This window comes from Flavobacterium sp. GW821-FHT12A05 (genome assembly GCF_058807735.1).
In genome coordinates this window covers 230,687-286,911 of record NZ_JBXAQY010000008.1, presented here as the reverse complement: position 1 = coordinate 286,911, position 56,225 = coordinate 230,687, and the positions used below count along the sequence as shown (strand labels likewise).

Here is a 56,225-nt window from a genome sequence, read left to right as displayed (position 1 = left end):
AGGCCGATGTAGCTCAGCTGGCTAGAGCAGCTGATTTGTAATCAGCAGGTCGTGGGTTCGAGTCCCTCTATCGGCTCCAAAAACCATCACAATTTGTGGTGGTTTTTTTTTGTTTAAAAATGAACTCCAACTTGGGACCTTTGTCAAAGTTTCAAACTTTGACAAAGGTTTGTATGGTGAAAATAAAAATCCAAATCCCAATAGAAAACCTGGAATTTGGATTTTTATTTTTAGAATTTTAATTATTGAAATCAGCGTTATTAAAACTTCAATAATTTAGGTTATCTGCCTAGTCTTTGATGGGCTGCTGTAAATTGTCCTGATCCCATAGCGGCTAAAATTGAGATTTCTCCCGCTAAACATAGCGAAATAGCAATTTCGGCAAGTTTACCGCTTTTGCCCAACCCATAGCATCCTATTAATTCAAGACATTCTTTTTGTGTCGGAAATTTGGTTCCGCCGCCAACAGTGCCTACAATTATGTTAGGCATTGTTATAGAGCAATACAAATCTTCGTTTGAATCGATTTCCATTCGTGTAATCGCAGTAGAAGCTTCGCCTGTGCAGGCTACATCTTGTCCGCAAGCTATGAATAAAGCGGCAAGGGCATTTGCAGGATGCATCCCGGTGCCAATACTGCCGCATTTTACGGCTCCAGAATTGTTCATCAGCCATTGTTGATGTAGTAGTTGAGGAGTGGTTTTTAATACTGATTGAATAACTTCATTCTTTAATGTAATTTCGGCGGTTATTTTTCTTCCCCGTACTTTTGTAGTTAATGAAGTTGCTTTTTTATCTCCGGAAGTGTTTCCTTCAATAGTCCAAAAAACAGGCTCGATAGGGCAGTTGTTTAGGATATACTTGCAAATTTTATCTGTACATATAGTGACCATGTTTTGACCTGATGCATCGCCAGACGTATATTCGAATCTTAAGATGAGAATATTTCCTTCAATGTTAATTCCAATATCATTTAGTATCGCATAATTGCTGGTTTCGCGGGTTAGAATAGAATATGTGTCTTTGTGCTCCAGTACCCATGATACAAATTTTCCTAAATCAATTAAGTTTTTAAATTTAAAAGTTGGAGTTCTTTGTACTCCTTCTTGTAATGTAATTGCGGTAATTGCTCCAGATTCTCTACAGGCTTTTGCGCCTCTGTTAAAGGACGCGACCAAGGATCCTTCTGTAGTAGCAAGAGGAACATAGAAACTTCCTTGGGCGGAGCTTCCATTTATTACCAATGGCCCAATAAGCCCGGTAGGAATTTGACTTATTCCTATGTAGTTTTCGATATTGCCTTTTAAAATTTCGTTATCATTGAATATTTTTTCTCCCGATAAATAATCAACATTTGATTTTAAATGCTGACGGATGAAATTTAAACGCAATTTTTGACCATTTAAAGTATAAGGATCTTCAGTAGGGATCATTTCTAATTCTAAATTAGGTTTACTACTGTAGGACTCTATTTTTTCGATAGCTGATGAATCGATAAAATCATACTTTGCGCGACTGATAATACTAGGTGGATTCTTCATAATTGTAGTTTTTTAATTTGAAGCTAAGTTATTACAAATCGAAAATATATTTATGAAAATTCTTATATTTTAACTGTTAATTATTTAATTATCAGATATTTGTGATTATTTAATGCGATAATAAAAAAAAGGGCATAAAAAAATCCTGTTCTTTAAAAAAAAAGGATTTCTAAAATAGGTATAACAATGTTTTTACTTTGCAACTAATTGGTTTTTATTATGTTATGTATTTTTTTGTTTTTGATTTAAGTAAAAATTCAATCCATTTCTTTCCGTAAAAGTGATTTTGTGTTTTTTGAGTCATCAATTTTAATTTTGTTAAGATTAAGTGTTTGAAATATAAAGCTATAATATCTGCGGAGTTAAATTGTAACAATAATTTTCTTATGTTTGTTTCTTAACCAAAAATCATAATCTAATGGAAGAAACTTCAGTTTTTGAAAAATTTGAGCTGCAGCTCGATCAATCTGCAAAAGACTTTTTAAAGGAAGCCGGTAAATGGGCTTACTTTCTTGGTATAATTGGGTTCGTAGGAATTGCTTTTATTTTAATAATAGCAATTTTCGCAGGAGCAATCTTTTCTACAATGGCAGGTTCAATGCCGGGAATGGGAGCTTATGGAGGTTCTTTTGGCGCAATAATGGGTGCTGTTTATTTTGTATTGGCGGCTGTTTATTTCTTTCCGGTGTATTATTTGTTTAAGTTTGGAGTAAATACAAAAAAGGCTTTTAAGGATAATGATTCAGAAGCATTGACCACTTCATTTGGCTATTTAAAATCACACTATAAATTTGTGGGTATTCTAATGATTGCGATTTTGGTACTATACGGACTTGTGTTTGTATTTGGTATTTTAGGTGCTTTGTTAGGAAAGTAATATTCTTATACATTAAAAAAAAAATGTCCTGAATTTTCAGGACATTTTTTTATTTTATTATTCTGCAGCAGCAGGAGCTTTTTGTTCCGCTTTTTTTACTTCGGCAACATATTTAGTCAGCTTCTTTCCGTAAAGTGATTTTGCGACTTTTGGCGTCATAGATTTTTGAATGGTATCCAAAAACTTAACGTTAATGTCGTAAATCTCTGCTAAAGCAATATAAGGCGCTACTTCATGATCTTTATTGTTAATGGCGAAGTTTGTAGCATACAAATATTTTCTTTTGATATTTGACTGTTGTTTTGCGTCGAGACTATCAATTGCTTTTTGATCTTTTCTTTTTAAGGCTTTGAATTTTGCTTCAACCATAGAAAGGTTTTCATCTCTAAAACGAACATTTATCTTTTGATATTCCTCGTATAATTCCTGATTTTTAGATCCTGTGATTTTTGCATTTGCAATGAAATTATCCAGATTAGTATCAATATTGATATTTCCAGGCTCGGCAAAAAATAAGATATTATTGTCTAAAGAATTCGTTACACCACGATCTAAGAATAAATAAAGCATTTCTGGAGATTCTAATTTGATATCTCTTTCAAAAGCCGAATTTCCGTCGATTTTGATACTGTCAATAGCAACAAGAGCTGTGTCTACAATTCTTTGAATATATAAGGTTCCGGTTTTTAAACCTTTTACATTTCCTGTTATATGTAAGTTGTCAGCAGATTCTTTTTTGCTGCATGATGCAAGTAGTGCAAGAGTAACAAAGGCAATAATTGATTTTTTCATTAGTTTATTGGATTTTGGTGCAAAATAAAGAAAATAGTTTGAATGTAAATAAGCGGCTGTTTAATTTTTCAAAAAAATAAAAATCCCAATCTATTTCTAAATTGGGATTTACATATTTTTTTTAAAATGAAGCGATTACATTCCTAAAGTATACGTTGCGCCGCTTTCATGAGTATAGGTATATTTGTTGTCACAATCGTTGTTTCCATAATTAACAACACCATTTAAAAATCCGCCTTCAATTCTTAGTTTTCCTTTAGAGATATAATCGCAAGAGTATTTTTTCACTAAAGTTTCTAGCACAGTAAGTACTAAAGAGCCACCTTTTTCTGAAGTTACGATATGATTTCCTTCTGGCATTTCATATACATTATCTTCTAAAACATAAGGAGTATCAACCCCGGCAGTTTGCTTAACGGTAACCGATCCTGAATTTGTAAAAACACGTCCGGCCGCATCTGTCAGCTTTCCGTTAGTTACTTTTCTGGTCCATTGCGGTACTGTTGCAACGGTTGTTGTGTTAGTGTATTCTATAGTACCTTCGAGTTTTAGATTGCCTACAGAATAATTTATTCTTTCAATAGTCATTTTGCTGCCAGTTGTAATAATTGGACCTGAAAGGGTAATTTTTAATTTTCCTTTTCTTGTTATTTGATTATTTGTACATCCACTGGTGCCATAGTCTACGGTAAATACTTTTGGATAAGCAGTTCCGTTTGGAGTTTCAATTGTAACATTACCACAAGTTGGTGCTGGACTTTCGGTTGTTTTTCCTGTCGGATTACTGTTTGTTGCAGTTAATCCGGTTTTAACGTCCATGTCGTTTATTGCATCAATTACTATAGAAGCGCTGATGCTGGTAGTGTCTGCCTGGTTTACAACTTCATCATTATTGCTGGAGCACGAAATATAGATCAGTGCCGATGCACAAAGGGTTAAGAATGAAAAGATGGTTTTTTTCATAGCGTATTTTGTTTAAGATTAGATTAATAGGGTATTCAAATGTAATAAAAAAAATGAATCTTAATAAAAAATCCTGCAAGTCAGACTTACAGGATTTTGAAAACGTATTTTGTTAAAAGTAGATTTTTTTTAAACAGCATTATAATATTTGCTTTTGGCTCTTCTTATGTCTTTGTATTTCTCCCAATTAAATTTAGTTAGAAATTCTGCGGCTTTTTGGGCTCCACGTATAAAAAGATCAATTTTTGCATCTTCAGTAAGATTAAAATTGAGCCAATTGTGACTTCCGGTGTCAATATATCCAATTAGGTTTTTAAAATCCGGATTTTTTCTCAAAAATTCTGAATCATAACCATATCTCGCAGTGTCAAACATAGAGCTAATCACATTTGACATTTTTTCATTTGTATTGATTTCGTTTTTATCATATCCTAGTTTAATGCCAAAAGTAGGTGAAACAGGAACAGTTAGATTTTCATGAAAAATATCAATAGGGAAATTAGAAATAATGCCTCCATCCATAAAAACTACTTCAGAGGGAACAGAGGTTCTAAGTGCTGTGGCATCATTCCATTTTTCCCATGCTTCGATGCCGGTTGGAATATTTTTTATTTTAAAAGGAGTAAAAAACAATGGTATCGACATAGATGCTCTCACAAAGTCGGCTGGGTTTTGAACATCGGGATTAGAGTAAAACAAATCAATCATTTTTGGAAAAACAATTTTGCTTTCAGTCGTAATATCGGCGGCAATAATGGCAATGTTACTCCAATGATCTGGTCTGGTATATATTTCTCTATCTCCAGGATTGATTTTATTTATTTGGAATAATTGATTATCATCAGAAACACCTTTTAAACGCAAAGCTTTTAAATCGCCGTAATTCTTTATTCCTTTTTGCGAAAGAAGATTCGAAATCCATTGATGAAAATTAGTACCCGGATTTAAACCTAAATCATTTTGAAAATTATCGACAACCTGACAACCTTTTAGGGCTATCTTTAGATTGCTTGAGTTGCTTAACAAAGCATCGATAAATTCTTTTGCATCTTGATCTCCGTCTACAAAATCATATAAATTTTTATTGCACAGACAATCTAATATCCATTCTGATTTTTCAATATCGCAAGTTCCGGCCGCAGCCATAAGCATGGTATTGATACTTCCGGCTGAAGTTCCGGCTAAGCTTAAAAAACGGATTCCCATTTTTTCTAGTATATACACATATCCAACCAAAGCAATGCCCAGCACGCCGCCGCCTTCTTGTACTAAATCGACATATTGATAATTGTTTTTGTCTACAATGTCAGAGAACTTTTTGTCTCCTATTTGTTCCTGAAGTTCTCGTAGTATGGTTAATACTTCACCATTTTCGGTAAATTTTCGTTTATCCATGATTTTTTTGTTTTTAGGTTTTGTTAATCAGTTGTTTGGGTTTTTGGTAAAATAAAATTATAGAATTCATATTTGTTAAAAAAGGGGATAAATACCCTTTTTAGTAATTTAAAACTTTGTTCTGAGGGATGTTTTTTGAAAATTTATAATTTGATTAGCTTTTCTCTTAACATAACAGGCAGCAATACTTTCATGCAGCTTTGACCTATTGTTAATGCATCCCAATAGCATTTATGCATTTTAATGCTGTTTAATGAAAAAAAGGAAATTATCCCTGGTCGGTCAGAAGTAATTTCATAATTAATATTTTCGGGGATAAGTGATATGTCTTTTATACCAAATTCAGCTTCGCCTCGTCTAGAATCTCTTCTGAAATTTGTTGAGAAAACATCCGAAATAGAGTAGATGTTCAGCCATTTTAAATGATCTTTCATTACATCGCATCTGTTATCATAAAAGGAGGGATAATAAGCATTAATAAATTCAAAAGGACTTCCGGTAGTGATAAGGAGTTTGGTTAATTTTTTAATATTATCAGATGGAGGAATTTTTGCAATTGGAAAAAGTGCGTCTATGGCTAGTATGCTTCCAAAGCTGTATGAATGAAAATGTATTTCGGGATTTGGTTCATTCTCTGCAATGTATTCAACTAATTGATCTAGATTTCCCAATAAAATTTGGCTTTGTTCTCCGTTGGTAATATAACTGTCGACACATGAGAATTCTGTTGCTAATGAAGTAAGAATGGTTTTTGATCGCGGTGCAAAAAGAAGTATTAAAGTTGTTATGGAAAGTATTTTTTTTGAATAATTTGATAGCTTTTCAGCATTTTCATAGGTAATTCTATATCTTGTGTTAAAGAAACAAAGTATTTCATTAATATTTGTACTTGCATCTTTGCCTGTACTGCTTATTATAAGATCAATACAGCCAGGAATTAAAAAGAGAACACAAGCAGAAATGGTAAGCAAAATTAAAAAAGCATAAAGTGTTTGAAGTGGTCTGCTAAAACCGTTGCCATTAAAAAGGCGTAATATGATTTGAGGAAATTTTTTTAAAACCAAAACAAACAAAAGAAGGTTTTTTATAATAATATTATATCGCTGAAATCGATCTGTTAAGATTCGATGGTATTGAAAATCGTATATTTTATAAACAAGTTCTCCGTCAATATTTTTATCATCTTTATCTTTTCTGTCTTTCCTGTAAATTTTAACCAGTGTACAATCTTTGTCTATTGGATAGATTTCTTTTTCAATTTTAAGATGATAAAAAGTGCCATCTGTTTTAAAGCTTAATTCATTTTTAAGTCTTTCGGCATATTTCTCAACAGTTTCATTGTCTATAGATTGCCCAAGACCTGTAATGTATATTCCTATTTTATTTGACATGGGGATTTATTTAAATTATAAAATCAGTTAAAACTAGTATTGAATTAAAATTGATTTTTAATCAAATCCTTAATATTTTGAAACCTCTGGGATTGGTTAAAAATTATTGCTCTGTATTTGAAATCTCCCAAGAATTACTTCATCTTTATTTTGCAGACAAGCTCATTCTTAAATTCATAAATCTTTTACGCAATAAAAAAACGATGTTAAAGTTATATGTTTTTTGTTTATCTGTTTCGAGTATAATTACCTGATTTTAAATTTGTTGTGTTTTGTTTTTGAGTTCTTTAAAAAAATAAGCCCCGTAAGTTACTTACGGGGCTTATTAATTATTTGTATGATTTAAAATCTTATTTAATCATTTCAAAACTTCTTTTTACGAAAGCAGTTAATGCTTCACCTTTTAATAGGTTTTGAGATAATTTAGCTAAATCTAAAGCCTGTTTAACTAAATGCTCTTGGTGCGTTTTATCTTCGGTATTTAAAATGCTTGATGCTAAATCTGAGTTGGTGTTTACAACTAGATTGTACATTTCCGGCATATTACCCATTCCGAACATTCCTCCACCACCAGACTGACTCATTTCTTTCATTCTACGCATAAATTCTGGCTGCGTAATAATAAATGGAGCTGCCTGGCTGTCCATAGCTTCTAGCTGTACGCTGTATGCTTTTGGAATATAAGCTTCTAATGAAGTTTTTAATGCTGCTTTTTCCTCATCAGATAATTTAGAAATCGTGTTTTCGTCTTTTTTGATTAAGTTATCAATATGATCAGAATCTACACGAACAAAAGTCAAGCCTTGATTATCGTTTTCGATTTTCTGAATTAAATGCGAAATAATTGGAGAATCTAAAAGCAATACCTGATATCCTTTTTCTTTTGCTGTTTCAATATAAGAGTGCTGCTCTTCTTTGTTTCCAGCATAAAGAACTACAAGTTTACCATCTTTATCCGTTTGGTTTTCTTTTAGTTTCTCTTTTAATTCTTCTAAAGTGAAATAGGTGTTATCTACCGTTGGGTATAAAACAAATGCACCTGCTTTTTCGTAGAATTTATCTTCAGAAAGCATTCCGTACTCTAAAACGATTTTAATGTCGTTCCATTTTGCTTCAAAATCAGCACGGTTTTCGTTGAATAAAGCTTTTAATTTATCAGCTACTTTACGAGTAATGTAGTTCGAAATTTTCTTAACAGCTCCATCAGCTTGCAAACCTGAACGAGAAACGTTTAATGGAATATCCGGTGAATCGATAACTCCTTTTAACATTGTTAAAAATTCAGGTACAATTCCTTCTACGTTATCAGTAACGTAAACCTGGTTTTGGTACAACTGAATTTTATCTTTCTGAATCTGCATATCAGATCCTAACTTAGGGAAGTATAAAATTCCGGTTAAGTTAAAAGGATAATCTACATTTAAATGAATGTTGAATAACGGATCTTCAAATTGCATTGGATACAATTCTCTGTAGAAGTTTTTATAATCTTCATCAGATAATTCAGAAGGCTGTTTTGTCCAAGCCGGATTTGGGTTGTTAATGATGTTATCAACTTCGATAGTTTCGTTAACGTAATCTTCCGGAGCATCTTCTGGTTTAGGAAGCGTTTCTGTTCTTGTTCCAAATTTAATTGGAATAGGCATAAACTTGTTATACTTATTCAATAAACCGCTGATTTTAGAATCTTCTAAAAATTCTAAAGAATCTTCGGCAACGTGCAGGATAATTTCTGTACCACGTGAAGTTTTGTCAGCCGGCTCTAAAGTGAATTCAGGGCTTCCGTCACATGTCCAGTGTGCAGCTGGTTCGTCTTTGTATGATTTTGTAATGATTTCTACTTTTTCAGCCACCATAAAGGCAGAATAGAAACCAAGACCAAAATGCCCGATAATTCCAGAATCTTTTGCAGAATCTTTGTATTTATCTAAGAATTCTTCGGCTCCGGAAAAAGCTACCTGATTGATGTACTTTTCTACTTCATCAGCCGTCATTCCAAGACCTTGGTCAATAATGTGAATTTTTTTTCCTTCTTTATCTACTTTAATTTCGATAATAGGATTTCCGTATTCAACTTTAGCTTCGCCAATGCTGATAAGGTGTTTTAATTTTAATGTAGCATCAGTTCCGTTTGAAACCAGCTCACGAAGAAAAATTTCGTGATCACTGTATAAGAACTTTTTGATTAAGGGAAAGATGTTTTCTACCGAAACATTAATTTTACCTGTTGTCATATTTTTTTATTTTTTGAATTTAACTTGATGATTTTCATTCCGTCAAATAAAATACCATTTTTTTTAAGATGACAAATTGTCGTAAATGTTAATTTTGAAAGAAAATAATTAGATTGTAAAAGTGAATTTCTCTCAATGAATCGTATATTTGTGGTATAATAATTGTTAAACGTGTAAGTATTAACTTAAATAAATGTACAAAATGAGGAAGATTATTTTCATTTGCCTGGTTGCCGCGAGTTTATTTGCGTGTAAATCAGCTTCGTCTACAGCTTCAACTTCACCAGAAGCACCAATGCTTTCGACTAAACTTGACAGACCTACTCAAGTAGCTATTAAAGGAAATTGGGTTCTTACCAATGTAACTTATCCGGGTTCTGATTATATTAAAGTAAACTCATTTGATCTGGCAGATTCTAAATGTTTTATTGGCAGTACTTGGAACTTTATTTCTAACAACAATAAAGGAACAATGACTTTAAATTCTGCAAGCTGTACAGCTTTTACATCGCCAATTGTATGGAGTATTAACAATCAGGGGCTTTTTGTTCTTAAAATTGTTAATCCGGGAACAAAATCAAAAAATGTAAAAGAAGGATACTTACTTAAAGTTGCCGGTTTAACTGATACTTCTTTTCAGTTAATCGATAACATCAATGTTGGAGGACAAGTAAAAGATGTTACTTACCAATTTCAAAGAGCTAATTAATATTAAAAAGATAAAATATGAAAAAGATAACAGTTTTAGGTTTAAGTAGTTTACTTGTATTAGTTAGTTTTTTTGCAAGCTGTGATTCAGTAAAAAACGCAAATAATACTCAAAAAGGAGCCGGAATTGGAGTAGTTGCCGGTGGTATCATTGGAGGTATTTTAGGAAATAATTTAGGACATGGCGGAAACGCTGCTTTAGGAGCTGCAATTGGAGCTGCCGTAGGTGGTGGAACCGGAGCCTTAATTGGAAATAAAATGGACAAACAAGCCCGTGAAATTGATCAGGCTTTACCAGGAGCTTCTGTAGAGAGAGTTGGAGAAGGAATTCACTTAACTTTAAATGAGAATTCTGTTCGTTTTGATACTAACAAATCGACTTTAACAACTCAGGCAAAAGCAAATTTAGATAAATTAGTTCCTGTATTTAATGAGTACGGAGATACTGATATTCAGATTTTTGGTTATACTGATAGTACTGGAAAACCAGAATATAACCTGACACTTTCTGGACAAAGAGCAGCTTCTGTTCAAGCGTATTTAGTTTCTAAAGGATTAAAATCAAGCCGTTTTAAAACTTCAGGTTTAGGTATTGCTGATCCAATTGCAACAAACGATACTCCAGAAGGAAGAGCTCAAAACCGTCGTGTAGAGTTTTCTATTACAGCAAATGACAAAATGGTTAATGATGCAAAAGCTGAAGCTGGAAAATAATTTCAGATAAAATAAAATATAAAAAAAGCTGTTTCTTAATTGAAGCAGCTTTTTTTGTTAAGACGCGGATTATATTTTTAGCAGCGATTTTTCATAAAAGGCATAAAGCTGATTGCCGTTTTGTATAACCTCTTCTAAATTATTTTCTTTTAAGAAATTTTGAATCTCGCTGACGTCCTTTTGGTTTCCTTTGCTGGATAAATATTTCAAAAACCAATATTGATATTGATTTAGTTCCTCAATCTTTTCAGGGTTAAAAGCTGCAATTTTTTTATTTAATTTTTCAAAATCAAAACGATAAGCTAATTCATATAAGGCAAGAAGCTGTAGTTTTTGCTTTTTTTGAGTATAATTTTCTTCTTTGCTGTTTAACTCATCTTTTGCATCTTTTAAGTAATCAGAGCCAATGTTGATTACTTTTCCTTTAATTTTTTTGTCAACTAATAAAGAGTAACTATAATATTTTTGAGCAGTCCGAATCGCGGTATTGTATTTCTTTGCACCATGAAAATTGATTAATTCCGATGATAAATATTCGGTAGACAAACAAAATGGGAATAATTCGTTTTTTAGTTTAGCCGGCGTTTGGTAACCAGAAAAGCGATGCATAATTTTACCATTAGCATCAATTATTATCATTTCCGGAAGAACCCTAATAAGATATTTTACTGCTAATTCTCTGTTCAAATCTATATCTATTTTTAGTTTCACATAATTATGCAAAAGATTCTCGACTTGGATATCATTCCATGAATTTAAATCCATTTCTCTGCATGGGGCACACCATCTGGCAGTAAAATCAATAATAATTAATCGATTAGTACTTAGCGCCTCCTGTTGAGCTTCTTCAAATGAAGTGTGCCATGCTGCATGGCCAATTTGAGAAATAAATACAAATACAATAATTAGATATTTTTTCATGTTTATAAAATAAAGAAACAATATTTGCTAAGATTTTAGTTTATATAATTTTCTTACAATAATACTAATTTTAAGTTGTCTGATGATAATTTAATTTCAATGATAATCTAAATTTTATTTTTTTTGACTTTAGAAATTAAACATTGTAAATTTGACCTCTCAATTATAACTCATGCTTGACATTCAAAATATATCTTTTTCATATACAGATAAGCCTGTTATCAATAATGTTTCTTTTACGATTAATAAAGGTGAGAATATTGCCATTATTGGTGAGAGCGGCTGCGGAAAAAGCACGCTTTTAAAACTTATATATGGTTTATTCGATTTAGACGAAGGCAAAATATTTTATAACGAAAAACCTATTCTGGGACCAAAATATAATTTGATTCCGGGAATGCCGTATATGAAGTATCTGGCGCAGGATTTCGATTTGTCTCCTTATGAAACGGTGGCGGAAAATGTTGGAAAATTCCTTTCGAACGGTTTTGCCAATATGAAAAAGCTTCGTGTTCAGGAATTACTGGAGATGGTAGAAATGGAACAGTTTTCTAATGTAAAAGCTAAGTTTTTGAGCGGCGGGCAACAGCAAAGAGTAGCATTGGTAAGGGTTTTGGCATTAGAGCCGGAAGTTATTTTACTTGACGAACCTTTCAGTCAGATTGATGCTTTTCGTAAAAATGCTTTGCGTAGAAATTTGTTCCGTTATTTAAAACAAAAAGGAATTACCTGCATCATTGCAACACATGACAGCACAGATGCCTTGTCGTTTGCAGATGAAGCGATTGTAATGCGTCATGGTGAAGTTCTTGTAAAAGGTGACCCTAATAAAATATACGAAGATCCGGAAACGAAATATGTTGCGTCGCTATTTGGTGAGGTAAATGAAGTTGCAACGCATTTACTGCTTCCTTACGAAGACGAAACACACAAAACTTTAGTATATCCGCATCAGTTTAAAATGGTTACGGAGTCTAAACTTCCGGTAAAAATTAGAAGAACTTATTTTAGAGGAAGTCATTATTTAATTGAAACCGTTTACAAGAGACAGCTTATATTTTTTGAAAGTGAAATTGATTTACCACTTGAACAGGAAATTTTTCTTGGCTTGAATTATCTTTAATTAGAATATGTCAATTAGAAAATGTGTCAATTGGATAATTAGATAATTTCTGAATTTATAAAAAAACAAACCCGACAGTTTCAAAAGGTGTCGGGTTTAATTTTATAGAATCGAAAAGAAAATTAGTTTTTCAAATATTTTTCTAAGAATTGATCTTGTTCCCAAAGCAGGTGAAGGATATTTTCTTTGGCAACATAACTATGAGATTCTTTTGGCAGAATTACCATTCTTGCCGGTGCTCCCAAACCTTTTAAAGCCTGAAAATAACGTTCTGTCTGCAAAGTAAAAGTTCCAGGATTGTTATCGGCTTCGCCATGAACTAATAACATTGGAGTTTTCATTTTGTCGGCATTCATAAAAGGCGACATTGTATTGTAAACTTCTGGAGCTTCCCAATAATTTCTTTGTTCAGATTGAAACCCAAATGGGGTTAGAGTTCTATTATAAGCACCGCTTCTTGCAATTCCGCAGGCAAATAAATTAGAATGCGTTAATAAATTTGCGGTCATAAACGCACCGTAAGAATGTCCTCCAACGGCCACTTTTTTACGATTTATATATCCTAAAGCATCAACGGCATCAATAGCTGCAGCAGCGTTATCTACTAATTGTGAAATAAAGTTGTCGTTTGGCTCTGTCGTGCCTTCTCCAATAATAGGAAAAGCAGCGTCATCTAAAACAACATAACCTTTCGTTACCCAATATACAAACGATCCGTAATACGGAAATGTAAATTCATTTGAGTTTTGAGTAGACTGCGAAGCGCTGTTTCTGTCTTTGTATTCTGCCGGATAAGCCCAGATCAATAACGGAAGTTTTTCTTTTTTAACTTTATCATAACCAGCAGGAAGATATAAAGTTCCAGAAAGTTCCAATCCGTCTTTACGTTTGTATTTAATTACTTCTTTGCTGACATTTTTAATGCTTTCAAACGGATTTTTAAAATCTGTTATCGGTGTTAAGCTGTTTTGCTTTTTAATGTTTCTGAAATAATAATTTGGATATTCACTTTTGGACTGAATCTGAACCAGGACTTTACCGGATTTATAATCTTCAATTTCCAGAATTTCTTCTTTTTTGTCTTTATAAGTCGAAACATAAATACGTTTTGACTTCAATGTTTTATAATTAAACTCGTCTATAAAAGGAAACTGGCCTTGTTGCGTATATCCTTCTCCAATTCTGTACAAATTGTCTTTTTCAAGAGCCAGAACATACTTGTTGTATTCGTTTTTTCTGGTTTCAAAAACTCCAGGATCTGAATAAACGTCTTGTGAATTTCTATCTGTAATTACTTTTGGCTGCTGACTTGGATTCGATGGGTTTATTAAATACGTTTTAGTATTTCGGGTGTCATACCATTCGTCAGAAACAACAGCAAGATTGTCATTCCCCCATAAAATTTCATTAAAACGTTGCGGAGTTTTTACTAATGCAGCCGCTTCTTTTTCAAAAGGTGCATCCCAAAGAAATACTTCGTCTCTAAAATCGACTTTGTTTGCTGGATCTCCTTCGTCTAAAGCAGTTACATACATTAACGTAGCTGGTTTGTCGTTTCTCCATGCCATTTCTCTTTTTCCTTTTCGAACAGCCATAAAACCTTTTGGTATTACTTCGTTCAGAGGTACTTCGTTAACGGTTTTTATTTCTTTTCCTCTTATGTCATAAACAATTGTTTTAGAAGGAAATCTGTATAACGGAACCACATACGAAAATGGTTTCTGAATCGTAGTCAGCATAATGTAATTGCCATCAGGAGAAATTTTTTCACCAAAAAACATAGCGGCTTCTTTAAATAAAACAGCGTCACCGTTTAGTTTTACTTTGTATAATTCAGAAGTAATGCTGGTTTCAAAATTAGCTTCGTCATTTTTGTTTTTCAACATATCAGGATATGTTCTGTTTTGAGATTTCTCTCCAGAAGTATTCGAAACAATAGGTCCTGTTGGTAAATCTTTTTTAGAATCTAAAAGAGCAGGTCTGTTTTTAGGCAGCATTTTTACCAAAATGGTTTCGTTGTCTGAAAACCAGTTAAACGGATTTCCAAGATTTGCGTTAACCGTAGCTGCAGTTAGTTTTGTGGCTTGCGCCGATGCCACATCTAAAACCCAAAGTTCTACACCAGAATTTGTGGTGTTAGAAAACAGGATTTTCTTGTCGTTTGGAGACCAAAGAATATTGGTGATTTTTGGATTATCCGGCAGACCTGTAATCTGAACTTCGTCTTTTGCACTTATTTTTCTAAGTTTAAGATTGCTTATGTATGTTACAGTACTTGATATGTTTGTAATAGGATTAATTCTTAAACCAGCTAAACGAACTTCTTCCTGATTTAAATCGTCTAGGGTTTTATACGTATTTCGATACATTAAAAGCATATTTTCCTTTTTTGTGTCCATTGACACAGTAGGTGCTCTTTGATAATCGGCTAGATCTAAAATAGATTTAGAAGGTTTTTGATAGACTAAATTCTCCTGAGCGAAAGAATAAAATCCAAAACCTATAAGTAAGAACAGAGTAACCTTTAATTTCATAATTTGAATTTTATGGGTTTAAAAAAATGGTATTCAAAATGTTTGTCGAAGTTACATTTGTCTTGTTACATATTCTAGCTTATTTTTCATTCTTTTCAGTAAAATACTCTAAAAGTTGTATATTTAGAAGTGAAATGATTTTAAATACTCTGATAATTAAAGTATATTAAATTGATAATAACGAAAAAAATAGTAATTTGTACGCTAATGTTTTAAAGTATACTTAAATTTGCAATCTAAATTTTTAACAAATAACAATACTATATGTATCATTCAAAAATAGCAGGCTTAGGATATTATGTTCCTTCAAATGTTGTGACAAACGATGATTTGTCTAAGATAATGGATACCAATGACGAATGGATTCAGGAAAGAACTGGAATCCAGGAAAGAAGACATATTATTCGAGGAGAAGATACCACAACAACAATGGGAGTAAAAGCAGCTAAAATTGCGATAGAACGTTCTGGTGTTGCTAAAGAAGATATCGATTTTGTAGTTTTTGCTACATTAAGCCCGGATTATTATTTTCCAGGACCTGGAGTTTTAGTACAACGTGATTTAGGATTAAAAACAGTTGGAGCTTTAGATGTTAGAAATCAATGTTCTGGTTTTGTTTACGCTATTTCTGTTGCAGATCAATATATTAAAACGGGAATGTATAAAAACATTTTGGTAATTGGTTCTGAGGTACATTCAACTGGTTTGGATATGACTACCCGCGGCCGCGGTGTTTCGGTGATTTTTGGAGATGGAGCAGGAGCAGCTGTTTTAAGCCGTGAAGAAGATTTAACAAAAGGAATTTTATCGACACATTTACACTCAGAAGGACAGCATGCAGAAGAATTGGCTTTGCAGGCACCAGGAATGGGAGCGCGCTGGGTAACGGATATTTTGGCTGATAATGACCCAAATGACGAAAGTTATTATCCGTACATGAACGGACAATTCGTATTTAAAAATGCAGTAGTTCGTTTTGCTGAGGTAATCAACGAAGGGCTGGAAGCAAATGGTCTTCAGGTTTCGGATATTGATATGCTGATTCCGCATCAGGCTAACTTGAGAATTTCGCAGTTCATTCAGAATAAATTCAAATTGACAGACGACCAAGTGCATAATAATATCCAGAAATACGGAAACACAACAGCAGCATCTATTCCAATTGCATTAACAGAAGCTTGGGAACAAGGTAAAATCAAATCTGGAGATACGGTAGTTTTAGCCGCTTTCGGAAGTGGATTCACTTGGGCAAGTGCAATCATTAAATGGTAAATTAATTCATCTTGCATTATATTTTAAACCTGCTTCATTTTGGAGCAGGTTTTTTTATAATTTTGTTTATGTCATTGCGAGGAACGAAGCAATCACACTAACAATTGGCAAATTTGCTGATTTAAAAAAACGATATGAGATTGCTTCGTTCCTCGCAATGACAAACCATGAATAAATGCAATTTACAATGAAAAAAAATCAACTCGAAATAGCTTGTTTTAATTACGAATCGGCGGTAATTGCCCAGGAAAATGGTGCTGATAGAATCGAGCTTTGCGAAAACATGAAACTTGGCGGTACAACACCAAACGCTGTTTTAGTGGTGAAAGTGCGTGAAAGTTTAAATATTAAAATGCATGTTATCATTAGACCTCGCGGTGGTAATTTTGTTTATTCTGATGAAGAACTTACAGAGATGAAACAGGATATCAAACAATACAAAAAACTGGGAGTTGATGGTTTTGTCTTTGGAATTTTAAAAGAAAACGGAAAAGTTAATAAAAAACAGAACAGAGAATTAGTGCATCTGGCACATCCGCTTTCCTGTACTTTTCATCGTGCTTTTGACGTTGTTAGTGATGTTGAGAAATCGCTGGAAGATGTTATTGAATGCGGTTTTAAAACAATTTTAACTTCCGGACAAGGCGTAAATGTTGAAGAAGGAATTTTAGTTTTGGAGAAAATCCAGAAACTGGCTGGAGACAGAATAGAAATAATGCCCGGCGGCGGACTGAGATCGTCGAACATTAAATTGCTGCAAGAACGATTAGATTTAACTTTTTATCATTCATCGGCAATTACAAACAATTCAGAAACAGCAAATCCCGAAGAAATAAAAGAATTGAAAAATTTTCTTTAATAAATAGAAAAGCCTGGAGTTGGCATACTCCAGGCTTTTTTTCTACAAGAATTTATTTAAAAATATTAAAATAGTTCTAATAAAAGCGGTGATTAGAACATACCGCCTCCGCCTTTATTAGTGTTGTCATCTCTTTGTTTACGTTGTAAATTTTTGATTTTAGCACCACCAAAGTTGTACGTTAAACCTACATAAACCGTTTGGCTTTCCCAAGTAAACTGTCCTGCCTGAGGGTAAGGATACAAGCTGTCGAAAGCATATTTCATGGTGTTGAAAACGTCGTTGAAACGCACACTTATATTCATTTTGTTGTCTAACAAAGTGTAACGTGAACCAATGTCCATTTTGTACATTTCATGACTGTCGTTTTGAAGTCCGTCAACTGCACCTCTGTAAAATCCGAAAAGTAAAAAGCTTAAACGTTTGTTTACTTTAAAGTTAGAGTTCATACGTCCGTTGAATGCCGCAACAGTAATTTTTCTTTCAATAGGATTACTTGTTTTGTCTTTCGGATTGTATTGAAATACGATACCTTCCTGATTAATGCTCGAAAAATCAATAGACGGCTGAATATCCCACCATTTTGTAATTTTATAATTTAAAGAAGCTTCAAATCCGTAAGCAGTATTATGATCGTAGTTTGTGTAAGACATTATCTGCTTTTCTTTGCTGGCATCTGCTGGGTCTGGGTATAAAATTCTACTGATTTGATCGTTAATGCTTCTCACAAAAACACCTGCTGTAAAACTTCCTTTTTCAAGAGTTTTAGTGTAATTTACTTCTACAGAATTGGTAAACTGTGGTCTTAAATCAGGATTTCCTAATGAAGTAACCAAAGGTGTAGCAAATTCACGAATAGGTTTTGTCTGCTCTAAACTAGGACGGTCAACACGACGGCTGTAGCTGAATTGCAAAGTGTTTTTTTCGTTTAAGTTATAAGTTAAATAAGCAGAAGGATATAAAGTAATGTAGTCATCACCATACGACGTAGTTTTTTGACCTTGATTTAAGTTTGCCTGCATTTTATAACTTTCAAAACGAGCACCTAACTGATAGCTGAATTTTTTGTATTTCTGTCCAAATGTTACATAAGCAGAGTAAATATCAGTGTCGTAAGTATAGTTAGAAACTCGATCTGCAGCAGGAAGTAATGGGTTTCCTGTAGTGTAATCATTATCAGTTCTTGTAATTCTGGCTTCTGCACCCGCTTCAAGAGTAGTTTTTTCGTTTAACGGATTAACATAGTCTACGTTTACAGTACTTAATTTTCGTGTTCCTTTTAAATAGTCATTATACAATACGTCAGCACTAGTGTTGTCAATTTTTGTTGTTTTCGTATCAAAAGAAGCATTTTGAGTTTCTTTATTATCGCTGTAATTGGCTTCAAAATCTAAAGTATGACCTTCTTTTTTAAAGATGTGTTTGTAAGCTAAATTATAAGTTCCAACCTGATCTGGTCCCCAATATCTGGATTTCTGAAAAATGTTTGAAATATCAGAATCTGTTACGTTATTGTAATCAATATCAGTATCTACAAAACCTTTTCCGTTCGATTTGTTTTGATTCGTATAGATAGATAAAGTGTTGTGATCATCAATTAAATAATCCATTCCAATTTTGTACAAGTAAGAATCGTTGTCGTTCATAACGTCTATTCTTTGAACGATATCTTCATCAAATCTTCTGATGAAACCGTCATTGTAATATGTTCCAAAGTTTTGTCCTACATTTCCAAAGAAATTTACTTTTCCGGTTTTATAGTTCAAATCCAAAGACTGATTGTATTTTGCTGTTTCTCCAAAAGTGATACCACCGCTATAGCTTCCGTTAAATCCAGTATTCGCATTTTTGTGTAAAATAATGTTGATAATTCCAGACATTCCTTCCGGGTTGTATTTTGCACTAGGATTTGTAATCAACTCAATTTTTTTAATAGAAGTTGATGGAATTTGTTTTAATAACTGAGCGGGATCAATGTTAGAAGGTCTTCCATCAATCAATACACGAACATTGTCGTTTCCGCGAAGCGAAAGTTTCCCGTCCTGATCTACGTTTACTGACGGAATATTATTCATGATATCCGATGCCGAAGCTCCAGCCGTTGTTAAATCTTTACCAACGTTAACTACTTTTCTGTCGATTTTTTGTTCGATTGTAGAACGCTCGGCAATAATATTTACCCCTTTTAGCTGAGTAGCTTCTTCTTCAAGAGAAACATTAACCGCTGCTGTTTTTTTATTGTCACTTAAAATTACAGAACCAATATATTTTCTAAATCCAATGTATTGAATCTCGATAGTATAACTCTTTAAAGCTAAATTTTTAATGCTAAACTCTCCGTTATCGTCTGTATTAACACCAGAAACCACTTTTCCGTTGTCTTTAATAGAAACGGTAGCGTAAGAAATAGGCGCATTGTTTGATTTTTCAATAATTTTTCCGGTGACCGATCCCGGATTCTGTGCTTGTGCTGTTGCAATTACCCCCAGTAGTGCCAACAGAAAGAATTTTAGTTTCATAACTTGTTTACTTGATTATTTTGATTTGATTGATGATGATGATTTTTTAGTTTTTTTTCTTTTTGATTTTTGGCTTCATTTAGATTCTGAAGCTCTTATTAAGACTATTTTGTTATCGATATGTTACAAGAAAAATCAAAAAAAAATATTTATTTTTTGTGATCTGCTGTTTTGTAACAGATTAGCGTTTTGATTTTTTGATAATTTTAACAATCGGAACAAAGCGTTTTTTAAGAAAATCTAAGAGAAATATAGAATTTAATATGTTTTTCATTTTCTGTAATTGATGAATAAGCTGTATCTTTGCTCACTTTAAAATAAGTTTACATGTCATTATTACAAATTCTTACACCTTCTATACAAAAAGCAATACAAGCATTATTTGACGTTTCCGTTGATAAAATCGAGTTTCAAACTACCAGAAAAGAGTTTGAAGGCGATATTACAATGGTTATTTTTCCTTTGTTAAAAGTGATTAAAAGTAATCCTGCTGAATTAGGAAATAAAATTGGAACCTATCTGGTTGAAAACGTTTCTGAAGTAGCGCGCTTTAATGTAGTTTCAGGTTTTTTGAATATTGTAATTTCAGATAGTTATTATCTGGATTTCTTTAATGAAATAAAAGACAATCAAAAATTTGGTTATGTTACGCCAGATCCTGCAGATAAAGCAATTATGGTAGAATATTCTTCGCCAAACACAAACAAGCCTTTGCACTTAGGTCACGTTCGTAACAACTTGTTAGGATATTCGGTAGCTGAAATTATTAAAGCTTCGGGTAAAAAAGTTTACAAAACACAAATCATCAACGATCGTGGAATTCATATTTGCAAATCGATGCTGGCTTGGGAAAAATTTGGAAACGGAGAAACTCCTGAAAGCTCTAATTTAAAAGGAGATAAACTAGTTGGTAAATATTATGTTGAGTTTGATAAGGCTTACAAAGGCCAAATCAATGAATTAATTGAAGCAGGTAAAACCGAAGAAGAAGCAAAAAAACAAGCGCCAATTATTATTGAAGCGCAGGAAATGCTTAAAAAATGGGAAGCTGGCGACGACGAAGTTATAGCACTTTGGAAAAAAATGAACGAATGGGTTTATGATGGGTTTGCTACAACTTATACCAATCTTGGAGTTAATTTTGATAAATATTACTACGAAAGCAACACGTATTTATTAGGAAAAGATGTTGTTCAGGTAGGATTAGATAAAGGAGTTTTTGAAAAAGATCCTGATGGTTCTGTTTGGATTGATTTGACCGATGAAGGTTTAGACCGTAAAATCGTATTGCGTTCTGACGGAACTGCGGTTTATATGACTCAGGATATTGGAACAGCGATTCAGCGTGTAAAAGATATGCCGGATGTTGGCGGAATGGTTTACACCGTGGGTAATGAGCAGGATTATCACTTTAAAGTATTATTTCTGATCCTGAAAAAACTAGGTTTTGACTGGGCTTCGAGCTTATATCATTTATCATACGGAATGGTTGATTTACCATCTGGAAAAATGAAAAGCCGTGAAGGAACTGTTGTAGATGCCGATGATTTAATGCAGGATATGATAGATACAGCAAAACAAATCTCAGAAGATCTAGGGAAATTAGAAAGCTATTCTGTAGATGAAAAAGCAAAGCTGTATAAAACAATTGGACTTGGTGCTTTGAAATATTACATTTTAAAAGTAGATCCAAAGAAACGTATTTTGTTCAATCCGGAAGAATCTGTTGATTTTGCAGGAAACACAGGTCCGTTTATTCAATATACGTATGCAAGAATCCAGTCGATTATTCGTAAAGCCGACTTCGATTTTGCAGCAAAAACAAATACCGAAGAACTTCATGAAAAAGAAAAAGAACTGATAAAACAAATCGAACTTTTCCCTGAAATAATTCAAAATGCAGCACAAAACCATAGTCCTGCGTTAATTGCAAATTATACATACGATTTGGTAAAAGAATATAATTCGTTCTATCAATCGGTTCATATTTTAGGTGAAGTCGATTTAACGAAAAAAATATTCAGAGTACAGCTTTCGCAAAAAGTGGCTGAAGTTATAAAAGCAGCTTTTAGTTTATTAGGAATTGAAGTTCCGGAGCGAATGTAAGAATCTTAATAATAAGGAAATTTTAAAAGCCGGTAGTTTTTTAAAACTATCGGCTTTTTTTGTTTAAAATTTTTAAAGATGATTTGGCTTTCAATAAGTTCAAGAAAGTATCAAAAGTTAATTTTTAAGTTAAAACCGTCATTTTTGTAGGAATAAAATTATAATTGTATTAATTTTCGCACTTTGTTTAGATAAGGCGCTGTTTTAGTTTTTTTTAAATGATTTTTAGCATTTTTTTAAATGTAATTTAAAGCAATACTTTTTTAGTTAAATTGCTGTTACTGAGATAAAAGATATATGTAGAATTGAGTTCGTCAACAGCTGAATTTAAAGATAACTCCTTATATTCATTTTTAACTATTTTGAATTAGTAACCCTTTTAGTAAAAATAATAAGGAATAATAACCGTCTAAATCTAGACGGTTTTTTAATTAAAAAAAGCCGATAGTTTTAAAACTATCGGCTTTCTTATAACTAACACAAATATATTATTTCACAAATTTGTTGATGATTGCATCAGATTCTGCTTTTGTTGCGTTTGGTTTTAAATCAAACAATAAAGAGTAAAGCGCTTTTCTGTCAACTTTTGCTTCTAAGTTTAAATCCTGGTGTCTGTCAAAAAGAGTCTGCCATTTGTCGCGAACGTTTTTCCAAAGAGCATTGTTTTCTTTCCACCATTTTTGAGCAGCGATACATTTAATATCTGGAACTTTAGTATAAACATCAAGTCCTTTTTCTTGAGCAAGTAAAACATCTTTACCGCTGTCGTCTCTTACTAACTTGTCGTTGTCTTGCTCATGATTCCATCCTGTAGCAGTGATTTCGTGAATGTTTCTTCTTTTTAAAACATTATAATCGTTACGTTTTGTCTGCTCTCTTCTTGGTAACGGTGCATCAGCCACATTAGCCCAATAATCTTGTCCGTCTACATGTACCCAAGTCGAAGATCCTTCGTAACGAGGACTGTCATCTACTTGATATACTTTTTGAGTCCATTGACCTTTTACGGCTTTTTTATCCAGTTTTTTGTATTTCCAAGAAGTTCCTTTATCAAAAGTATATAAGTCTGTATTTTCAAATAACCAATCTTGTCTCCAGTGTTTGATAATCATATCATCACTTACAATTAATAAGTGCTGCATTACAATTTTATTTGGAGTATCTTCTAATAATTCTACCCATTCTAAAGCAGATTCATGTTTAGTTTGCGAAGGTTTGTAAGTTGCTGAATCTTTAGCATATTGAAAAGTTTCCGCAAAATTAAATTTTACTTCATAACAACCACACATTGATTTGATTGATTTAATGTCTTGTTGTTTTTTTGCGTCCTGACTGAAACCTAGGCTGCATGTTAAAGCCATTATGGCTGAAAAATAGAGGCTTTTTGTAATCATAACTTATTGATTTGTTTTTAATTTTTTGCAAATATATAAATTTAATTTAGAACAATTAAAAATAGTTATATATTTGCAACGGTTATTAAGATTTAATAAAAATAATGAAAATAAAATTTACTCTTTTTGCAGTTTTGCTTTTGTCTCAGGTTTCTGTTGCTCAAGAAGTTAAAAAAGATAGTGTTGCAACAAACGAATTATCAGAGGTTAAAGTTACTACCGCGACAAGAACAGAAAGAGTGCTTTCCTCATTGCCTTTACCAATGACAATTATTACGTCAGAAGCAATTATTAAGTCTGGTGTTACGAAATTAAATGAGATTTTAAACGAACAAACGGGGATTATTTTAATTCCGGACGAAAGTGGTTTTGAAGGTATACAGATGCAGGGTTTAGATGCGGCATATACAATGATCTTAATTGATGGTGTTCCTTTAGTAGGAAGAAGTTCTGGCGTTTTAGATTTATCTAGAGTTTCGGTTGGAAATATAGAAAGAATTGAAATTGTAAAAGGAGCCTCATCTGCTTTGTATGGCTCAGAAGCAATGGGAGGTGTAATTAATGTAATTACAAAGAAACCTAAAAAAGATTCGTTTTCAGGTAGTCTTTCTTATAGATATAGTACGTTTAATACTAGTGATGCTAATGCTAATCTTCTATGGAAAAAAAAGAAATTCTCTGCTAATCTTTTTGCAAATTTTTATTCTACAGATGGGTACGATTTAGATAAAAGTACACCTTTAAAAAATATAGAGCCATTTTACAATTTTACCATTCAGCCTAAATTATATTATGATTTTTCAGAGAACTTGAAATTGATTGTAAGTAATCGTTTTTATAATATGAAAATGGATAATGTAGCAGTTATTGATTCAGAAACTTATAAGGGTGATGCGAAAGAAAATGAATGGAATTCACAAATTAAATTAGAGCAGAAGTGGAGTGAAAAGCTTTATTCTGAATATGAGTTATACGCAACGAATTACAAAAACGATTCATTTTTAAATGATCAAAATAATGTTCTTTACGAAAAAGCATATTATGATCAATGGCTTCTTCGTCCTGAGATTAGAACAACATTGTCATTAAAAAATGATAAATTAACTGGAGGTTTTGGATTAAATTACGAAACTTTAGACAGAACTTATTTTGATAAAAATGTAGTTTTTAATTCCCAGTATATTTACTTACAATACGATTGTAATCCAACAGAAAGATGGAATATTCTTGCTGGTGTAAGATATGATAGTCATAGTGAATATGCTTCGCAATTAAGTCCAAAATTAGCGGTAAATTTTAAAATTAACGAGAACCTATCATTAAAATCTTCAGTAGGATATGGGTATAAAGCACCTGATTTTCGTCAATTGTTTTTCGACTTCACTAACCCAGCGGTAGGATATACGGTTTTGGGATATAATGTGGCAGAAAGTCGCTTGAATCAATTTGAACAAGAAGGCCAGCTTTTGTCGAGAACACCAGGAGTAGATTTTAATAAACCATTGGAAGCAGAAAGTTCAATAAACTTCAATTTTGGAACTTTTTACAAAAAGAATAAATTAAGATTAGATGTAAATGCATTCTATAATTCAATTGATAATTTAATTGATACGCGTGTTGTAGCTCAGAAAACAAATGGACAGAATGTTTTTAGTTACTTCAACATCAGTAAAATTTTTACGTATGGCTTAGAGTTTAATTCGACTTATGATTTTACTAAAGAATTTTCTATATCATTTGGATATCAATATTTGACAGCAAAAGACAAATCTGTTTTGGATAATTTTGAAGATTATCAATACATCCGCAACTCAGATTTACAAACGGTTCAAATTAAAAAATCAGATTATTTCGGGTTGTATAACAGATCTAAACATACTGCCAATGTTAAATTTGCTTACACCATTCCTAAAATAAAAACAGATATTAATTTACGTGTTTTCTATAGAAGTAAATACGGATTATTTGATACCAACGGAAACCAAATTCTTGACAAATATGACAAATTTGTTAGCGATTACTTTATAACAAACCTGTCAATTTCAAAATATATAGGGGATAAATTTATGCTTCAGGCTGGAGCAAACAATTTACTTGACTATACAGATCCCGGACAAATTAGCAACCTGTCTGGCAGGCAGCTTTTTGCAAGACTTCAATATAATTTTTAATCAACATTTATTTAACACATTTACAAAATGAAAACAAAATTCTTAAAACTTTCGCTTTTAGCACTATTTATTTTTACAGCATCTTGCAGCAGCGATGATGATAAAAAAGAGGAAACTCCTGCAGTTGTAACTACAAAAGTGTCTAATCTTGCTGCGCCTCAAACAGGTGGTCAAGGACAGCCAGTTGGTGGTGCATTTACAAAATTTAGTTTTTCTCAAAACAAAATTGTAACTGATAATAGCTGGGATGTCGCTTTCCGTGGTACAACAATTATTGTTAATGGTGGAGCTAAAATTGGTATTAACGATGAACCTGAAAGAACAGGAACGGGAGCTGCAAGTATTGTTTCTGGTACATTTGCTAGTGTAACTGCATTTCCTGCAGCTAGTACTTTTGCTCAAGATGGTGCTGCTGTTTATGCAATTCCTACAGGAAGCGGCAAAGGTTGGTATTCTTATAATGCAGAGACTCACATTATTTCACCTATCGCAGGAAAAGTATTTGTGATAAAAACTCATGATGGGAAATATGCAAAATTTGAAATCTTAAGTTATTATAAAGATGCACCAGCTGCACCAACAGAAACTTCTGTATCTCCATTTTACACATTCAATTTCGCTTACCAAGCAAATAGCACTACAACTTTCTAAAAAAGTATTAATAACCTCGAATAAACTATTATTTGAGGTTATTTTAGATAATACATAAAAAATTTAGTTAATCATTAACTTTGTTTTTTTTATTTTTTTTGATAAAGAGGTTAGATTTTTTCTAACCTCTTTTTTTATTTTCTTTATTGTTAAAATGAGTTAAAAACGAACGATTTAATTCTATCTTTGCGCATCATTTTTTTCAAACGGAATTAAGAAGGAGTTTTAATAAATAACCCTTTACGATTCCATCTTCAAAATTTTAATTAGTACGTGAATACAAAGTCATATTTCTTTCAGTCTTTTGCGATTGTTGCATTAGCATTTGTTGCTTTTATTGGGTTTAAACAAATCTTACCAGATAAAATATTTTCTGATAGTAAGGTCGATTCCAAAAATGTACTTATCGATAGTCTGCTTCTGGAATCGGTTGCTAAAGACTCATTGGCAACAGACGGTGACAGCATTGCGGAAAACGAACGCAAATTAGGTCAGGAAAAAATCGTTTACGACGCTTCTGAAGGAATCGAATTTCCATCAGAAACTTTCGATAATTATAAAGGATTTCAATATCTGATTTCTTTCTATGAAAAATTATATCAGCTGGAACAAAATCCGCAGAGACATGTGAGAATCGCTTATTACGGAGATTCTATGACCGATGGAGATTTGATCGTGCAGGATGTTCGTATGAATTATCAGGAACATTTTGGAGGAAACGGCGTTGGTTTCGTTTCTATTATTTCAGAATCATCAGCATCTAGAGGTTCGGTAAAAACACTATTTTCTAAAAACTGGAAAACACAATCGTATTTAAATGTAAAAAGACCAACAAGCCCTTTTGGTGTAAACGGTCACGTGTTTTTTGCAAATGATAAAGCAAACACAACCTGGGTTCAGTACGAAGCAGGATTAAATAAATATTCTACCTCTCTGGATAATCCAACATTGTTTTACGGAAGATCATCTAAAAAAGGAAATGTAAACTTCATTATCGGGAAAGATACACTTCGTAAAAGTCTTTCTCCAAACAATCTAGTGAACAGTTTAAAAGTAACTTCTGGAAGTATAAAATCTTTCAAAGCTAATTTTATCCATGCCGATTCAATTCCAATTTTTGGATTTAATTTTGATAACGGAACCGGAGTTCATGTTGACAACTTCTCTCAAAGAGGAAATTCAGGATTGCCAATTTCTATGTTTGATGCCAATGTAATGCAGGCTTTTAATAATAGTTTGAAATACGATTTGATTATACTCCATTACGGAACAAACGTATTGAATTACGGAACCAAGAATTATTTCTGGTATGAAAAAGGAATGACAAAAACCGTAAACAAAATAAAAGAGTCCTTTCCGGGAGTTTCTATTTTAATTGTTTCAACTGCAGATAAATCGACTAAATATGATTTAGAGATGAAAACAGACTCGGCGGTTGTACCTTTAATGAAAGCACAGAAAAAATATGCTTTAGAAACCGAATCTGGATTTGTAAATTTATATACCCTGATGGGAGGCGATGGTTCGATGGTAAAATGGGTAGATGAATCTCCGGCAAAAGCCAATAAAGATTATACACATTTTAACCAAAGAGGAGCAAAAGCAATTGGTAATTTACTATACAGTCAGTTAAACAAAGGCTATGAACAATATAAAGTCTTACGCGAAAAGCGTGAAACGGGTGTTAAGCCAAAAGCGATTAGAAAACCCAAAGCAGATTCCGTCTCTGTGAAAAAAGATAGCGTAAATGAATAGATTAATTATTTTCTTTTGTTGTCTTTTTTTCTCAACAAATGATAAGACTCCAAAAACAGATCCAATTTCAACCACAAAAAATATGACTCAAAAAGTGGATACAGCAGTTGTTGACCCTATTTCTAGTAATGAGATTTATAATGCAAAAGTCTTAGAATCTTTTTTTGAAAAGATAAAGGAAAATGAAAGTCATAATAACCAGAAAATAAATATCGTTCATATTGGCGATTCGCACATTCAGGGCGACTTAATGACAAATGAAATCAGGAAAGATTTACAGAAAAAATTTGGTAATGCTGGTCGCGGTTTAGTTTTTCCGTATCAATTGGCTAAAACAAACGGATCTTATAACGAACGTTTTCGCTGCAATAGAGTCTGGGAAAGCTATCGAAATATTTATCCAATAAGAAATTATCCGGTTGGTTTAAGCGGTTTAGGACTTTGGAGAGATTCAGGCGGATTTGTTCTTGAACTGGATATTAAAGATCCGGCTTATAAGTTTAATTCAATTAAAATTATAACACCCAACAACGAAGATATGTTTGATTTATCGGTATCATCTCAAACAAAATTTATCGAAACTTCAGAGCGAAAAGTAATTACGCATAAAATAAAAAAAGGAGAAGCAATCTCGGTAATTGCAGACAAATACAATGTTTCGGTTGCTGAGATAAAAAGAGCAAATCAGCTTAAATCAAATAATATTCGGGCAGGAAGAGTATTGAAAATTCCAACAAACGAGACACAGCCAAAGAATATAAAAACATCCGAATTTGTTTCTTTAAATCTCGAATCAAATTCTTTTTATCATTATTACAATTCAGAAAAAGCATTAGATAAAATTTATCTGATTCCGAATAAAAAAGCGTCGAAGTTTGAGCTAAACGGAATTGTCTTAGAAAAAGACAGTCCGGGATTAATTTACAGCGGGATTGGTGTAAACGGAGCTAAATATTCAGATTATAATAAATACCCTTTGTTTTTTGAACAGTTAAAAGCCCTGCATCCGGATTTACTTGTGTTTTCTCTGGGAACAAATGAAAGCTACGAAAAACTGGAATCAGGAAATTATATTAAACATTTAAGAGAGTTTATAAGCAATATAAAGGCAAAGGGAATAAATGTTCCAATAATCGTGATGACACCGCCGCCATCATTGCTTAGAAAAAGACCAAATACTTATATTCATGATTACACCAAACAAATTATTGAAATCGCACAAACAGATGGTTTTGCAGTTTGGGATTTATATAATGAGTTTGGAGGAATGGAAGGTATTCGAAATCTAAAAGCAACAGGATTAATTGGGCCGGATTGGGTTCATTATTCTAAAAAAGGATACGAAAAACAAGGAAATTTGTTTTCAGAGGCGTTTTTAAAAGCATACGATAATTTTAAATCAAAGAAGTAAGTTGACGACAATAGATAGCATTAATAATTGGTTCATCCAGAATTTTGGTGCAATTACAATAGAACAAGTTAAAGGCTGGTTTATTTATAATCCAGACGAAAAATTATTATTTAATACCGGTTTATTTCTAGGTTTATTTCTGGTGTTTTATTTTGTGTATGGTTTTTTACGCAAAACATTTTATTTACGATTAACCTACGTTATCCTTTTCTCGCTTTTCTTTTATTACAAGTCAAGCGGTATATACTTTTTACTTTTATTATTGTCTTCGGTTGTAGATTATGGTTTGAGTCAGATTATATACAGGGAAAAGAAAAACAATGTAAAGAAAATATATCTGGTAATAAGTGTAATCCTGAATTTAGGATTGCTGGGGTATTTTAAATACATGAATTTTATGATTGGAACATACAACGATATGTTCAATGGGAATTTTAAATTTCATGATATTTTTCTTCCTGTAGGGATTTCATTTTACACTTTTCAGTCGATGAGTTACATCATCGAAATTTATCGTGAAGAAATTAAGCCAACAAAAAACTACATCGAATATTTGTTTTTCGTTTCGTTTTTCCCGCAGTTAGTGGCCGGGCCAATCGTGCGAGCAAAAGATTTTTTACCGCAGATTTATCAAAAACTAAATCTGACCAAACAAGATGTAAACAACGCTTTGTTTTTAATTATTGGCGGGTTAATTAAGAAAACGGTTATTTCGAATTATATTTCGGTAAACTTTGTCGATCGTGTTTTTGATACGCCGATGAGTTATACTTCATTCGAAAATTTAATGGCTTCTTACGGATATGCTATTCAAATTTACTGCGATTTCTCAGGGTATTCAGATATGGCAATTGGAATCGCTTTATTATTAGGATTCAAATTACCAGCCAACTTTAGAACGCCGTATAAATCAACTTCGATTACAGATTTCTGGAGAAGATGGCACATTTCGCTTTCAACCTGGTTAAAAGATTTCTTGTACATTTCTATTGGAGGAAATCGAGAAGGTTCGTTTGCCGGATATTTATTCCCTAGTTTATTCTTTTTCGGATTATTGCTTTGGGGAATTACGAGTTATAATGTAAGTGTAATTCCGCTAATTGTTGCATCAGTTTCAATAGGACTTTTTTGTTTGTCATTTCTGCTTTCAAGCAAAAGAAAGCAAACGTTAGTAACCAATCTTAACCTTTTTACGACAATGCTTTTGGGCGGATTGTGGCATGGAGCCGGAGCGCAATTCATTGTTTGGGGAGCTTTACACGGATTAGCTTTAGCGGTCCATAAAATTTTCCTTGAATTCTTTCCTGCTAAAAAAGACGGAAAAAGCAATTTTTTATGGACATTCTTTTCAATCTTAATCACATTTCATTTCGTAGTTTTCTGCTGGATCTTTTTCCGCGCCAGAGATTTCGAAACAGCCTTACAGGTAATCAACAATATTGGTCAGTTAACTTTTGAACCAGAACATTGGCAAGCCATAATTTTAGGATACAAAAATGTGTTTTTATTAATGTTGTTTGGATACGTTTGGCATTTCCTTCCGGAAGTTATCACAGACAAAATGAAGTTTGTTTTCGACAGAACACCATTACTAATAAAAGCCATAATTCTGGGCTTCGTTTACTGGATTGTTTACGCAACAGCTGTTGCCGGTTCACAACCGTTTATTTACTTTCAGTTTTAGATTTTAAGGTTCAAAGGGACATAGTTACAAAGGCGCAGAGGTTTTATTCTTTGCGCCTTTTTAATTTACAGCCACAGATTTAAGGATTAAAAAGATTTTAAAATCTGCCCAATCTGCTAAATCTGCGGGAGCTAAAAAAATAGCTTTAGCAATTTGGGCAATTAGTGTAATTCGTGGCAAAAAAACTTTGCGTCTTTGCGTCTTTGTGGCAAAAAATGCGTATAAATAAAAATTGCCTGAAATATCTAATTAGATTATCTTTGCACTTCAAATAAAGAAAATAGTATGTTTGATAATTTAAGTGATAAGTTAGATAAAGCGTTCCATATATTAAAAGGACACGGTAAAATTACAGAAGTAAACGTTGCCGATACCTTAAAAGAAGTTCGTCGTGCCTTACTTGATGCCGACGTTAACTTTAAAATTGCTAAAGATTTTACAACCAAAGTAAAAGAAAAAGCAATTGGTCAGGACGTTTTAACAACGCTTCAGCCAGGACAATTATTGGTGAAGCTGGTAAAAGATGAGCTGACGGAATTAATGGGAGGTGATGTTGCCGGAGTTAATCTATCTGGAAATCCTAGCGTTATTTTGATGTCTGGACTTCAAGGTTCTGGTAAAACTACTTTCTCAGGAAAATTAGCCAACTTCTTAAAAACGAAGAAAAATAAAAAACCACTTCTTGTAGCGTGTGATATCTACCGTCCGGCGGCGATCAACCAGTTACATGTTGTAGGAGATCAAATAGGTGTTGAAGTTTATTCAGAACCAGAAAATAAAAATCCTGTTGAGATTGCTCAAAACGCAATTAAACATGCAAAAGCAAATGGTTTTAATGTAGTTATTGTCGATACTGCAGGACGTTTAGCGGTAGATCAGGAAATGATGGACGAAATTGCACGTGTACACAAAGCAATTCAGCCGCAGGAAACATTGTTCGTTGTAGACTCTATGACAGGACAAGACGCTGTAAACACAGCAAAAGCTTTCAACGATATCTTGAATTTTGATGGAGTTATCTTAACAAAATTAGATGGTGATACTCGTGGTGGAGCAGCAATCTCGATTAAATCTGTTGTAAACAAACCAATTAAATTTGTTGGTACAGGCGAGAAGATGGAAGCAATTGATGTTTTCTATCCAGATCGTATGGCTGAGCGTATTTTAGGTATGGGAGACGTTGTGTCTCTTGTAGAAAGAGCTCAGGAACAATTTGACGAAGAAGAAGCAAGAAAACTTCAAAAGAAAATCGCTAAAAACGAATTTGGTTTTGATGATTTCCTAACGCAGATTCAACAAGTAAAGAAAATGGGTAATATGAAAGACTTGGTAGGAATGATACCAGGAGCTTCAAAAGCCATGAAAGATGTAGAAATAGAAGATGATGCTTTTAAACATATAGAAGCCATCATTCACTCCATGACACCGGGAGAAAGAAGTAAACCGGCCATCATCGACGTAAAAAGAAAAGCCAGAATCGCTAAAGGTTCGGGAACTAAAGTCGAGCAGGTAAATCAGTTAATGAAGCAGTTTGACCAAATGAGCAAGATGATGAAGATGATGCAGGGCCCAGGCGGAAAAAATCTGATGAAAATGATGGGAGGCATGAAAGGAATGCCAGGAGGAATGCCGAGATAATAAAATTAAAAGTTTCAAGTTTAAGGTTTCAAGTTAAGAGACCAAAACTTGAAACTTTTTTAATTCAATAAATATTAAGTTTCGTTTTCAATCTGAAACATGAAACCTGAAACAAAATAAATTTAAACCTGAAACAAAAACAATGCAGCTACTAGACGGTAAAAAAACATCTAACGACATTAAAAACGAAATTGCAGCCGAAGTTCAATCCATAAAAGCAGCCGGAGGAAAAGTACCTCATTTAGCGGCAGTTTTAGTGGGAACAAATGGAGCAAGTTTAACTTATGTAGGAAGTAAAGTAAAATCATGTCAGGAAATCGGATTTGATTCTAGTTTAGTAAGTCTGCCGGATACTATTACCGAAGATGAACTGCTTGCCAAAATTAAAGAGTTAAACGAAGATGATAATCTGGACGGATACATCGTGCAGTTACCGCTGCCAAAACACATCGACGAGCAAAAAATCTTATTAGCAATCGATCCTGATAAAGATGTAGACGGATTTCACCCAACAAACTTTGGTCGTATGGCCCTTGAAATGGAAAGCTTTATTCCGGCAACACCATTTGGAATTATGGAATTGTTGGAACGTTATAAAGTAGAAACTTCAGGAAAACATACCGTTGTAATTGGAAGAAGCCACATCGTAGGCCGACCAATGAGTATTTTAATGAGCCGTAAAGGAAACCCGGGAGATTCAACTGTAACCTTAACACACAGCCGTACTAAAAACTTAGCCGAATACACTAAAAATGCCGATATCATTATCACCGCTTTAGGAGTTCCTGAATTCTTAAAAGGAGATATGGTGAAAGACGGAGTAGTAATCATTGACGTTGGAATTACTCGCGTAGACGATGCATCAAACCCAAAAGGATATGTTATTAAAGGTGACGTTGATTTTAACGAAGTAAGCAAAAAATCATCTTTTATTACGCCGGTACCAGGTGGAGTAGGACCAATGACAATTGCAATGTTATTAAAAAATACACTTTTAGCACGCAAAATGAGAAGCGCGAAAAACAAATAATTTGTTCTGAAACAATAATACAAAGCCTATTCGAAAGAGTAGGCTTTGTTGTTTTAATATATAATTAATAGTTTAAAGTTTCGGTTCTGAAAAATAAAGGATACTTTTGCACCACTTAAAAAACACTTCTCCAAATGGACGATTATGATTCGTTAGTATTTAATTAAAAGCAGCTTTTGAAAATCTCAAAATGCTGCAATAAAACCCTGTATTTTGAAATGAAAGCCTTTTACACAAATGACAACGGATTACTAGAAATACCAAAATGGATTCCAAACTGCTGGATCAGTATCGAAGATCCATCAGAAACAGAAAAAAAATACTTACTAGAAGAACTTCAAATTCCAGAAGCTTTTTACAATGATATCGAAGATATCGACGAAAGACCCCGTATAGAAATCGAAGACTGCTGGACGCTTATTATCATGCGCGTTCCTATAAAAAGCAACGATATTAAGCTTCCTTTCCAGACCATCCCGATGGGCATAATTTTCAAAGGCGATATCTGTGTAACCATCACTTTTTACAAAACAGAAGTTATATACGATTTTATGTTGTATTCACGACGTAAAAACATTCAGGTAAAAGACAATTTCGACTGGGTTTTGAGATTGCTTCTTTCATCAAGCGTTTGGTATCTAAAATACCTAAAACAAGTTAATCAGAAAATAAAACTAGCCGAAGATAATTTAGAGAAATCCATCAAAAATGAAGAATTACAGGCTTTGCTTCAAATCGAAAAATGTTTGGTTTTCTTTATTACCTCATTAAAAGCAAACGATGTTCTGTTTCATCGCATCAAAAACTTAAGAGCGCATAAAGCAAGTTACGATCCGGATTTGTTAGAAGACGTAGAAATCGAATTAAGCCAGGCGCAGGATACAGCCAATATTTACAGTAACATCTTAACCGGAATGATGGATGCTTATGCATCGGTGATTTCGAACAACATGAATAACATCATGAAACAGATGACTTCAATTTCGATTATTTTAATGATACCAACCCTAATTGCCAGTTTATACGGAATGAACGTGCCAAACGGCCTCGAAGAAAGCAAATACGGTATCTGGATACTTCTTCTGGTCTCCGTTATTTTATCCTCTTTCGGAGTCTTTTTATTCAAAAGAAGAAGATGGTTTTAAACCGAAAATAACAAATCCCATTCCTGCAAGGTTTTCAAAACCTTGCAGGAATCTTAAAAATATTTTATACTTTTTATTTGCCAATTCAAAATAAATAATAACTTTGTACTGCAAAGTACTTTAATTATGAATCAAAAGCACCAAGAAGATTTAGCACATATTCGTTCCATGATGGAGCGCTCTTCCAGATTTATATCTTTAAGCGGACTTTCGGGAGTTTTCGCGGGACTTTCGGCTTTAATTGGCGGATTGTATGTTTATCAGCTTTTCAAAATAAACGGAATCGAATATTTTACTGACGAACATATATTGTTAACCGGTAATTTAGTTTCAGAATTATTTTGGATTGGCGTTTTAATTTTAGCTGCTGCTTTTGCTTTTGGAATCTTTTTCACCATTAGAAAAAGCCGAAAATACAATTTGCCAATTTGGACATCGGCAACAAAAAAAATGCTGTTTAATCTTGCCGTTCCGCTTGCGGCTGGAGGAATATTCTGCTTAGCTTTAATGTACCACGGAAGTTACGGTTTTGTAGCTCCTTCGACTTTGATTTTTTACGGACTTGCACTTATAAATGCAGAAAAATACACATTTTCAGATGTAAAATATTTAGGTTTCTGCGAACTTTTATTAGGATGTATTTCTCTTTTCTATATAGGGTATGGATTAATTTTCTGGATCTTAGGATTTGGAATCCTGCATATTTTATATGGTTTAGTGATGTTCAAAAAATACAAATAACCCAATGGGAATAATTGATAAACTAAATAAAGATTTTGAAAGCCGTGTCAGATTGGGTATTATGTCCGTTCTGATGGTTAACGACTGGGTAGATTTTACCGAGATGAAAACGCTTTTGAATATCACTGATGGAAATTTAGCGAGTCATTCTTCTGCATTAGAAAAATCACAATATATCGAAATTAAGAAAGAATTTGTGGGTAAAAAGCCCAAAACATCTTATCAGGTAACACCGCTTGGCCGCGCGGCGTTTAAAGAACACCTTTCTTATCTCGAAAAATTGATGAAATCTTAATAACTATATTTTTTTGTCTAATAACTTTGAAACACAAAGTACTTTTAAATTAAAAATCATGAAAAAACATCAAATTATTTTAGCTTGCACGGTAATGTTTACCCTGCTTTTTTACAATCAGAGTCCTGGAGTTAATCTCTCTATTTTTGGAGTAATGTTAACGCTTTTAATTAGTTACTTCTTTCAGGAAAAGTTTGTCAACAGATCGCATTTGATCTTAGTTGTAACTTCTATCTTGTCTTGTTTTGCTTTTGCGTGGTATGGAGACGCCGCTTCATTTTTTGCTTTAGCATTATCAATTCTGCTTCTGCAGTTTAAAACCCAAGACGGAGAGCTCAAAATTATACAAATCTTTCCGCTAATATTCTTAAATGCATTTGCTTCATTAGGACGTGTTTTTATTGTTAGCCAATGGCTTCCGGAACGAAAAATTCATAACGATTTTGCCAAGAAATTAGTAGCATTTGTCGTGATTCCGGTGATATTTTTAGGATTGTTTTTTATTGTTTATTCTTTTGGGAGTAATCATTTCTCATCATTGTTTACAGATTACACTTTAGATATCAATATTTTTCAGTTAATCCTAATTAGTATACTTGGGTTTTACGTTTCATTTAGTTTCTGGAATTATTGGGTTCCAGATGCTTGTTACGAGTTCAATCCAAAACTAAATAATGAATTCAGTGACATTTCTGAGATTAAAAATCAAAATACTTTTTCATTTCTGGATCTTGACTTCGAAAGAAAAAGCGGTGAAATTACTTTGCTTTTATTAAATGTTATGTTGTTGATTTTCATCGGAACTTATAATTACGAACAGTTTTTTGAAGTAGTAGAAAAAACAAACTTAAGCGCAGATACACACGAACGCGTAAATGCTGTTATTTTTTCAATTTTGATGGCGGTTGGGGTAATCTTATTTTACTTTAAAGGCGGTTTTAATTTTGATGAAAAAGCATCAGCTTTAAAAAAACTTGCCAAAACCTGGATTGCGCTTAATGTAGTTTTAATTGTAAGTGCGATAATTAAAAACTCAGAATATGTTTCGTTTTTCGGACTAACCTATAAACGTCTCGGAGTTTACGCTTTTTTAATTCTTGCTATTATAGGTTTAGTGTATTCTTTCCTGAAAATCACGAAACAAAAAACCAATGCTTATTTGGTAAATCAAATGGTTTGGTATTTCTACGCCACGATTCTTTTGTGCAGTTATGTAAATTGGGGAAACCTGATTACAAATTATAATATTTCTGTAAATAAAGGTGTTGATCTTGAATTTTTAAGTGGATTAAATTTTAATGATGAGGCTCGCAGGGCTTATTCTGTAAAGAATCATTTAAAAGGCAAATACATCGAAATGTATAGAGAAGAAATGATTAAAAATTATCAGAATAATTCTTTTTTATCAAAAGCGTTGTATTATGATTTTCTTGAAGTTAAGCCATAAAACAAGCAAAAAATCTTTATAAAAAAATAATTCATTTTTATAAAGATTTTTTTACTAATGCCCTTGCTAATTAACTTCTATTATAGGATATTTGCTGTCAATTGTTAAAATTAATATAAAATCGTAACCTTGCAGAAAACTATGAAAAAAATTACTCTGATTCTTTTTTTAACATTCGCCTGCTTCACTGGTTTTGCCCAGAGAACTGCTGACGAAGTTTTAAAAATGAACTCGAAAATTGAAGATTTAATACAAAATCCAATCACCGGGGTTATTGTTGTTAAAGAAGGAAATGTTGTAAAAGGTATTAATCCGGAAACAAAAGCAGAAGCATGGAGTTTTGATGCTGATAAAGCTGTTGGAGAAGGTACTACACTTGAAGCATTAAGCAAATTAGACACAGACAACTTATTTGCAAGCAAAAGAATTTTAAAGAACATCGATGGTACTCCATACGTTGAAGCTTTAGTTAACTACAAAACAGTTTTAATCAACACTGTTGATGGAAAAGTAGTTTACAATTCTGCTAATTATAAATACACTGTTTTTAACAGTCAGTTTTTATATGGCGAAAACCAATATTTAGTTAAAGGTGCTGAGAACGGAAAAGTAATCGCTTCGTTAATCGATCTTAACACGGGAAGTGTAATCTGGAAAACAGAGCAGGGAGATGCAAAAAGTGCATTTGCTTCAATGTTTACTTTCAAATCAAACTTCTCTAACGAAGCTGAGGTAAGTGATACTACAATTTACTCACTTTATATGGGTAAATTATCTGCAATTGATAGAAACACAGGAGTTTTAAAATGGGTTGGAGAATTAGAATACAGTAAAGTATTCCCAACACAAAACAATAAAAACCTGGTAGTAATTAACAGCAAAGGATTAATTTCATTTAAACAATATTTAAATGTTTTAGATGCTGAGACTGGAAAACCAATCTGGGAAGATGCTATCAAAACAAAATACATTGTTTACTTAGAAGACTGGGGAGATAAAATTTTAGTGGCGCACAACAGCGGATTCAACTTTTATAACTTAAAAGATGGTTCTAAAGTTTGGAAAAAAGATGCTCGCGGCGACGGATTGAAAAAAGTAATTTCTATTGATGGTGACTATTTATATGTTGCTGAAAATGAAATGATGCTTATCGACAAAGACGGTCAGAAAAAATGGAAAAGCTTCATCGAAATTTCTGATGATAAAGAAGATGCAATTAACTACTTAGGTAAAGTTGATGATAAAGTTTTATACCTAACAGCTACTTATGGTAACTTGGTAGATTATAAAACGGGTAAAAAATTATGGAGAGGAAACTTGAAATTTAACCCAAAACGTCCTTTATTAAACGTTTTTGATGAAGAGAACAATCAATTCTTAGTTTATAATGACGAAGAACTTTTCAAATTCAATACAACAGTAAAAGATAAACCAGATGCATTTGCTAAGGTTAATATCAAGAAAGAAAAAGAATTAAATTCTATCGAATTGTTTACATGGGGAGTAGCTCTTTCTGGACCTACAGAAGTTATGGGTGTAAGCAAAGAAGGTAAAGTTTTATACCACAAAGTATATACACAGCCTGGTGACGGTGGAAGAGCTTGGGGACAAGCTTTAGCTACTGCAGGATCTATTGGTTTAGGAGTTTCTGCAGGATACAATGCTGCAGTAGGATCTGAGTGGAGAATGGTTTATATTGATCCGGCAACAGGACAAGAAACTGGTTCAGCTGTTATCAAAAAACAAAACGACAAACAATTAAACAGAGCAGCAAAACAAGCAGCAGGATCTGCAATGTTAGCTGATGCTTCTAAAAGATTCTCTCAGCGTTTTGATGCAATGAGACAAAGCCGTGATTTCTCTTATATTTTTGCTAAAGACGAAGCTACACAGCAAAAAGTCTTAGTAAAAGTGAGAAAAGATGACGGAACAGAATTAGATAAAATCTTATTCGAAAACATGCGTCCAATTTACGAAGTAGATTTTGCTACGCAGTCAGTTTATTATATTTATGAAAACGAATTAAGAATTTTCAACAAGAAAATCTAATTCAGTTTTATAAAGTAAAAAGGCGTATTGATTCATTTCAATACGCCTTTTTTATTTTATAATGGAAATTTAGTAATCTCCTTTTTTCTTAAATCTAGGATCGTGTTTAGAGATAAAAGTTGTTCTTCTATTTGAAGGTTTATTTGGAGTTTCTACTTTTGGTAAACTTGCTTCTTCTGTTTTGCTCGAAGGTTCAATTAAAAGATTTAGTTCTTTTATTTCGGCATCGGTTAAATCGCGGTAACGCCCCACCGGAACATCCAGAGAAATATTGATAATTCGAATACGTTTAAGCGCTGTAACTTCATATCCTAAATATTCAGACATTCTTCGAATCTGGCGGTTTAATCCCTGCGTTAAAATGATTTTAAAAGTGTATTTGCTTATTTGCTCCACTTTGCATTTTTTGGTAACCGTATCCAGGATTGGAACACCATTTCCCATTCGTTGAATAAAACGATCCGTAATAGGTTTGTTTACAGTAACAGTATATTCTTTTTCGTGATTGTTTCTGGCACGTAAAATCTTATTTACAATATCGCCGTCATTGGTCATAAAAATTAATCCTTCACTCGCTTTATCTAATCTTCCAATAGGAAAAATACGTTTTGGGTAATTAATATAATCTACAATATTGTTTCGAACTTCTAAGTTGGTTGTACACTCAATGCCAACCGGTTTGTTAAAAGCCAGATAAACCATTTTTTCGTGCTTTTCCACGATTAATTTGCCATCTATGCGTACTTCATCATCCAGCGAAACTTTGGTTCCCATTTCTGGTACAACACCATTTATTGTTACGCGTCCTTCTTCAATTAATTTATCGGCTTCGCGACGAGAACAATAGCCCGTTTCTCCAATAAATTTATTCAGACGTTTTAAATTCTCTTCCATAATGCAAAAGTAGGCAAAATTTAAGATTTAAGACTTTAGATTTAAGATTTTAGATTTTTTGAAAAAACTTAGAACCTTAGTCACTTAGAATCTCAGTACCTTGTCCTAAGAATCATGAAAAATAGAACTATCCTCAGGAGTTTCTTTTCTTTCGAACATTCCATAATCACGAACGACAGCAGCGATTCTTAAATGATAATCTTTAAAAACTTCATTTCGACCTTTGGCTTGTGCTGCGCGATGCATTTCAAGATTTCGCCATTGCTGAATACTTGCTTCGTCTTTCCAGAAAGATAACGACAAAACCTTTCCTGGATCAGTAAAACTCTGAAATCGCTCTATCGAAATAAAACCTTCAATATGGTCTAATTCTGTGCGCAGACTCGCTGCAATATCCAGATATTCTTCTTTTTTTCCTTCGTTAGGAATAACTTCAAATATTACTGCTATCATGTTTTAGGAATTTTAGATTTTAGATTATTGGATTTTAGATTTTTAAATATAGACTAAAGTTTAAGTAATAAAATCTAACAAAAAAACTTAGTGCCTTAGCGACTTAGTGTCTCAGAACCTTTATGAAACAAAAACTCAATTACCTTTTGGTACAATTCATCATCATGCATTCCGTGGCCTAAACCGCTGGTTTCTATAAACTGACTGTTTTTCCAGTTACTGGCAATTTTTTTTCCTTCTTCAAAAGCGACGATTTTATCTGAAGTGTCATGAGCAATAAAACCAGGAATAGTAAATTGAGATGCAAATTTTTGTCCCGAAAAATCTTCCAGTTTAAAGTTGAAACGATTAATGAATTTATTTTCTAAAAGAGGTAACATTTTATTATTTAGACTAAGCATCGAAATGTAATTATCAATCAGAGTTTTTAAATCTGAAGGAGCGCCAAGAATAACCATTTTATTTATACTCGTATTCGGAAATAAATGTTGATGATAAACACAGGCTGCACCGCCAATAGAATGTCCGATAATAATTTCAGGCTGATATTTTTCTACTGCTTTATTGATGAATTCGGCATAAAGAGGCACATTAAATTCTTTTCCGCTGCTTTGTCCGTGAGCAGGCGCATCAATGGCGATAATAGTACTTCCGGATTTTTGAAGATGCGGTAATGTTTTTTTCCAGCGCGAAGCATTGCTTTCCCAACCGTGAACCAGTAAAATTTTCGTTTCATTTCCTTTCCAGATATAGGTTTGAAAATGATGTTCGTTATGATAAAAGATTTCGGTTTCAGTATGTCGCAAAACTTTCGGGAGTTCTTCTTTTTTTAATCTCCCAACTCTAGGCTGACTGAAAAGAGCATAAGAAAGTTCCATAGCCTTTTGCGGACGCACGTAACTCAAAAAGTTAATATAAGATCCAACTGATTTTAATGTGATAAAACGAATGCCTTTTTTAATTCCCAAAACGCGTAATTTAATGATGAAAATAATATTCGGGATCTAAAAGAGTTGCCACGAATTACACAAATTTAGCACGAATTTTTATTCTTTAAAATGTAAAAATAGAAATTAGCGAAATTTGTGTAATTCGTGGCAAAAAAAACATTTAGTGATAAAAAAAAGTCCCGATTAAATCGGGACCATTTATTTAGAATTTTGAGAACAATTGTTCCATTTTTTCTTTTTCTTCTTCAGCTAAAGCGCTGTCTACTAAAATTCTTCCAGAGTGCTCATCAGTAATGATTTTCTTTCTAGAAGCGATTTCAACCTGAGTTTGAGGCGGAATCGTAAAGAAAGACCCTGCAGAAGCTCCTCTTTCGATAGAAACTACAGCTAATCCGTTACGAACACTGCTTCTGATTCTGTTATAAGCAGCTAATAATCTTTCTTCGATTTGACCTGAAAATTCAGCTGATTTCTCAGATAAGAAGATTTCTTCTTTTTGAGTTTCAGCCATAATAGCATCTAACTCAGATTTTTTATGTTTTAAATGAGAGCTTTTAGCGTCAAGTTTTTCTTTTAAGTTAGAAATAACTTCTTTTTTATGCTCGATAGAAGCTTTCATTTCTTTAATTTGCTTTTCAGCCAATTGAATTTCTAATTCTTGAAATTCAACTTCTTTTGTCAAAGAATTAAATTCTCTATTGTTACGAACTGATTCTTGTTGTTTAGTGTATTTTTTGATAACCTCCTTATGCTCATCAATAGCAATTTTCTTTGCTTTGATTTGCTCCTCAATCACTTCAAGTTCACCTTTCAGTTTTTCTGAACGAGTGCTCAAACCTGCAACTTCATCTTCTAAATCTTCAACCTCTAAAGGAAGTTCTCCTCTAACGTTTCTGATTTCGTCAATTCTAGAGTCAATAAGCTGTAAATCATATATTGCTCTTAACTTGTCCTCAACACTTAATTCTTTCGTATTCGTCATATTCTATAAGTACTTAACTGGATTTGTATTTTCTTCCGATAAAATGATCGCAAAATTAAGAATTTTTTTTCGAAGATAATCAACAATATAGTTTTTTGTATAGCGTTCGCTCTCAAAATGACCAATATCGGCTAAAAGTAACTTGTTTTCGGCTTCATAGAATTGATGATATTTCAAATCGGCTGTCAAAAAAGCATCGGCTCCGGCCTGAATTGCATTTTTAATAGCAAAACTTCCTGAGCCTCCCAAAACGGCTACTTTTTTTATTTTTTTTCCTAAAAAGGTCGAATGGCGAATGCCGCGTGCAATCATAATATCTTTTACATACAAAAGAAACTCTTTTTCGTCCATTTCATTTTCGAGCTCGCCAATCATTCCTAAACCAATATTTTTATGCAAATTCTGAAGATCGTAGATTTCATAAGCCACTTCTTCATAAATATGGTTGGTTAAAAGTGCTTTTAAAACTCGAGATTGTAAATGTTTTTCAAAAATAACTTCGATTTTTATTTCGGTTCCCGTATGCAGTTTTCCTTTTTCGCCAATTACCGGATTGCTTTTTTCATTTCCTTTAAAAGTAAAAAATCCTTCTGAATTAAAACTGCAGTTGTCATAATTTCCAATAGTTCCCGCACCGGCTTCAAACATTGCATTTCTAACTTTTTCGGCATTATCAGGAACAGTGTAAGTGACTAATTTTTGTAAAAACTGCTGTTTCGGAATCAGGACTTTAGTATTTATTAAGCCTAAAGCATTGCAGAAAATTTTATTAACGCCTTCAGAATGATTGTCTAAAGCGGTGTGAACGGCATAAATAGCAATGTCGTTTTTAATTGCTTTAAGAATAGCGCGTTCTACATAATTTTTCCCCGTTATTTTTTTAATTCCCGAGAATAAAATAGGGTGGAAACAAACAATCAAGTTGCAATTTTTTGCTTTTGCTTCGTCGATAATATTTTCCAGTGCATCATGACAAACTAAAACTCCGGTACTAATTGTTTCCGGATTCCCGACTAAAAGTCCAACATTGTCAAAATCTTCTGCATAGGCAAGCGGCGACATTTCTTCTAGTACGGTAATTATGTCTTTTATTTTCATGTAAATTATTATTTCAGGTTTCAAGTTTCAGACTTTCTTGTGTTGTACAGATTGAAACTTTAAAACAAATTAACGAAGAAACGTGTCAACTTTAAAATATTTGAATAATATTGTTTAGTACAAGTTTGTATTACTAGTTTGTATTACCAGTAACACATTATGTTACTAATAGTATCAATTTTGTATCTTTGTATTTTAATCAAGAGCTATGAAAACGTTAACTGTAAAAATAAACGAACGCACCAAAATAGGCAAAGCTTTTATCGCTATGTTTGATAGTTTTAAAGGTTTTGAAGAAATTGAGATTATCGAAACAGATTCTAAAAAACTTAAAGCGGAAGAAAGTCCCTATAATCCTGAATTTGTAGATATGGTTTTGAAATCTGCTAAAAGTAAAAATAGTACTGAAGTTAATCCTAAGGATATATGGGGAAGTTTAGGATTGAAATAAAAGACCTAGCAAAAAAACACATAATTCAGCATTATAAGTCAGGAGATAAAAAAAGCATTAAAAATATTGAAAAAATTCTTTTAGAATTGACTGAAACTCCTTTCGAAGGAAGTGGTAATCCTGAACCATTAAAATATGAACTTTCTGGATTTTGGTCTAGAAGAATAAATCAAAAAGACAGAATGATATATTATCTAGAAGATGATACAGTGACAATTTTTGTCGTTTCTGCAATGGGTCATTATTCAGATAAATAATTCTATGAACTTACTTCGAAAAATACTTTTTCCATTTGCCATTTTATACGGATTCATTACTAGTATTCGTAATTTTCTTTTTGACAAAGGAATTCTAAAATCAACATCTTTTGATATTCCTGTTATTGCAGTTGGAAATTTAAGCGTAGGCGGAACCGGAAAAACACCTCAAATTGAATATCTGATTCGGTTATTATCGGATAAGTATAAAGTGGCTACTTTAAGTCGAGGTTACAAACGAAAATCGGAAGGTTTTGTTTTGGCCGATTCAACTTCAAACGCCGAAATTTTGGGCGATGAACCTTTTCAATTTTATCAAAAGTTTCCAAATGTTCAGGTTGCTGTTGATGCAAATCGTACAAACGGAATTACAAAATTGCTTTCGCAGAAGGAGAAACCACAAGTTGTTTTATTAGACGATGCTTATCAGCACAGAAAAGTAAAAGCAGGATATTATATTCTGCTGACTTCTTTTGATGATTTGTATGCAGATGATTTTATGCTGCCAACCGGAAATTTAAGAGAAAGCCGCAGCGGTGCCAACAGAGCAAATGTTGTGGTAGTTACCAAATGTCCGAAAAATTTATCTGAAGAAAAACAAGCCGAAATTAGATTGAAATTAAAGTTAAGCTGTTCGCAGCAAATCTTTTTTACCTTCATCGATTATGATACTGTAATTTATGGTAAGAATGAAAAAAAATCGGTTGATGAAATTAAATCAGAATCAAAACTGCTTTTGGCCGGAATTGCAAAACCCAAACCATTTTTTGATTATTTAAAAAATGAAAACGATGAATGTTTGACCTTTCCGGATCATCATCACTTTTCTGATGCCGATTTAGATGCCATTCAGAATAAAGCAAAGGGCAGAAAAATAATTACAACCGAGAAAGATTACGTTCGTTTAAAAGACTCGAAATTGGTTTCGCAATTGTATTATCTGCCTATTCAAAGCACATTCATCAATCACCAGCAAAATTTTGATGCTTCAATTTTAGAATACGTCAAACTAAATTCTTAGCAACTTAGAACCTTAGTGTCTCAGCATCTTCTTTTAATCAAAGAATTTCGCAATTGTACTGTAAAATTCGTCCGGAACAAAAGGTTTTGTAATTACGTCGTTCATTCCATAAGAGATAAGCATATCTCTGTTTTCATCAAGCGAAATAGCGGTCAGCGCAATAATTGGAGTAGTTTTATCAAATTCTCTAATTTGCTGTGTTGCCGTAGTTCCGTTAATTCCAGGTAAATGAACATCCATTAAGATCATGTCAAAGCGTTTCACTTTTAAAAGTTCAACCGCATCTTCGCCATTATCGATAATTTCACAGGAAATTGCTTTGTTTTCAAGCATTTTACGCGTAATCATCTGATTGATTTTATTGTCTTCAATCAGCAAAATAGATTTGTGCTGTAATTGTTTATCGTTATATGGTTTTTCTTCTGTAACTGCTTCCAACGGTTCGTTATTAATTTTAAAATTTAATTTGAAAGTAAAGGTCGATCCTTTGCCAACTTCACTTTTTAATTTGATTTCACCTCCTAAAAGTTCAATTAACTTTTTAACAATCGTAAGCCCTAAGCCTGTTCCTCCGTATTTACGGTTTACTTCGATAGAACCTTGCGAGAAGCTTTCAAATACGCTTTGTAATTTATCTTCGGGAATACCAATTCCGGTATCTACAATTTCAAAATAAACAGTCGCATTTTCATCTTCTATCGTATATAATTTTGCAATGACATTTACATGTCCGTTTTGGGTAAATTTTAATGCGTTATTAATTAAGTTTAATATAATTTGAGATAATTTCGTTGGATCGCCAATTAAATTATCGGGTATCGCATCATCAATTTCAAGATTGAAGTAGTTTTTGTTGGCAGTCGCCAGCTCTTTTAAAGATCCTTGAATATTAAACAGTAATTCTTTTAAATTAAAGCTGATATTTTCTATTTCGACTTTTGTAGAGTCGATTTTATTAATTTCAAGAATTTCGTTAATAAAAGTAGTCAGGTAATTTCCTGAGAATTTCAACGACTCTAAATACTTTAATTGTGTTTTCTTAGGATTATCTTCCAGTAGTAAATGCGTAATTCCGTTAATAGCGTTTAAAGGCGTTCTAAGCTCATGGCTTACTGTCGAGAGGAATTCTGATCTGGCTTTTGACGCTTTTTCGGCCTTGTTTTTCGCCAGAATCAGCTCTTTGTTTTTTTCTCTTAAAAGTAAATTATTCTGATTACGAATAATGTTGTTTTTGTATAAAGCCAAACTCAAAAGAGATAAAATCGAAATTAAGGCAATAGCCAAAATGCTGACTAATTTAGAATAACGATACGTTTTTAGCTGAATTTTTTCTTCGCTTTCTTTTTTAAGCGTATTATTTAAAGTTTGATTTTTTTTGAATTTCTGAAATTCATTAAAATCGATTTTAGCATTTTTCAGCTTTAAAATATAATTTTCTAACTGATAATGTTCATCTAAATAAGAGTAGGCGAGATCGTAATTTTTATTTTGTTTGTAATATCTGCTTACGGCTAAAACAATCTTTGATTTTTGATTCAGATCATTTGTTTTGGCATTATAATCTAAAGCTTTGTCGAAATATATCATTGCAGAATCATTCCGTTTTAATTGCGTTTCAATTAATCCGAGTTGATAATACGATTTGATTTTTGTTCCTAAAACTGCAGGATTATCTGGAACTTTTGTTATTTTTTGAAAAGTTTTGGTAGCAAGAGTATAATTTTTGTTTGATTTGAAAGCCATTGCTTTCTGATAATTCAAAATTTCAGAACTGTCAACAACACCAAGCTCTTTTAAAAGTTTTTGAGCTTTTGCATAATAGATGTCAGCTGTTTTATAATCGCCTTTTGCAGTATTAACGGCGCCAATATAATGAAGGGCCAGAATTTTGGTGCAGGTTGGTTTTACACTATCAAAAGAAGCAACACTTTTATGAAAGTTTTTTAGAGCTTCATCGTACTTCCGCTGATTGTAATAGATTTTACCAAGTTTAAAAGTCTGATTGGCTAAATCTTCGGGAATGTGATTGGTTTCGCAAAAATCAATTGATTTTTTAGTTAAAAGAACCGCTTCATTGTATTCTTTACTATTCAGTTTTTTGTTTGCCAGTTTGTTATAATAGGAAATGCTGTCTGTATTCTGTTTGGATTGAGAATACAAAAATGAATTTAAAAAACAAACAACAAATAAAAGATAGTACTTCATGTATGGCAATGCATTTACAATGAATTCTTATGTTTTTCTTATCAGCAAAATCAAATCGATTAATCTTGATGAATAGCCAATTTCGTTGTCATACCAGCCCACTACTTTTACCATTTTGTCAATGACAGAGGTAAGTTGTGCGTCGAATAAACACGAATGTGTATTGCCAATTATATCAACAGAAACGATAGGATCTTCTGTGTAATCTAATATTCCTTTTAAATTTGTTTTTGAGGCTTTTTGAAATGCAATGTTAATTTCTTCAATAGTAACAGCACGCTTAACATTGAACGTGATGTCTGTCAATGAACCATCGGGAACTGGTACACGAATGCCGCAACCTCCGATTTTTTCATGCAATTTAGGAAAAATTTTTGTTAATGCCTTAGCTGCACCTGTAGTTGTTGGAACAATCGACTGACTTGCGCCTCTGGCCCTGCGTAAATCCTTATGCGGCTGGTCATGAAGACTTTGGTCTGTCGTGTAAGAATGTATTGTTGTAATGTAAGCTTGTTCGATTCCGCATAATTCTTCGATGATTTTTATCATCGGTGCAGCATTATTTGTAGTGCAGCTTGCATTAGAAACAATATTTTCTGTTCCGTCTAATATATGTTCGTTTACTCCAAGAACGACGGTTTTAATAGTGTCTACCTCTGATGGGGCCGAAAGGATCACTTTTTTTGCTCCGGCTTCAATATGCGCATTTAATTCTTCATGCGTTTTATATTTTCCGGTCGATTCAATTACAAAATCAATATTGTGGCTTTTCCAGTCTAGATTTGAAATGCTTTTTTCATGAAAAAATAAAAAATGCCTGCCGTCTACAATAATTCCGTTTTCATCGCAGCTTACCGGAAAAGGCAGCACTCCATGTATACTGTCGTATTTTATTAAATGCGACATCGTTTTATTATCTGCAATATCATTAATTGCAACGACTTCAATTTCAGGATGATTTATAAGAAGGCGGAATAAATTTCTTCCAATTCTTCCAAAACCATTAATAGCAATTCTTGTTTTCAAAGTTTTGTTTATTTGTTTAATCGTTTAACCGTCAATTTGTTTAACCGTACTCCGATTAAACGATTTACCGATTAAACAATTAAACTTTTTTATAAAATATGTTTTTGTGCTTTGTATGAAGAACGAACAAGCGGTCCGCTTTCTACATGACGGAAGCCTAACTCAATACCAAACTTCTCGTATCTTGCAAATTGTTCAGGAGTTATAAATTCCTTTACAGGTAAATGTTTTTTAGTTGGCTGTAAATATTGCCCAATAGTAACCACATCAACATTTGCATTACGCAAGTCAGTCATGGTTTGAAAAACTTCTTCTTCAGTTTCTCCAAGACCAAGCATAATTCCAGATTTGGTTCTGTTTATTCCTTTTTCTTTCAAATAACGTAAAACTTCCAGGCTTCGGTCATATTTTGCCTGAATACGAACTTCACGTGTTAAACGGCGAACCGTTTCAACGTTATGAGAAACCACTTCAGGATTTGCCTCCACAATTCGGTCTATGTTTCTCTCAATTCCTTGAAAATCCGGAATTAAAGTTTCAAGAGTAGTATTTGGGTTCATTCTTCGGATCGCTCTTACCGTTTCCATCCAAATAATAGAACCGCCATCTTTTAAATCATCTCTGTCGACACTTGTAATTACGGCATGTTTAATATTCATGATTTTTATAGAACGCGCCACTTTTTCCGGCTCGTCCCAATCTACCGTTTCTGGTCTTCCGGTTTTAACACCGCAAAAACCGCAAGAACGGGTACAAACGTTTCCTAAAATCATAAAAGTAGCTGTACCTTCTCCCCAGCATTCTCCCATATTAGGGCAGCTTCCTGAGGTGCAAATAGTATTTAAGCTGTATTTGTCTACTAAACCACGAAGTTCAGTATATTTTTGTCCAATTGGTAGTTTCACCTTCAACCATTTCGGTTTTGCAGGTGGTATATTTTCAATGACTGTTTCCATATATCATAAATCAGAATACAAAGATACGGAATGTAGTTTATTTGATGATTTGTTTAAAGCTTATTTTGACGTTTAAACGATTACTTGTTTATAAATCATATTGTGAATTGTTGAGTTAAGAAGTTAAAAAGCTGTATTTTAAACGCTAAAATCAATTTAAAATAAGATTTCTTTTTGTTTGATCGAATTTTTAATAGCAATTGTTATGATCTGCAGATTATTACTCATTTAATTTTTATATCTTTAATTGTTAAAAAATAAACTTCTAAGAGTTTATTTTGAAGTTTTAATTGTAATACATTTGGTGTTAAATTGTAATATTATTTAAAGATGAAAAAGAAATTTATCGTATTAGGAATTTTGTTTGCCGCTTTTGGTTTTACAAAAATGAATGCACAGATTAATTTTGGAGAAAAAGCGATAGGGGCAGTTCAAAAAGGTGTAACAGCTTTTACTTTAACAAATGCCGATGCAGCAGCACTTTCAAAAGAAGCGGTAGCAAAATTAGATACTGAAAATGAAGTAGCGGGCCCAAATGACGGGTACACTTTAAGATTAAATAGAGTTTTCGGTAAACATACAGCAGGCGATGGTTTTACGTTAAACTATAAAGTGTATAAAGTAAAAGAGGTAAATGCTTTTGCAACAGCAGACGGAAGTGTACGTGTGTATTCAGGTTTAATGGATATCATGGATGATAATGAATTACTGGCGGTAATTGGTCACGAAATTGGTCACGTTGCCAATAACGATTCTAGAGACGCTATGCGTGCAGCATATCAAAAAGAAGCTTTAATTGATGGAGTGTCTTCACAATCGGCTAAGATTTCTGCAGTAACAGACAGCCAGTTAGGAAAAATAGGAAGTGCTTTAATTGATAGTAAGCACAGCCGTAAGCAAGAAACAGAAGCAGATTTGTTTTCGTACAATTTCTTAAAGAAAAACGGGTACAATGTAAATGCCGAAGAATCTGCTTTTAGAATTTTAGCTAAGATGAGCGAAGGAGCAGAGGCTTCATTTATTGATCAAATGATGAGTTCTCACCCGGATTCTAAGAAAAGAGCCGACGATGCTAAAGCAAGAGCCGAAAAAGATGGTTTATACAAACCATACGTGCAGCAAAAAATAGATAATTCAGTTCCAAAAGCGGCAACGACTACAAAAAAAGCTACAACGACAAAGAAAACTACAACTAAGAAAAAATAGTTTTTAATAAAATGAAAAAGCCGGTAAATGATTAGTTTACCGGCTTTTTTTATTCTTTTAAATTAACCTAAAACGTGGTGTGCTAAAACTTTTTGAACATCATACACATTTACCGATTTATTAAATTGCTTTACAATACTCGGATTTAATTCGCTCGAAACCCAGATTTTTAATTCGGCATCAAGATCAAAAGTTCCCGCAGTTTCTACGCTAAAACGAGTTATGCTTTTGTAGGCAATAGATTTGTATTCTGTTTTGCTTCCGGTTAATCCTTGAACATCAACCAGGATTAATCTTTTGTTTGTAAAAATGAAAGTGTCGCGAATTAGTTTAAAACCCATTTCAATTTCTTCATTGTCAGTCAAAAGCTGACCGTATTTTTTAAGTAAATCTTCTTGGCTTACAGTTCCTGCATTGCCCATAAGAGCTGAAAATATTCCCATTTTTATTGTTTTTAGTGATTAAATGTCTTTGTTTTTTAGTGGATGTAAAAGTAATTGATTTTGTTAATTTTTAACTATCACTTTTAAATTTAAAAAGAAGCGGAATCAATATTAAAGCAAATAAAAGGGAAGATATTGCAGAAACAATTATATGTCCATATTGTTTGATGGAAAGTCCAATTGTAAAACGAATACTAAAGATTATTATTGATAATAATAAGATTAAAAACCAGTAGTTCTTATTTATTGAATTTTTGAAAATATTGGTTTTTGGAAGTTTAAAGATTGAAAATAAAATAACTGCGCCTCCTATTAAAGAACTAGAATGCTGGGCTAATTTTAATAAAGGAACTTTTGTGTCAAATATTAAGACTGATTCTTTTAGTTCCGGGATTTGATTTACAAAATAGCCATGATCATGAGTGAAGCTATCCCAAAGTAAATGAGAAGCTGTTCCTATAAGAATTGAAATTATTACTACAATCCAATTTTGCTTGAAATAAGTATTCCAATTAAATGTGGTAAAAGGTAGAAATCTTGACTTAATACAATTGGGTAGATTTTCAAATAATTGATTTTTTACGATATTATGAAAAACAAAAGAAAGAAGTAAAGCAAGCGGTAAATCGAACCAGAATATTCCAGCGATAGTATGACTGTAATTGCTTTGAACTTTCATTCTGATGAAATATTCAAAATCAGGTATCATACTGCCAATAATAAGACCGGTAAATGAAAACCATTGTTTAGGTAAATATTTTAAAGGCAAAACGATGGCAGGATGAGAAAAGGTAAAAGGCATTTTGGTTTTAGCTAATTGAGAATAATTTTGATATAAAGATATAAGATTAACTAAGACTCATAAAAAAAGCAGAACCTAAGTTCTGCTTTTTCTTGCTTTTTAATCAGCTTCTGTTTTTATTGTTATTGGAAGATTGTAAGCAGTTCTAACTGCTTTCCCGTCTAAAATTCCGGGAGTCCATTTTGTTTTTAGTGATTTTAAAACTCGAATCGCTTCTTTTCCCATTCCGAAACCTGGATCGTTTTTAACTACGATATCTGTCATTGTGCCATCTCTTTCGATTACAAATGAAACGTATACTCTTAAAGTTCTTTCAGCATCCAAATCTGGTTTTGTGAAATTGTTTCCCACATAAGTATAAAACTTATTAATACCACCTGGAAATTCCGGAAGTTTATCTAATATTCCTGAATTTACAGGCTCATTAGAAACTACTTCGGTTGTCGCTGTTCCGGTGCCACCACCGCCGTTTGAAGGCAGTACATTTGTTGCGGTTCCAGTTCCGGTTGTGTTTTCTACAACAGGAGTGTTTTGTGTATTAACTGCAATTTCCTCAACAGCGTCTTCTGTATGTGCTACAACAGGATTTGTAAGCTGTGCAGCAGTTATTGGTGCTGTTGCAGCTGCTTGTTGAGCAGGAGGAGTGATAGGTTCAACTGTTGGAGGTTGTACTTTCGTATCGATGTCCACAACAGTAATCGGGTCATAAATAACCGGCTCAGATTCTACGACATCATGCGTACTAAATTTACTAATCAGCATCGATATACTTCCGAAGGCTGTTATTAATAACAGGGCCATAAACAATGCGGTAACAGTTGTTCTAGGGTTTTCTTGGCGTAGTTGATACGCTCCGTACTCTTTGTTTTTGTTTTCGAAGACAAGATCGGTCCACTTGTTTTCATAGATGCTTAATTTAGACATGATTTTTGGGTTTTAAGGTTAAGTAACTTTAAATCATACGCGAAAAGGAATTTGGTTTTAGCAAACAACGCAGAAGTTGTTGTTTTAGTGTGTGAATAATATTTTTTTTTAAGATAAAATGTGATTATATCTCATTCTTTTCTTAAAGATAATAAATTATCTATTACGATTAATGATTTCTGCTAATAATTTTTTAGCACGTAATAATTTCACTTTGACGTTGCTGAGAGGCTCGTCAATTTTAGCTGCAATTTCCTGATAAGACATTTCCTGAAAATAGCGAAGCTGGATTACTTCCTGATAATGAGGTTTTAATTCTTTGATGCATAAAAGCAGGCGGGAAAGATTCTGCTCTTTAATTAAGGCATCTTCTGCAGATGGAGTAGTGTCGGCAATATTATAAGCCTGTTGGTCTTCAGTATCCGTTATTTCTATAAAAAGACTTGTTTTCTTTTTACGCAATAAATCAATGTAAACGTTTTTTGCAATGGCAATAAGCCAGGTGTTGAATTGAAATTCAGGATTATATGAGCCTATTTTATCAAAAGCTTTTGAGAAAGTTTCGATCGTAATATCCTCGGCAGTAGTTTCGTTTTCTGTACGTTTAAGCATGAAACCATACACTTCATTCCAGAAATAATCTAATAAAAAAGTAAAGGCGACCTGGTCACCTTTTTTTGCTTTTTCTATTTTAGAATTTATTTCCAATATACAGGTTTTGAAAAGATATTAGTTATAAAGATATTAATTTGCGTTAATATAAGCGCAATTTCAATAACAGGAAACCAGATTTTAAGATCATTTTCTTTTAATTTCCCGGCAGAAAATCCAATTACGGTCCAAACTACTGTATAACGTGTTGCTAAAATTGCAACTACAGTTATCCATTGAAATTGAAATGCCAATAGAATAATAACTGATAAAAAGAAAAATAATTGCGAGCAGAAGAAAAGTCCCAATTGAAATTTATCAAAAAACTTATAATGTTCTGCTGTAGAAATGTGTCTTCTTTTTTGTGTAAACCAATCTTTAAAAGATTCTTTTGGTTTAGAATAAGTAAAACTTTCCGGTGTATACGATATCGTAGTATTCGATTTATTGGCAGCCTGATTTATAAACAAATCATCATCTCCTGAACGAACCTGAATATGATCGATAAAACCATTTACGTTAAAAAATTCTTCTTTTTTATAAGCTAAATTTCTTCCTACTCCCATATAAGGAAAACCAGCTTTTGCCCAGGAAAAGTATTGAAGAGCAGTTAAAACGGTTTCAAAACGAATTATTTTATTTAAGAAAGAACGCTCTCTTTTTTCGTAACCTCCATATCCTAAAACAATTGTTTTCTCTGTAGTAAATTGAGAAGTCATCGAAGTAATCCAGTCTTTTGAAGTAGGATAACAATCAGCATCAGTAAATAATAAGTATTCTTTCTTTGCGGCTTTAATTCCTAAAGTTAAAGCGTATTTTTTATTTCCCCAAAAAGCTTCGTTGTTTTCAACTTTAACCAGACGGATGTTTGGATATAGTTTTTCAAATTCTTCAAATACTTCCAAAGTTTCGTCGCTTGAAGCATCATCAATTAAAACAATTTCAAAATCAGGATAATTTTGTTCTGCTAAAAGCGGTACAAATTTCTTTACATTTTCTTCTTCATTTTTTGCGCAGACAATTACAGAAACAGGAACATTTTTCTTTGTAATATCTTGAGGTTTGGCAAAAGCAAACTTTCCAAAAATTCCTAAATAGTAGAAAAGTTGAATAAAAACAACAGCAATAAAGAAGTAAAATAAAGTTATAAGCATATGATTTTAATGTCTGTTAATACTTGAATTTTTGCGAGAACAAAGGTAGTTATGAATTACTAATTTTCAATGTTTAATGCCAATTTACTTTCGGCATTTCGACATTTCTTTCGCAACAGCAATAGCCTGAGGGCTTTCTGTTTTTTCTAATTCCGAAATTATGTTTTTATAATTGTGATCGTCGCGGTTTTGAGAGAGCTTTTTTGTGGCCTGAATCTCGTCGATTTCAATTTCAAGGCCAAAAATACCTCTGGCTTCGCGCATTGTTTTTGAAGATAAATTTTCAACTCGAACCGGATTCTCTGAATTTGCTTCGTATTTGTCGACTAATTTCTTTAGTTGTTCTACCGAAGTGTCGTAATCAACAATTTTAATTCTTCCATAAACATGTACGGCTATGTAATTCCACGTTGGGACATTTTCGTGATCATACCAAGAAGACGAAATGTAACTGTGCGGACCAGTAAAAACGGCCAAAACCTGATCGTTTTCGGCAAATCCATCAGCCTGCGGATTCAGTTTAGAAATATGACCTTCCAGAATTTCTTTTCCATCGGCATTAATTCCCAATTCCATCGGAATATGCGTTGCACATAATTTTCCGTTGGTCTGATTAATTAAGATTCCAAAGCTGTTTTCTTTCAAAAAAGTGCTGATTTCTTTCTGATTTTCGTTTTTGTATAAGTCTGGTGTATACATTTTTTTTCTTCTTTAGGTTTAATTTGTCACATTGAGCGATCCCGAGTTTTTGGGAGAAATGTCTATGTTAAAAGGACTTCGACTTCGCTCAGTCTGACAATAATTTCAAATTTGTGACAATTAGTGAAATTTGTGTTTTAGATCACATTCACTTCTGCTTCAATATGAATGCCGAATTTTTCAAAAACAGTTTTTTGAACTTCTCTCGAAACGGCTAAAATTTCTTGTCCGGTTGCGTTTCCGTAATTTACCAAAACCAAAGCCTGATTTTTATGTACTCCGGCATCGCCAAAACGTTTTCCTTTAAAACCAGCTTGCTCAATCAGCCATCCTGCAGGAACTTTTACTTCGGTTTCAGAAACTTCATAAAACTTCATTTCTGGAAACTTCTGGTGGATTTTCTCAAAATCAGATTTCAGTAAAATCGGATTTTTAAAGAAACTGCCGCTGTTTCCAAGTTCTTTTGGGTCAGGTAATTTGCTTTGTCTAATGGTAATTACAGCATTACTCACATCTTTTAAAGAAGGTTCTGTAATATTGTTTTTAGCCAATTCGGCCAAAATATCTCCGTAAGACGTATTAATTTTATGATTGCGTTTTGTCAATTTATAAATAACCGACGTTATAATATATTGATCTTTTACTTCATTTTTAAAGATGCTTTCACGATATCCAAAATTACATTCTGGATTA

At 33.0% G+C, this 56,225-nt stretch carries 48 protein-coding genes and 1 tRNA gene (1 of these 49 cut by a window edge); 24 read left to right on the top strand and 25 right to left on the bottom strand.

The window, feature by feature from the left end; genetic code table 11:
- The first annotated feature begins 2 nt into the window (after window positions 1-2).
- Window positions 3-79, top strand: a tRNA-Thr gene (locus AC1RRQ_RS19750).
- 202 nt (window positions 80-281) lie between these two features.
- Here the strand turns inward: AC1RRQ_RS19750 and AC1RRQ_RS19745 are convergent.
- Window positions 282-1,541, bottom strand: coding sequence for a hydroxymethylglutaryl-CoA reductase (locus AC1RRQ_RS19745; protein WP_493024716.1), 1,260 nt, complete (start codon window positions 1,539-1,541; stop codon window positions 282-284).
- Window positions 1,542-1,959: 418 nt separating this feature from the next.
- On the opposite strand from AC1RRQ_RS19745, the gene AC1RRQ_RS19740 reads away from it, so the two are divergent.
- Window positions 1,960-2,418 (top strand): hypothetical protein, encoded by a 459-nt coding sequence (locus AC1RRQ_RS19740; protein WP_493024715.1) that lies wholly within the window; start codon window positions 1,960-1,962, stop codon window positions 2,416-2,418.
- Window positions 2,419-2,475: 57 nt separating this feature from the next.
- On the opposite strand, the gene AC1RRQ_RS19735 is transcribed toward AC1RRQ_RS19740, so the two are convergent.
- The 5 genes from AC1RRQ_RS19735 to htpG all read right to left on the bottom strand — a co-directional run bounded on the left by AC1RRQ_RS19735 (window position 2,476) and on the right by htpG (window position 9,193).
- Entirely contained in the window at window positions 2,476-3,210 is a 735-nt protein-coding gene (locus AC1RRQ_RS19735; protein WP_493024714.1) for a DUF4369 domain-containing protein, read from the bottom strand.
- A gap of 135 nt (window positions 3,211-3,345) precedes the next feature.
- Window positions 3,346-4,173: a hypothetical protein gene (locus AC1RRQ_RS19730; RefSeq protein ID WP_493024713.1), complete on the bottom strand. Its 828-nt coding sequence runs from the start codon at window positions 4,171-4,173 to the stop codon at window positions 3,346-3,348.
- A 129-nt stretch (window positions 4,174-4,302) separates the two neighbouring features.
- Window positions 4,303-5,568 carry a patatin-like phospholipase family protein gene (locus AC1RRQ_RS19725; RefSeq protein ID WP_493024712.1) on the bottom strand — a complete coding sequence of 422 codons (1,266 nt, stop codon included), beginning with the start codon at window positions 5,566-5,568 and terminating at the stop codon, window positions 4,303-4,305.
- 143 nt (window positions 5,569-5,711) lie between these two features.
- Window positions 5,712-6,959, bottom strand: coding sequence for a hypothetical protein (locus AC1RRQ_RS19720; protein WP_493024711.1), 1,248 nt, complete (start codon window positions 6,957-6,959; stop codon window positions 5,712-5,714).
- Window positions 6,960-7,309: 350 nt separating this feature from the next.
- Window positions 7,310-9,193, bottom strand: coding sequence for a molecular chaperone HtpG (htpG, locus tag AC1RRQ_RS19715; protein ID WP_493024710.1), 1,884 nt, complete (start codon window positions 9,191-9,193; stop codon window positions 7,310-7,312).
- Between the two features lie 202 nt (window positions 9,194-9,395).
- Between htpG and AC1RRQ_RS19710 the strand changes: the two genes are divergently transcribed.
- Together AC1RRQ_RS19710 and AC1RRQ_RS19705 are read left to right on the top strand one after the other, a co-directional pair.
- Complete coding sequence (locus AC1RRQ_RS19710) at window positions 9,396-9,902, top strand: lipocalin family protein (RefSeq protein WP_493024709.1); 507 nt, start codon at window positions 9,396-9,398, stop codon at window positions 9,900-9,902.
- Window positions 9,903-9,919: 17 nt separating this feature from the next.
- Complete coding sequence (locus AC1RRQ_RS19705) at window positions 9,920-10,615, top strand: YiaD family glycine zipper/OmpA-like lipoprotein (protein WP_493024708.1); 696 nt, start codon at window positions 9,920-9,922, stop codon at window positions 10,613-10,615.
- 69 nt (window positions 10,616-10,684) lie between these two features.
- Here AC1RRQ_RS19705 and AC1RRQ_RS19700 read toward each other — a convergent pair whose 3' ends face one another.
- Window positions 10,685-11,536, bottom strand: a complete 852-nt coding sequence (locus AC1RRQ_RS19700; RefSeq protein ID WP_493024707.1) for a thioredoxin family protein — start codon at window positions 11,534-11,536, stop codon at window positions 10,685-10,687.
- Between the two features lie 172 nt (window positions 11,537-11,708).
- Between AC1RRQ_RS19700 and AC1RRQ_RS19695 the strand changes: the two genes are divergently transcribed.
- On the top strand, window positions 11,709-12,659 hold the full coding sequence (locus AC1RRQ_RS19695; RefSeq protein ID WP_493024706.1) for an ABC transporter ATP-binding protein: 951 nt from the start codon (window positions 11,709-11,711) through the stop codon (window positions 12,657-12,659).
- 122 nt (window positions 12,660-12,781) lie between these two features.
- Here AC1RRQ_RS19695 and AC1RRQ_RS19690 read toward each other — a convergent pair whose 3' ends face one another.
- A complete protein-coding gene (locus tag AC1RRQ_RS19690; protein WP_493024705.1) occupies window positions 12,782-15,193 on the bottom strand; it encodes an alpha/beta hydrolase family protein in 2,412 nt (803 codons plus the stop codon).
- 264 nt (window positions 15,194-15,457) lie between these two features.
- Here AC1RRQ_RS19690 and AC1RRQ_RS19685 point away from each other — a divergent pair, with 264 nt between their 5' ends.
- Together AC1RRQ_RS19685 and AC1RRQ_RS19680 are read left to right on the top strand one after the other, a co-directional pair.
- Window positions 15,458-16,465 (top strand): 3-oxoacyl-ACP synthase III family protein, encoded by a 1,008-nt coding sequence (locus tag AC1RRQ_RS19685; RefSeq protein ID WP_071635132.1) that lies wholly within the window; start codon window positions 15,458-15,460, stop codon window positions 16,463-16,465.
- A 187-nt stretch (window positions 16,466-16,652) separates the two neighbouring features.
- On the top strand, window positions 16,653-17,324 hold the full coding sequence (locus AC1RRQ_RS19680; RefSeq protein WP_493024704.1) for a copper homeostasis protein CutC: 672 nt from the start codon (window positions 16,653-16,655) through the stop codon (window positions 17,322-17,324).
- 92 nt (window positions 17,325-17,416) lie between these two features.
- Here the strand turns inward: AC1RRQ_RS19680 and AC1RRQ_RS19675 are convergent, their stop codons facing one another.
- Complete coding sequence (locus AC1RRQ_RS19675; protein WP_493024703.1) at window positions 17,417-19,843, bottom strand: TonB-dependent receptor; 2,427 nt, start codon at window positions 19,841-19,843, stop codon at window positions 17,417-17,419.
- Window positions 19,844-20,170: 327 nt separating this feature from the next.
- Here AC1RRQ_RS19675 and argS point away from each other — a divergent pair, with 327 nt between their 5' ends.
- Window positions 20,171-21,949, top strand: a complete 1,779-nt coding sequence (argS, locus tag AC1RRQ_RS19670; RefSeq protein ID WP_493024702.1) for an arginine--tRNA ligase — start codon at window positions 20,171-20,173, stop codon at window positions 21,947-21,949.
- 488 nt (window positions 21,950-22,437) lie between these two features.
- On the opposite strand, the gene AC1RRQ_RS19665 is transcribed toward argS, so the two are convergent.
- Window positions 22,438-23,343: a DUF6607 family protein gene (locus AC1RRQ_RS19665; RefSeq protein WP_493024701.1), complete on the bottom strand. Its 906-nt coding sequence runs from the start codon at window positions 23,341-23,343 to the stop codon at window positions 22,438-22,440.
- 104 nt (window positions 23,344-23,447) lie between these two features.
- Between AC1RRQ_RS19665 and AC1RRQ_RS19660 the strand changes: the two genes are divergently transcribed.
- The 12 genes from AC1RRQ_RS19660 (at window position 23,448) to AC1RRQ_RS19605 (ending at window position 39,360) form a co-directional block, all read left to right on the top strand.
- Window positions 23,448-25,514, top strand: a complete 2,067-nt coding sequence (locus AC1RRQ_RS19660; RefSeq protein ID WP_493024700.1) for a TonB-dependent receptor plug domain-containing protein — start codon at window positions 23,448-23,450, stop codon at window positions 25,512-25,514.
- A gap of 27 nt (window positions 25,515-25,541) precedes the next feature.
- Window positions 25,542-26,165, top strand: coding sequence for an HmuY family protein (locus AC1RRQ_RS19655; protein WP_493024699.1), 624 nt, complete (start codon window positions 25,542-25,544; stop codon window positions 26,163-26,165).
- 273 nt (window positions 26,166-26,438) lie between these two features.
- Window positions 26,439-27,920 carry an SGNH/GDSL hydrolase family protein gene (locus tag AC1RRQ_RS19650; protein ID WP_493024698.1) on the top strand — a complete coding sequence of 494 codons (1,482 nt, stop codon included), beginning with the start codon at window positions 26,439-26,441 and terminating at the stop codon, window positions 27,918-27,920.
- The gene (locus tag AC1RRQ_RS19645) at window positions 27,913-29,331 is read left to right on the top strand and encodes a GDSL-type esterase/lipase family protein (RefSeq protein ID WP_493024697.1); all 1,419 of its coding nucleotides are present in this window, start codon (window positions 27,913-27,915) and stop codon (window positions 29,329-29,331) included. Before AC1RRQ_RS19650 ends, AC1RRQ_RS19645 begins: the two co-directional genes overlap by 8 nt.
- Before the next feature lies 1 nt (window position 29,332).
- The gene (locus AC1RRQ_RS19640; RefSeq protein WP_493024696.1) at window positions 29,333-31,015 is read left to right on the top strand and encodes an MBOAT family O-acyltransferase; all 1,683 of its coding nucleotides are present in this window, start codon (window positions 29,333-29,335) and stop codon (window positions 31,013-31,015) included.
- 285 nt (window positions 31,016-31,300) lie between these two features.
- Window positions 31,301-32,653 (top strand): signal recognition particle protein, encoded by a 1,353-nt coding sequence (ffh, locus tag AC1RRQ_RS19635; RefSeq protein ID WP_012022351.1) that lies wholly within the window; start codon window positions 31,301-31,303, stop codon window positions 32,651-32,653.
- A gap of 142 nt (window positions 32,654-32,795) precedes the next feature.
- Window positions 32,796-33,683 (top strand): bifunctional 5,10-methylenetetrahydrofolate dehydrogenase/5,10-methenyltetrahydrofolate cyclohydrolase, encoded by an 888-nt coding sequence (locus AC1RRQ_RS19630; RefSeq protein ID WP_493024695.1) that lies wholly within the window; start codon window positions 32,796-32,798, stop codon window positions 33,681-33,683.
- A gap of 218 nt (window positions 33,684-33,901) precedes the next feature.
- Window positions 33,902-34,828: a magnesium transporter CorA family protein gene (locus AC1RRQ_RS19625; protein WP_493024694.1), complete on the top strand. Its 927-nt coding sequence runs from the start codon at window positions 33,902-33,904 to the stop codon at window positions 34,826-34,828.
- Between the two features lie 126 nt (window positions 34,829-34,954).
- Entirely contained in the window at window positions 34,955-35,569 is a 615-nt protein-coding gene (locus AC1RRQ_RS19620; RefSeq protein WP_493024693.1) for a hypothetical protein, read from the top strand.
- 4 nt (window positions 35,570-35,573) lie between these two features.
- Window positions 35,574-35,864, top strand: a complete 291-nt coding sequence (locus AC1RRQ_RS19615) for a winged helix-turn-helix domain-containing protein (protein WP_057124184.1) — start codon at window positions 35,574-35,576, stop codon at window positions 35,862-35,864.
- A gap of 58 nt (window positions 35,865-35,922) precedes the next feature.
- Window positions 35,923-37,311: a DUF4153 domain-containing protein gene (locus tag AC1RRQ_RS19610; protein WP_493024692.1), complete on the top strand. Its 1,389-nt coding sequence runs from the start codon at window positions 35,923-35,925 to the stop codon at window positions 37,309-37,311.
- Window positions 37,312-37,536: 225 nt separating this feature from the next.
- On the top strand, window positions 37,537-39,360 hold the full coding sequence (locus tag AC1RRQ_RS19605; RefSeq protein ID WP_493024691.1) for an outer membrane protein assembly factor BamB family protein: 1,824 nt from the start codon (window positions 37,537-37,539) through the stop codon (window positions 39,358-39,360).
- A 69-nt stretch (window positions 39,361-39,429) separates the two neighbouring features.
- Here AC1RRQ_RS19605 and rluF read toward each other — a convergent pair whose 3' ends face one another.
- From rluF to AC1RRQ_RS19580, 5 genes are all read right to left on the bottom strand, one after another.
- Complete coding sequence (rluF, locus tag AC1RRQ_RS19600) at window positions 39,430-40,254, bottom strand: 23S rRNA pseudouridine(2604) synthase RluF (RefSeq protein WP_493024690.1); 825 nt, start codon at window positions 40,252-40,254, stop codon at window positions 39,430-39,432.
- Window positions 40,255-40,359: 105 nt separating this feature from the next.
- Window positions 40,360-40,707 carry an antibiotic biosynthesis monooxygenase family protein gene (locus AC1RRQ_RS19595; RefSeq protein WP_493024689.1) on the bottom strand — a complete coding sequence of 116 codons (348 nt, stop codon included), beginning with the start codon at window positions 40,705-40,707 and terminating at the stop codon, window positions 40,360-40,362.
- A gap of 95 nt (window positions 40,708-40,802) precedes the next feature.
- On the bottom strand, window positions 40,803-41,675 hold the full coding sequence (locus AC1RRQ_RS19590) for an alpha/beta fold hydrolase (protein WP_493024688.1): 873 nt from the start codon (window positions 41,673-41,675) through the stop codon (window positions 40,803-40,805).
- Between the two features lie 184 nt (window positions 41,676-41,859).
- A complete protein-coding gene (locus AC1RRQ_RS19585) occupies window positions 41,860-42,639 on the bottom strand; it encodes a zinc ribbon domain-containing protein (RefSeq protein ID WP_493024687.1) in 780 nt (259 codons plus the stop codon).
- 3 nt (window positions 42,640-42,642) lie between these two features.
- On the bottom strand, window positions 42,643-43,737 hold the full coding sequence (locus tag AC1RRQ_RS19580) for a Nif3-like dinuclear metal center hexameric protein (RefSeq protein WP_493024686.1): 1,095 nt from the start codon (window positions 43,735-43,737) through the stop codon (window positions 42,643-42,645).
- Window positions 43,738-43,945: 208 nt separating this feature from the next.
- Here AC1RRQ_RS19580 and AC1RRQ_RS19575 point away from each other — a divergent pair, with 208 nt between their 5' ends.
- From AC1RRQ_RS19575 to lpxK, 3 genes are read left to right on the top strand one after another with little or no spacing between them, the layout of a single operon-like run.
- Window positions 43,946-44,188: a DUF2683 family protein gene (locus AC1RRQ_RS19575; protein WP_493024685.1), complete on the top strand. Its 243-nt coding sequence runs from the start codon at window positions 43,946-43,948 to the stop codon at window positions 44,186-44,188.
- Entirely contained in the window at window positions 44,164-44,445 is a 282-nt protein-coding gene (locus AC1RRQ_RS19570) for a Txe/YoeB family addiction module toxin (protein WP_379683356.1), read from the top strand. Before AC1RRQ_RS19575 ends, AC1RRQ_RS19570 begins: the two co-directional genes overlap by 25 nt.
- Window positions 44,446-44,449: 4 nt before the next feature.
- Window positions 44,450-45,466, top strand: a complete 1,017-nt coding sequence (lpxK, locus tag AC1RRQ_RS19565) for a tetraacyldisaccharide 4'-kinase (protein ID WP_493024684.1) — start codon at window positions 44,450-44,452, stop codon at window positions 45,464-45,466.
- A 33-nt stretch (window positions 45,467-45,499) separates the two neighbouring features.
- Here lpxK and AC1RRQ_RS19560 read toward each other — a convergent pair whose 3' ends face one another.
- The 3 genes from AC1RRQ_RS19560 to lipA all read right to left on the bottom strand — a co-directional run bounded on the left by AC1RRQ_RS19560 (window position 45,500) and on the right by lipA (window position 49,653).
- Window positions 45,500-47,671 (bottom strand): tetratricopeptide repeat-containing hybrid sensor histidine kinase/response regulator, encoded by a 2,172-nt coding sequence (locus AC1RRQ_RS19560; RefSeq protein ID WP_493024683.1) that lies wholly within the window; start codon window positions 47,669-47,671, stop codon window positions 45,500-45,502.
- Window positions 47,672-47,698: 27 nt separating this feature from the next.
- Window positions 47,699-48,697: a type I glyceraldehyde-3-phosphate dehydrogenase gene (gap, locus tag AC1RRQ_RS19555; protein ID WP_493024682.1), complete on the bottom strand. Its 999-nt coding sequence runs from the start codon at window positions 48,695-48,697 to the stop codon at window positions 47,699-47,701.
- 89 nt (window positions 48,698-48,786) lie between these two features.
- A complete protein-coding gene (gene lipA / locus AC1RRQ_RS19550) occupies window positions 48,787-49,653 on the bottom strand; it encodes a lipoyl synthase (protein ID WP_071635107.1) in 867 nt (288 codons plus the stop codon).
- 330 nt (window positions 49,654-49,983) lie between these two features.
- Here lipA and AC1RRQ_RS19545 point away from each other — a divergent pair, with 330 nt between their 5' ends.
- The gene (locus tag AC1RRQ_RS19545) at window positions 49,984-50,859 is read left to right on the top strand and encodes a M48 family metalloprotease (protein WP_493024681.1); all 876 of its coding nucleotides are present in this window, start codon (window positions 49,984-49,986) and stop codon (window positions 50,857-50,859) included.
- A 62-nt stretch (window positions 50,860-50,921) separates the two neighbouring features.
- Here AC1RRQ_RS19545 and AC1RRQ_RS19540 read toward each other — a convergent pair whose 3' ends face one another.
- From AC1RRQ_RS19540 to murB, 7 genes are all read right to left on the bottom strand, one after another.
- Window positions 50,922-51,302 carry a PH domain-containing protein gene (locus AC1RRQ_RS19540; protein WP_012022332.1) on the bottom strand — a complete coding sequence of 127 codons (381 nt, stop codon included), beginning with the start codon at window positions 51,300-51,302 and terminating at the stop codon, window positions 50,922-50,924.
- Between the two features lie 70 nt (window positions 51,303-51,372).
- Window positions 51,373-52,104 (bottom strand): DUF4184 family protein, encoded by a 732-nt coding sequence (locus AC1RRQ_RS19535; RefSeq protein ID WP_493024680.1) that lies wholly within the window; start codon window positions 52,102-52,104, stop codon window positions 51,373-51,375.
- A 99-nt stretch (window positions 52,105-52,203) separates the two neighbouring features.
- The gene (locus AC1RRQ_RS19530) at window positions 52,204-53,028 is read right to left on the bottom strand and encodes an energy transducer TonB (protein WP_493024679.1); all 825 of its coding nucleotides are present in this window, start codon (window positions 53,026-53,028) and stop codon (window positions 52,204-52,206) included.
- Window positions 53,029-53,184: 156 nt separating this feature from the next.
- Window positions 53,185-53,736, bottom strand: coding sequence for an RNA polymerase sigma factor (locus tag AC1RRQ_RS19525; RefSeq protein WP_493024678.1), 552 nt, complete (start codon window positions 53,734-53,736; stop codon window positions 53,185-53,187).
- Window positions 53,727-54,833, bottom strand: a complete 1,107-nt coding sequence (locus AC1RRQ_RS19520; protein ID WP_493024677.1) for a glycosyltransferase — start codon at window positions 54,831-54,833, stop codon at window positions 53,727-53,729. Before AC1RRQ_RS19520 ends, AC1RRQ_RS19525 begins: the two co-directional genes overlap by 10 nt.
- 84 nt (window positions 54,834-54,917) lie before the next feature.
- The gene (locus tag AC1RRQ_RS19515) at window positions 54,918-55,532 is read right to left on the bottom strand and encodes an FMN-binding negative transcriptional regulator (protein WP_493024676.1); all 615 of its coding nucleotides are present in this window, start codon (window positions 55,530-55,532) and stop codon (window positions 54,918-54,920) included.
- 137 nt (window positions 55,533-55,669) lie between these two features.
- Window positions 55,670-56,225, bottom strand: partial view of a UDP-N-acetylmuramate dehydrogenase gene (murB, locus tag AC1RRQ_RS19510; protein WP_493024675.1) — the 3' portion only. 458 nt of this gene lie beyond the right edge of the window; 556 of the gene's 1,014 nt are visible here — the last part of the coding sequence; its start codon lies off the right edge, out of view; the stop codon is at window positions 55,670-55,672.

Coding starts and splice junctions, on each gene's coding strand:
- AC1RRQ_RS19745 (WP_493024716.1), bottom strand. CDS start 1,541: ATGAAGAATCCACCTAGTATTATCAGTCGCGCAAAGTATGATTTTATC.
- AC1RRQ_RS19740 (WP_493024715.1), top strand. CDS start 1,960: ATGGAAGAAACTTCAGTTTTTGAAAAATTTGAGCTGCAGCTCGATCAA.
- AC1RRQ_RS19735 (WP_493024714.1), bottom strand. CDS start 3,210: ATGAAAAAATCAATTATTGCCTTTGTTACTCTTGCACTACTTGCATCA.
- AC1RRQ_RS19730 (WP_493024713.1), bottom strand. CDS start 4,173: ATGAAAAAAACCATCTTTTCATTCTTAACCCTTTGTGCATCGGCACTG.
- AC1RRQ_RS19725 (WP_493024712.1), bottom strand. CDS start 5,568: ATGGATAAACGAAAATTTACCGAAAATGGTGAAGTATTAACCATACTA.
- AC1RRQ_RS19720 (WP_493024711.1), bottom strand. CDS start 6,959: ATGTCAAATAAAATAGGAATATACATTACAGGTCTTGGGCAATCTATA.
- htpG (WP_493024710.1), bottom strand. CDS start 9,193: ATGACAACAGGTAAAATTAATGTTTCGGTAGAAAACATCTTTCCCTTA.
- AC1RRQ_RS19710 (WP_493024709.1), top strand. CDS start 9,396: ATGAGGAAGATTATTTTCATTTGCCTGGTTGCCGCGAGTTTATTTGCG.
- AC1RRQ_RS19705 (WP_493024708.1), top strand. CDS start 9,920: ATGAAAAAGATAACAGTTTTAGGTTTAAGTAGTTTACTTGTATTAGTT.
- AC1RRQ_RS19700 (WP_493024707.1), bottom strand. CDS start 11,536: ATGAAAAAATATCTAATTATTGTATTTGTATTTATTTCTCAAATTGGC.
- AC1RRQ_RS19695 (WP_493024706.1), top strand. CDS start 11,709: ATGCTTGACATTCAAAATATATCTTTTTCATATACAGATAAGCCTGTT.
- AC1RRQ_RS19690 (WP_493024705.1), bottom strand. CDS start 15,193: ATGAAATTAAAGGTTACTCTGTTCTTACTTATAGGTTTTGGATTTTAT.
- AC1RRQ_RS19685 (WP_071635132.1), top strand. CDS start 15,458: ATGTATCATTCAAAAATAGCAGGCTTAGGATATTATGTTCCTTCAAAT.
- AC1RRQ_RS19680 (WP_493024704.1), top strand. CDS start 16,653: ATGAAAAAAAATCAACTCGAAATAGCTTGTTTTAATTACGAATCGGCG.
- AC1RRQ_RS19675 (WP_493024703.1), bottom strand. CDS start 19,843: ATGAAACTAAAATTCTTTCTGTTGGCACTACTGGGGGTAATTGCAACA.
- argS (WP_493024702.1), top strand. CDS start 20,171: ATGTCATTATTACAAATTCTTACACCTTCTATACAAAAAGCAATACAA.
- AC1RRQ_RS19665 (WP_493024701.1), bottom strand. CDS start 23,343: ATGATTACAAAAAGCCTCTATTTTTCAGCCATAATGGCTTTAACATGC.
- AC1RRQ_RS19660 (WP_493024700.1), top strand. CDS start 23,448: ATGAAAATAAAATTTACTCTTTTTGCAGTTTTGCTTTTGTCTCAGGTT.
- AC1RRQ_RS19655 (WP_493024699.1), top strand. CDS start 25,542: ATGAAAACAAAATTCTTAAAACTTTCGCTTTTAGCACTATTTATTTTT.
- AC1RRQ_RS19645 (WP_493024697.1), top strand. CDS start 27,913: ATGAATAGATTAATTATTTTCTTTTGTTGTCTTTTTTTCTCAACAAAT.
- ffh (WP_012022351.1), top strand. CDS start 31,301: ATGTTTGATAATTTAAGTGATAAGTTAGATAAAGCGTTCCATATATTA.
- AC1RRQ_RS19630 (WP_493024695.1), top strand. CDS start 32,796: ATGCAGCTACTAGACGGTAAAAAAACATCTAACGACATTAAAAACGAA.
- AC1RRQ_RS19625 (WP_493024694.1), top strand. CDS start 33,902: ATGAAAGCCTTTTACACAAATGACAACGGATTACTAGAAATACCAAAA.
- AC1RRQ_RS19620 (WP_493024693.1), top strand. CDS start 34,955: ATGAATCAAAAGCACCAAGAAGATTTAGCACATATTCGTTCCATGATG.
- AC1RRQ_RS19615 (WP_057124184.1), top strand. CDS start 35,574: ATGGGAATAATTGATAAACTAAATAAAGATTTTGAAAGCCGTGTCAGA.
- AC1RRQ_RS19610 (WP_493024692.1), top strand. CDS start 35,923: ATGAAAAAACATCAAATTATTTTAGCTTGCACGGTAATGTTTACCCTG.
- AC1RRQ_RS19605 (WP_493024691.1), top strand. CDS start 37,537: ATGAACTCGAAAATTGAAGATTTAATACAAAATCCAATCACCGGGGTT.
- rluF (WP_493024690.1), bottom strand. CDS start 40,254: ATGGAAGAGAATTTAAAACGTCTGAATAAATTTATTGGAGAAACGGGC.
- AC1RRQ_RS19595 (WP_493024689.1), bottom strand. CDS start 40,707: ATGATAGCAGTAATATTTGAAGTTATTCCTAACGAAGGAAAAAAAGAA.
- AC1RRQ_RS19585 (WP_493024687.1), bottom strand. CDS start 42,639: ATGACGAATACGAAAGAATTAAGTGTTGAGGACAAGTTAAGAGCAATA.
- AC1RRQ_RS19580 (WP_493024686.1), bottom strand. CDS start 43,737: ATGAAAATAAAAGACATAATTACCGTACTAGAAGAAATGTCGCCGCTT.
- AC1RRQ_RS19575 (WP_493024685.1), top strand. CDS start 43,946: ATGAAAACGTTAACTGTAAAAATAAACGAACGCACCAAAATAGGCAAA.
- AC1RRQ_RS19570 (WP_379683356.1), top strand. CDS start 44,164: ATGGGGAAGTTTAGGATTGAAATAAAAGACCTAGCAAAAAAACACATA.
- lpxK (WP_493024684.1), top strand. CDS start 44,450: ATGAACTTACTTCGAAAAATACTTTTTCCATTTGCCATTTTATACGGA.
- AC1RRQ_RS19560 (WP_493024683.1), bottom strand. CDS start 47,671: ATGAAGTACTATCTTTTATTTGTTGTTTGTTTTTTAAATTCATTTTTG.
- lipA (WP_071635107.1), bottom strand. CDS start 49,653: ATGGAAACAGTCATTGAAAATATACCACCTGCAAAACCGAAATGGTTG.
- AC1RRQ_RS19545 (WP_493024681.1), top strand. CDS start 49,984: ATGAAAAAGAAATTTATCGTATTAGGAATTTTGTTTGCCGCTTTTGGT.
- AC1RRQ_RS19540 (WP_012022332.1), bottom strand. CDS start 51,302: ATGGGAATATTTTCAGCTCTTATGGGCAATGCAGGAACTGTAAGCCAA.
- AC1RRQ_RS19535 (WP_493024680.1), bottom strand. CDS start 52,104: ATGCCTTTTACCTTTTCTCATCCTGCCATCGTTTTGCCTTTAAAATAT.
- AC1RRQ_RS19530 (WP_493024679.1), bottom strand. CDS start 53,028: ATGTCTAAATTAAGCATCTATGAAAACAAGTGGACCGATCTTGTCTTC.
- AC1RRQ_RS19520 (WP_493024677.1), bottom strand. CDS start 54,833: ATGCTTATAACTTTATTTTACTTCTTTATTGCTGTTGTTTTTATTCAA.
- AC1RRQ_RS19515 (WP_493024676.1), bottom strand. CDS start 55,532: ATGTATACACCAGACTTATACAAAAACGAAAATCAGAAAGAAATCAGC.